The sequence below is a fragment of the Microbacterium sp. PRC9 genome (assembly GCF_031844125.1).
In the GTDB taxonomy this organism is placed as follows: domain Bacteria; phylum Actinomycetota; class Actinomycetes; order Actinomycetales; family Microbacteriaceae; genus Microbacterium.
Genome location: NZ_JAUZUR010000008.1, coordinates 112,759 through 169,689, shown reverse-complemented (window position 1 = coordinate 169,689; position 56,931 = coordinate 112,759). Strand labels below are relative to the sequence as shown.

Below are 56,931 nucleotides of genomic sequence, written 5' to 3'. Positions count from 1 at the left end.
GCCGACTCCTGCCCCGCATCTCGGCGCACAACCTCAACTGAGGATGCAGAGACGGCGGCTGCCCGGCGCATACGGGTTGCGCGGCGCGCGCACCCGGCGCCGATCAGAAGCTGGTGACGAGGTCGCCGAGCACCGCCTCGAGCTTCGACGGGTCGGTCGCGTCGTAGTAGTGCGCACCCGTCGCGCTCGAGATGGACTGCAGCGTGGCCACGTCGGCGTCGGCGCCGTAGGCGAGCGTGAAGATGAGCACCGGCGTGGCGTGGTGCATGTCCTTCAGGTTCGCGAGCATCTGGTCGGCGCTGATCGTCGGTGCGTTCGGGGCGTCGTTCTCGCCGTCCGACAGCAGCACGATGGCGTTGATGTGGTCGCTCGACCACGCCGCCGCCTGCTGCGCCGCGAACGTGTCGACCGCCTGATAGAGCGGGGTGTCGCCCATCGAGGTGAGGCCGCCGAGCGCACCGAGGAAGCCGTCGCGCGACGAGCCGATGTCGGCGACCGGAGACACGAGCCCCGGCACCATGGCCCCGTCCGGCGCCTGCGCGAAGGCCGCGAGCCCGACGTCGTCGCCGTTCGTGAAGTGGCCGACGGCCGCCTCGATCGCCTTGCGGGCCTGGGTGAGCTTCGTGTCGCTCGCAGAGATGGGCTCGTCCATCGATCCCGACACGTCGAGGAGGAAGAGCACGTTCGCGCGCTTGCGGACGTCGGGGAACGACGCCTGCACGGCGGTGACGACGTCGGCTCCGGGGAAGGTGAGGGTGCTGCCCTGGTCGCCGTCGAGCTGCCCGACCTGCTGGACTCCCTCGTCGAGGTCGCGGTTGAGGTCGCGGTAGCCCGCGGCGCGCACGGCAGCCTGACCTTGCGCGGTGTGCGTGAAGCGGATGAAGTCCGCCGCAGCCTCCGACTCGACCGGGTCGATCCACGGGCCCGTGAGGCGCATGACCGGGTTGTCGGCCGAGTAGTAGCCGTCCGCAGGATAGATCGGCACGAGCTGCTCCGCCGGCGGGTCGGCCTGCGTGCGCGTGATGCCGTCGCGACTCGTGATGCCGCGGTTGTAGTCCCACACCGATTTCTCGTCGACGATGACCGCCGAGAGGAAGTCCGCAGCGGAACCGGATGCCTCGGCCTGGCGTGCGTGCCAGAGGAAGTGCTCGGGCGTCGCCATGTAGTGGCTCGTCGCCAGCTCGTTCTCATGCACTTCGGCCTGCACGGCGGGGTCCTGCACCTGCGCGGCGGTGAAGTCCGTCATCGATCCGGAGGCGGTGCCGTAGGAGGCGAACATGGCGGCCTCGCCGCTCGTCGCGACGAGCGGGCTCGTCTTGCCGAGCTTGAACGCGCCCCACTCGGGGTGGCCGAGACCGCTCCAGAGGTCGGGGTCGCCCGCCGACTCGAAGATCTGGGCCCAGGTCGGGGCCTCGGCATCCCACCCGATCGCGGACGCGAGGTTCTCGGGCATGGCGAGCACGATGTCGGAGACCGCGACGCTCGTGCCCTCGGCGCGAAGGCTGGTGGCGCCGTCGGCCTGCGCGACGTCGACCCAGGTCGACGAATCGGGCAGCCAGACGGTGGGCTTCTGGTCGTCGGCGAGGTTCGGGAAGCCGGTCGCGACGGCGGCGGCGGCCACGCCCGACTTCTCGCGGCTGGTCGTCACCGTCACGCACGAGCCGGCCACGTTGCGCGGCTGACTGTTGTACGCGGCCGCGAGTCCTTCGACCATCTCGGCGTTCTCGAACGACGACAGCACGTTGACGGTCGCGCAGGGCTCCGCGCCGGCGGCGGTGGCGGGCTCGTCCTCGGGGAAGACCATGGGCTCGGCGACGGCCGGCGCCTCGGGGGCGGGATCGGCGGCCGGCTGTTCGGCGCCGGCGAGATTCGAGACGATCGCGTACGACACCGTGCCGATCGAGCCGACCAGCACGACGATGCCGACGATGGTCGCCGCGATGATCCCCTGGCGGCGGCGCTTGCGACGGCGCTCGCGGCGCTCGTCGATCGCGGACGGCTTCGCGGACTTCGGTGCCGCAGAGGGGGTCGAGAAGGTGGGAGAAGGGGTCGGCGAAGAGGCCGAGGGTGTCGGTGTTGTCTTCGGGTCGGAGGTCTGGCCCCTGCGGGGGCCGGGGACGTCCTCGTCGCCGCGCGTTCCATCGCGCATGGGAGCATCCTCAAAAGCGGGTGCGGCCGTGAAGCCGGGCGGGGGGTCACCGGCCGGGTAGTCCGGTCTGGCGACAGCCTAGCCCGAGTGAACGTGCGAGACGAGCGCGAGAAGACCGTGAGATCACCGTGAAGCGGTGTTCAGCATGCCGATCAGAACGGCCGTCCACCAGGCGGTTTGCGATACGACGGCGCTCCAGACGCACCACAACTTCAATCGGGCCGGCAGCGACGAGAAGCGCACCGCGCCAGGCAGCCGGTCGAGTTCGTCGGTGAGCCGCGTCATCGCGACGCCGTTCATTGCGGCCACCAGCACGGCGATCATCTTGATCGCGGTGAGCGGCTGGGAGAGATCGGGCTGGAGGAAGGCGCCGGTCACGAGCAGGCCCGCGATGCCCAGCCAGGCGAGAGCGGTCACGGGGGGCTCGGTGCGGCGCATGTCGTCGAGCGACGTGCGGCGCAGCATCCAGAGCAGTCCGCTCATCTCGAGCAGCACCGCGGCCCCGAGCCCGACGATCACCGATGCCAGGTGGCCGAACAGGGCCGGCGCGTGCAGCCAGTCGTGCGGCACGACCGACGTGCCGATCCACAGCGACAGCAGCCACGCGATCAGCACCCACCAGTACCCGATCGCGCGGCGGTGACGCGCGGCGCGCAGGCGCTCGGCGCGCTCAGCGCGCAGGCGCGGGATCGGCGGGGTCGTCACGGGGCCTCTCGGGTTCGGCGAGGTGAGGGACGCGTGCGCGACGACCCCCCGTGCGCATGCTGCCCGAAAGCGAGGGTATCCGATGCAACGGCTGTCGGGACCGGGGGACCGGTCCGCGGGGGTCAGCGGCCGATGTCTTTGGGCCGCAGCTTCACGGGGATCAGGAGCAGCAGCCCGACGAGCAGCACGATCACGATGCCGAGGATGCCGTAGTGCGTCGCGCCGAACGCCGCGATGAACGTCGCCCACAGCAGCGGCGAGAGGAAGCTCATCACCCGACCGGTGGTCGCGTAGAGGCCGAAGACCTCGCCCTGCATGCCGGTCGGTGTGACGCGCGCGAGCAGCGACCGGCTCGACGCCTGCGCCGGGCCGACGGCGGCCGACAGGATGATGCCGCCCACCCAGAACACCGGCTTGCCGCCCTCGCGGAGGAAGAAGACGAACAGGGCGCTGACGATGAGGATCGTGAGCGCGGTGATGATCACCGCGCGTGCGCCGAAGCGGTCGTCGAGACGGCCGGCGATGATCGTCGAGACGCCCGCGACGAGGTTCAGGGCGATGCCGAACGCGATGACCTCCGTCGCGCTGAACCCGAACGACACCGCGGCCAGCACGCCGCCGAACGCGAAGACGCCGGCGAGGCCGTCGCGGTACACCGCGCTCGCGATGAGGAACCAGAAGGTCGGCCGGTGCTCGCGGAAGAGCGCGACGATGTCGTGCACGAGCACGACGTACCCCTCGAAGAAGCCGACCTTCCTGCGGTCGGGGTCGGCCGGCGACTCGGGCACGAGGAAGACGAACGGCAGGGCGAAGAGCACGGTCCACACCGCCGCGCCGACGGCGATGAGGCGGTAGGCGAGGCCGTCCGACACGTCGAGGCCGAACCAGTCGAACTGGTTGAGGACCACGACGATCGCGAGCGCGATGATGCCGCCGATGTAGCCCATGCCCCAGCCGAGCCCGCTGACGCGGCCGATCGTCTTCGGTGTCGAGACCTGCACGAGCATCGCGTTGTAGTTGACGCCCGCGATCTCCGACGAGACCGACCCGAGCGCGACGAGGATCGCGCCGAGCCAGAAGAACTGCGGCTCGGAGTACACGAAGAAGAGCGCGAACTGCAGAAGCGCCAGCACCGCGGTCGCGCCGACCACCCAGCGCTTCTTCGTGCCCGCTGCGTCGGCGCGCTGGCCCAGCACCGGGGCGAGCAGGAGGATCAGGATGCCGGCGGCGAAGGTGACCCAGCCGTACCACTCCGACAGATCGGCGAGGGCGCCGCAGTACGCGGTCGCCGAATCCGCGGCGCTCGAGCACACCATGTCGCCGTTCGCGTTCTGCGTGGCGGCCTCGGGGGGCAGGAACGCGTCGGAGACCAGGTACAGGGAGACGAAGACGAAGGTCAGGATCACCGAGTTGAAAGGCTGCGTCGCCCAATCCCAGAGCGCCCACGCGAACACTCGCCGACGGGGCACCGGCGTGTCGTCGAGACCACCGGTGTTCAGGGCCGCGGTCGACAGCACGTGCTCGGTCGAAGCGCTGGGATCCGCCGGTGAAGCGGGCTGCGACGGGGTGCCGGGCTCGTCGGAGCCGGCGGCGGGAGTGCTCATGTCGGTCACACTAAGACCCTTCGGTGAACTGGTGCGGAATCAAAGTAGCGCTCCGAGGGCGCGGGGTGCTTTGCTTCGTTCATGACAGGGGATCCCTCGCCCGAGACGAAGTTCAACGGCCGTCTCGCCATCCTTCTCGCCATGGCGATGTTCGTGCTCGTCGTCGACACGTCGATCATGAACGTCTCGATCTCGGCGGTGGTGAAGGAGCTCGGCACGACCGCCAGCGGCGTGCAGGGCGCGATCGCCCTCGAGGCCCTCGTCTCCGCGGCCTTCATCCTCATCGGCGGCAAGACCGGCGACCTCATCGGTCGCAAGCTCGCCTACATCCTGGGCCTCTGCGGCTACGCCGTCGGCGCGGTCGCGATGACGTTCGCGACGAGCCTGACCGCCGTCATCATCTTCTGGGCGGTGATCGGCGGGATCGGGGCATCCCTTCTCCTCCCGTCGATGCAGTCGCTCATCCACGGCAACTTCGCGGGCGCCCACCAGAAGCGCGTCTACGCGCTGGTGGGCGCGTCGGCCGCGATCGCCGCGGCCGTCGGCCCACTCCTGGGCGGCTTCATCACCACCTTCTGGTCGTACCGGGTCGCCTTCGGCCTGGAGGCGGTCATCATCGCCGTCGTGCTGCTCGGCGCCGGCCTCGTGAAAGACGTCAAGTACACCGGCGACCGCTCCATCGACCTCGTGGGTGCGGCCCTCTCGGTGATCGGCATGGGCGGCGTCGTGCTCGGCATCCTGGTGTGGCAGGAGGGCGGGGGCTACGTCGGCATCATCATCGGCCTCGGCGTGGTCGCGCTCGGCGGCCTGGCGTGGTGGCTCAACTCGCGCAGGAAGAAGGGAAAGCCGGTCCTGCTGGACCCTGCGCTGTTCTCGTCGAAGCCGTTCCGCACCGGCGTGAGTGGGCAGCTGCTGCAGCAGATCGCGCTCGGCGGCACGATGATCGTGCTGCCGCTGTACCTGCAGATGGTGCTCGAGTACAACGCGCTGCAGGCCGGTCTGTCGATCGCGCCGCTGTCGCTCAGCATGTTCGCGGTCGCGATCTGGGCAGGGCGCCGCGCGAAGGGGCGCCCCGCGAACCTCATCCTGCTCGGCTTCTCGCTCGCCGCGGTCGGCCTCATCGCCATCGTGCCGCTGGTGCCCGTCGCCGACACCGGGTGGTGGCTCACGATTCCGCTCATCATCGCGGGCTCGGGCCTCGGCCTCCTGGTCTCGCAGCTCAACAACTACACGCTCTCGCCGATCTCCGACGAGCGCGTCAGCGAGGCCGCCGGCGTCAACTCCGCGGCCGGCTCTTTCGGCCTCTCGTTCGGCCTCGCGTTCGCGGGTGCCATCATGCTGGCGACCCTCGCGGCGTCGTTCACCTCGCTCGCGTACTCGAGCACGGTGCTGAGCTCCGAGCAGCAGGAGCAGGTGGCCACGGTGCTTGAGGAGGACGCCGAGCTCATGTCGAACACCGGGCTCGAGCAGCTCCTCGCCGACGAGCCGCCGGAGGCATCGGCGGAGGTGATCCGCATCAACACCGAGGCCCGCCACATCGCGCTCCAGGTGGCCCTGCTCATCCCGATCCTCGCGGCGGTGCTCGGCGTGCTCAACGGCTTCCGCATGCGACGCCTGCCCGACCCCAAGCCGAACGAGGCCGTGGAGGGGATGCTGGGCGGGTGAGCCGGCGCACGGACCGCGCGCGGGCGCAGCTCGAGCAGGTCGAAGGCGGCGAGCAGGCGATCGTCGCCTACTTCAAGGAGCGCGTGTATGCGACCTTCACGGGCCTCGCCATCGTGCTGGTCGTCTCCTCGAGCGAGCACCCCGAGGCCGACCACGCGTTCTGGGCGCTGATCCTCGGCGTCGTCGGCATCACGGCGGCGGGGTTCGTCTCGGACGTGATCTCGCACCTGTCGGTGCACCGCACGTTCCCGGGCCGCGTCGACCTCCTCATCTCCACGCGGATCGCCGGTGGCGCGCTCGGCACCCTCCTGACCCCCGGCATCCTCCTGCTTCTCGCGTTGCTGGACGTCATGCCGCTCGACGCGGCGCTGCAGGCCTCGGCCATCGTCTACATCGCGACGCTCGCCGTCATCGGCTGGTTCGCGGTGCGCCGCTCCGACCTCGCGTGGTGGAAGCAGGTGATCGCACTCGCCATCCTCGTCGCGCTCGGACTCCTGGTGGTGGGCCTCCAGACCCTTGCGCACTCGATCTGAAGGCAAGTTGAGCCGCTTCGTATCAACTTTGATTTGACGGATGCTGCACCCCAGGCGTATGGTTGAGCCATCGCGACTCAACCTCATGGTGAGCCGCGAGAAGACTTCCCTGTAACCCCGGGTGGCAGCATCCGTCTGCGCCCATATGAAGGAGAGATACACATGGCACGTGCTGTTGGAATCGACCTCGGTACGACCAACTCGGTCGTGAGCGTCCTCGAGGGCGGCGAGCCTAAGGTCATCGCGAACGCCGAAGGCTTCCGCACCACCCCGTCGGTCGTCGCGTACACCAAGGACGGCGAGGTGCTCGTCGGCGAGACCGCCAAGCGCCAGGCCGTCACCAACGTCGACCGCACCGTCTCGTCGGTCAAGCGCCACATGGGCACCGACTGGGGCTTCGACGTCGACGGCAAGCGCTGGACGCCGCAGGAGATCTCGGCGCGCATCCTCCAGAAGCTGAAGCGCGACGCCGAGCAGTACCTCGGTGACACCGTGACGGACGCCGTCATCACCGTTCCCGCGTACTTCAACGACGCCGAGCGCCAGGCCACGAAGGAGGCCGGCGAGATCTCGGGCCTCAACGTCCTGCGCATCATCAACGAGCCCACCGCGGCCGCCCTGGCCTACGGCCTCGACAAGGGCAAGGAGGACGAGCTCATCCTCGTCTTCGACCTCGGTGGCGGAACGTTCGACGTCTCCCTGCTCGAGGTGGGCAAGGACGACGACTTCTCGACGATCCAGGTGCGTGCGACCGCCGGTGACAACCGCCTCGGTGGCGACGACTGGGACCAGCGTCTCGTCGACTACCTGATCAAGCAGTTCAAGGACACCACCGGTGTCGACGTCTCGGGCGACAAGATCGCGCTGCAGCGCCTCAAGGAGGCCGCCGAGCAGGCGAAGAAGGAGCTCTCCTCGTCGACCAGCACCTCGGTCAACCTGCCGTACCTGTCGCTGACCGACTCGGGCCCCGTGTCGCTGTCGGAGACGATCACGCGCGCCAAGTTCGAGGATCTCACCAAGGACCTCCTCGACCGCACCAAGAAGCCTTTCGAGGACGTCATCCGCGAGGCCGGCATCAAGGTCGGCGACATCGACCACGTCGTGCTCGTCGGCGGCTCGACCCGCATGCCCGCCGTGTCCGAGCTCGTGATGAAGGAAGCCGGCAAGGAGCCCAACAAGGGCGTGAACCCGGACGAGGTCGTCGCCGTCGGCGCCGCCCTGCAGGCCGGTGTCCTCAAGGGCGAGCGCAAGGACGTCCTCCTCATCGACGTGACCCCCCTGAGCCTCGGCATCGAGACCAAGGGCGGCATCATGACGAAGCTCATCGAGCGCAACACCGCCATCCCGACGAAGCGCTCGGAGACCTTCACGACCGCCGACGACAACCAGCCGTCGGTCGCGATCCAGGTCTTCCAGGGCGAGCGAGAGTTCACCCGCGACAACAAGCCGCTGGGCACGTTCGAGCTGACCGGCATCGCTCCGGCTCCGCGCGGAATCCCGCAGATCGAGGTCACGTTCGACATCGACGCGAACGGCATCGTGCACGTGTCCGCCAAGGACAAGGGCACCGGCAAGGAGCAGTCGATGACGATCACCGGCGGCTCGTCGCTGCCGAAGGACGACATCGAGCGCATGGTGCGCGAGGCCGAGGAGCACGCCGCCGACGACAAGAAGCGTCGCGAGGCGGCCGAGGTGCGCAACCAGGCCGAGACCCTCTCGTACTCGATCGAGAAGCTCATCAAGGAGAACGAGGACAAGCTCCCCGCCGAGGTGAAGACCGAGGTGCAGGGCGACGTCGATGCTCTCAAGACCGCGCTCGCGGGCGAGGACGACGACGCCGTGAAGGCCGCGTTCGACAAGCTGAACCAGAGCCAGGGCAAGCTCGGCGAGGCCATCTACGCCTCGAGCCAGGCTTCGCAGTCCGCTCCGGATGCTGCGGCCGGCGACGCCGGTGACGGGCAGGCCCCGACCGACTCCGATGAGGACGTCGTCGACGCCGAGGTCGTGGACGAAGAGGACGAGAAGAAGTAACCATGGCGAACAAGGACCACAACCCGGAACCGGTCGAAGAACCGGGCGACGGCGACGAGGTCCGGCCTGAGGGTGTGGGGTCGGAGGCGAACGCCTCCGGCCCCGCGCCGCAGGACGGGCAGGACGACGAGCTCACTGTCGACGACATCCTCGGCGCTGCGCAGAACGCCGACGCCGCGGCCGAGGACGCCGTCCTCGCCGACCTCGAGTCGCAGCTGCTGAACGACCTCAAGCGCCTGCAGGCCGAGTACGCCAACTACCGCCGCCGCACCGAGGAGCAGCGCGAGGTCGAGATCGAGCGCGCCCAGGGCGCGGTCGCGAAGGGCATCCTCCCGGTGCTCGACGACCTCGACCGCGCCGAGAAGCACGGCGACCTGGAGCAGGGATCCGCCTTCGCGGCGATCGCCGAGAAGCTCCGCGGCGTCGCCGAGCGCATCGGGCTCACCACGTACGGTGCCCCCGGCGAGGTGTTCGATCCGCAGCACCACGAGGCGATCTTCCAGGTGCCGACGCCCGGCGCGACCGAGACCACGATCGTCGAGGTCGTCGAGATCGGCTACCGCCTCGGCTCGGTGGAACTGCGTCCGGCGAAGGTCGTCGTCGCGGTTCCCGCCGAGTAGCCCGAAGGAGGCTCCATGGCCAGTCAGGACTGGTTCGACAAGGACTTCTACTCGGTGCTCGGCGTCTCGAAGGACGTCAGCGAGGCGGACCTCAAGAAGACGTATCGCAAGCTCGCGCGGAAGTACCACCCCGACTCCAACCAGGGTGACGCGGCCGCCGAGGCGAAGTTCAAGGAGGTCAGCGAGGCGTACTCGGTGCTCTCCGACGCGGAGCAGCGCAAGGAGTACGACCAGATCCGCGCGATGGGCTCGGGTGCTCGATTCACGTCGGGCGGCCCGGGCGGCGCCGGCGGCTTCGAGGACGTCTTCTCGATGTTCAATCAGGGCCGCGGTGCCCGCTACCAGAGCGCCGAGGACTTCGACGACATCTTCGCGATGTTCAACCAGCAGCAGGGCGGCAGCGGCTTCGGCTCCGGGCGTTTCGGGCAGCCGCGCGGCGGTTACCGCGGCTTCGGCGGCCCGACGCGCGGCGCCGACGTCACGGCGCGCACGACGATCGACTTCGTCACGGCGACCAGGGGTGAGACCATCACGCTGGCAGGCGAGGACGGCAAGCCGTTCAAGGTGAAGATCCCCGCCGGCGTCTCGGACGGGCAGAAGATCCGGCTGCGCGGCCGCGGGCGTCACTCGCCCGACGGCGGCGAGAACGGCGACATCGTCGTGCAGGTCACCGTGCGTCCGCACCCGGTGTTCACGCGCGACGGGCTGAACCTGCGCGTCACCGTGCCCGTGACGTTCACCGAGGCTGCGCTCGGCGCCACCATCGAGGTGCCGACGCTCGGCGGCGATCCGGTGCGGCTGCGCGTCGCCCCGGGCACGCCGTCCGGCCGCGTGCTGCGCGTCAAGGGCCGCGGTGTCGAGACGGCCAAGGGCACGGGCGACCTCCTCGCCGAGGTGCAGGTGGCTGTGCCGTCCCACCTCGACGAGGCCGCGCGCGAAGCGCTCGAGCGCTTCCAGAGCCTCGAGTCGAAGGAGAACCCGCGCGCCGACCTCATGGCCAAGGCGCAGGGCTGACCGATGTACACGGTCGTTGAGCGAGCGAAGTGAGACGAGGAGGTGACGAGATGACCGAGCACGACATCGACGAGGATGCCCCGATCTTCGCGATCGCCGTCGCCGCCGAGCTGTCGGGCATGCACCCGCAGACGCTGCGTCAGTACGACCGGCTCGGATTGGTCGTCCCCGCGCGCACGCAGGGCGGATCGCGGCGCTACTCGCTGCGCCACGTGGAGCAGCTGCGCGAAGTCGCCCGCATGTCGTCGGACGGCATCGGCCTCCCGGCGATCGTGCGCATCCTCGAGCTCGAGAACCGCGTGCAGGAGCTCCACAGCCGCGTCCGCGACCTCGAGGACCGCATGCGCGCCGAACTCGAGAAGCGGCCAGGCGCCCGCGTCTTCGCGGCCGGATCGACCGGTGCGGTCGTGACGCTGCGCCACGGCACGCGCGTCCGCCGCGCGACCGAGGTCGTCGTATGGCGTCCGCGCGCGTCGCTCGCGCAGCAGAGCGAACCCGACGAGAGCCCGGCGGGCTGATTCAGCGAAGAGGGGGGGACGGATGCCGTCCCCTCCCTCTTCGCGTGCGTTCGCGGTCGCGCGTCAGACGCGTCGCGCGCGTCGGGCGGCGAGAAGCACGCCGAGGGCGATCAGGCCGACGGCTCCGAGCGGGACGAGGGGCGAGAGCCCTCCGCCACCCGTCGCCGGGAGCGGGCGAGTGGACGCCGTGTTCGTGAGCGTCAGTTCCGCCGTCTGGGGCGTCCGCACCTCTGACATCGGCAGCGTGACCTTCCCGTCCTCGTCGGGGACGAGGGCCTCGCCATCGACCGTCCACACCGGCGACCCCCAGTCGACCCCAGGGATCGATGGCAGGTCTGCTTCGCGCGCCTGGATGATCGTGCCGACGGGGAAGTACGGCGACGTGATCGTGACGTTCGGCTCGAGCTCGATGCGGGGCTGGGCGACGCCGTCGAGCCACCAGTCGGCAGGGAACGTGGTGCTCGCCGGGACCGACGACCCGCCATCGCCCGCAACGACCTTCGTGACGGCCCAGCGGGTCATCGCGACGACGGAGTTCGTGACCTCGAGCACGGGGGGCGTCTCGCCGGGCCCGATCTCGACGAAGCTCGCCGGGCTCCACGTCGTCTCGCCCCACTCGTAGCCCGGGGGCAGTGCGGACGCGTCGGGCTCCTCTTCGAGGAGATTGACGATCGTGCCGATCGGGAAGGAGATCGGGGCGCCTTGGCCGTCGACCGGACCCGCCGGCGTCCCGTCGGCAGGCAGCTCGAACCGGCCCACCAGCACGTCGCGACTCGGCAGGTGCGCCACGTAGTCGATCGTGAACGAGTCGACGAGGAGGTCGTCCGGATCGATGCCGTCCATGTTCTTCTGCACGAGGAACGTTCCCTCGATGAGCGACGCGTCGTTGGTGAGCGTCGCGTGCACCACGGCCTGGTCGTCGACGCCGATCGTGAGCTGTTCGAGGTCGAACGCGGCGCCGAGCCAGGAGAGGTGCCGGATGGTCGGCGTGACCTGCTCCTCATACGTCACGACGGTGCCGTAGGGGAACAGCAGCGGCTCGCCCGCGTCGTCGACGGGGCCGACCGGCGCGCCGTTGCCGGGGACCCGCAGCACGCCCTCCTGGATCACGTCCTCGGGCTCGGTCGTCGGGAAATACGCCGTCCAGGCGACGGTGAACTCGAGGCCCGGGGGCACCTGGTCGGGCGGGACGCCGTCGAACTCCTTCGAGATCGTGAAGGTGCCCTCCTTGAGCGCGTTCGTCACCTCGACCTCGATGTCGGCAGCCGAGTCGGGCGGAAGGGGGATGTCCACGACGTCCCCGAAGCCGTCCGGCTGGTATGGAGTCGTCACGCCGTCGACCGTGACGTTGAAGACGGGCGGCACCCAATCGTCGACGTTCGCCACGGTGTCACCCTCGAACGTCGGCGCAAGCTCGGCCAGCTCCAGCGTCTCGGCGCCCGTCTCGAGGTCCTCGATCAGCTGGGGCTCACCCACCGGCAGGGGAAGGGTCGCCCGCTCAGGGGCGGGGTTCGTGTTGTAGGTGACCTCGTAGCCGAACCGCGGGTCCGCGGCCGAGCCGGTCGCGGACTTGACGATCGTGATCGTGCGGCCATCGTCGGTCGGAGTGACGAGGTTCGTCAGCTCGACCTCCACCGTCGTGCCGGCCTCGGTGATCACGAACGAGCGCCCGGGGTTCCACCCGATGCCGCTCCAGTCGTACCCCGGCGGCGGATCGATGCCGTCGAGGTTCTCGGTGAGGATGATGCGGGTGCCCACCGGGAAGGCGATCGGGGCGCCGTTCCCGTCGACCGGGACGACGGGCGTGCCGGTGAAAGGCACGTTCATCGTGCCGGTGCCGATCTGCTCGCCGCCGTATCGGGCGATCCACGTCACGGGCACCGTCCCCTCGAGGACCGGAGGTTCGCCCGACGGATCATCGATCGACTTCGAGACGCTGAAGGTGCCCGTCACCCGGGTCGCCGTGTTCGTGACGACCACCTGGGCGGTGCCGGTGCCCACGATCAGCGGGTTCGGGTCGATCTCGACGTCGCCCCATGCCCAGCCGGGGATGGTCTCGGGCGTGATCTCCTCGAAGGTGATCTCCGTGCCCGCCGGGAACCGTTCGCCCGCGGGGACCGGAGTGCCGTCGGCCGGTACCTCGAGTGAGCCGACGGTGACGTTGCCGTCCGGGTCCACGGCGCGGTAGTTGACGGTGAACGTCGCCCCCGCGGGAAGATCACCGGGCTGGATGCCGCCCGACAGGGCCTTGCGCACCACGAAGGTGCCGCTGGCGTCGTCGCACGAGATCTCCCCGGCGAACAGGAACGAGTGGACCTCGCCGCCCTGGATGATGACGTTCTGACCGATCACCTGGCCGTCGAGCGGCGCGGCGTTCACGGTGACCGAGGCGTTCGGGGCGTAGATCGAGCCGTCGATGCGGGCCTGGCCGGCGGTCACGGTGACGTCGCCGGTCAGCTGTGAGAGGTCCCACACGATGTACGGGGAGTGCGCGCCCTGCGGATCCGCCCGCGCACCGATCACCTCGGTCGTCCCGGCGGGCACCCGGATGACCAGCGGATTCGACACACCGGGCGTCGGCCCGGGGGAGAACTGGATGAGCGACGCACCGGCGATCGCGGCGTAGTCCACGATGTTCGGCTGGTCCGGGCTCAGCTCCTCGAGGACGACGCGGTCGCCCGCGTCCTCGGCCACGCCGACGGGGTAGCCGACGCCGGTGGTGGGGTCGGCGATGTCGTCGAAGCAGCTCGACGCCTCCTCCCACGACGCGTCTCGGTTCGCCTCGACGTAGTCGGCGACGGCGGTGTCGGAAGTGTTCGCCGTGTAGATGCTGCCGTTGCCGGCCGCACCGGACGGGGGCGCAGCATCCGCCGGGTACTGCTGGTGGGTCGCGTCGATCAGCGGGGTCTGGTCGGCGTTGGAGGGGTTCTGGTTCAGGCGCAGCCAGTCCGCGCGCGTGAACGCCTTCCACTCGGGGTCGCGCTCGACCATCTTGAGGTCGCCCCACAGCGCCGGGTCCGCCGTGCCGGCGCTCGTGATGGCGAGGATGCCGGTGCTCGCGGTGCTGTACTCGCCGACGAGGAACCGGGTGGGGTCGCCATCGACCGTCGGCAGATCGTAGTTCCCCGTGCCGGCGGAGACGTGGATGATCGTGTACTGCCCGCTGCTGCCCTGGACCGTGGCGGTCCCGCCGACCGCGATGCTGCCCTCGGTCTCCTGGTTCTGCAGCAGCGCATCTTCGCGGGCGTAGACCGTGAAGCCGCCGGCGATCGCGAAGGGGTTGACGGACTCGGGATAGGCGGCCGCCGCGGGCTGAGGATCGATCGCTCCGGCCAGGCCGGCTCCGGTGGTGGCCAGCAGCGCGGCCGTGAGACTGGCGACGAAGCTGCGCATCCGGCGACGCGGGCGATCGAATACAGGCATGCGTGGGACCCCCTCCTCGCCCGCACGCGTCGGGAGCGCGGGGCACAGTCCTTCGACCCTATCGGGACACGTCAACCGGACAGCCGGTGGATCTCGCGGTGGACGCTGAGCCGTCACATGATGGACACATGCCGACTCTCGACGACGTCCGCGCCATCGCGCTCGGGTTCCCCGACGTGATCGAGCGCGTCGACGGACACCGCGGCGGGGTGGGGTGGCGCACACCCGCCGGCCTCTTCGTGTGGCAGCGCGGCCCGAGCGGCCGCGACCTCGATCAGCTCGCGGCCCTCGGGCGCGAGTGGCCGCCGGGCGACGTCGTGGGCGTGCGAACGGACGGCGCTCAGGTCAAGGCGGCGCTGCTCGAGACCTACCCCGGCGTGTTCTTCACCATCCCGCACTTCGACGGCTACCCCGCCGTGCTCGTGCGTCTCGACCGCATCGATCTCGCGCAGCTGCGCGAGGTCATCACCGATGCCTGGCTGCTCAAGGTGACCAAGCGCGTCGCGAACGAGTGGCTCGCCGCGCACCCGCCGCAAACCGGATAGCGCTCAGAGGACTCCCGCGTCGTACCTCGTCGCGCCGGCCACCACAGTGCGCACGACCCGGGCGGTCAGCAGCGACTCGGGACCATCGGCGAACGGGTCGGCGTCGATGATCGCGAAGTCCGCGGCCAGCCCCGCCTCGAGCCGGCCGCGCGTCGCGCCGTCGCCCACGGAGGCGGCAGCATCCCTCGTCGCATGTCCGAGCGCCTGGGCGAGGGGCAGCGCGAACTGCGGGTGCCGCGGGGTGAACGAGTCGTCGAGCGCGGAGCGGCGGGTCGCCGCGATATACATGTTCGGGAGGGCCTCGTGCGGTGCGGTGGGAGCGTCGGTCGAGAAGGCCAGCAGAGCGCCGGCGTCGACGTACTCGGGCCACGCGAACGCGCGGTCGACGCGCTCGTCGCCGAGCATCGCGGCCCAGTTGTCGAAGATGGCCGGGTCGGCGTGCACGGGCTGCATGGATGCCGTCACCCCGAGTCGCGCCATGCGCTCGGCCGTGCCAGGGGAGGCGTACTCGAGGTGCTCGATGCGGTGACGACGCGGGCGGTCGCCGTTCGCCTCGGCAGCGTGCTCGAGCGCGTCGAGGGCGATGTCGCTGGCCAGATCGCCGATCGCGTGCAGCGCGACCTGCAGCCCCGCCGCGTCGGCGGCGGCGACGACGGGCGTGATGTCGGCGAGCGACCAGATCGGCTGCGCGTTCGAGCCGTTGGAATACGGATGCCGCATCGCGGCGGTGCACGCATCGATGACGCCGTCGATCACGAGCTTGATGCCGACGATCCGCAGCCAGGGCGAGCGCACCGTCTCGGCGAGCTCGGCGGCCCGGGCCACCTGTGCGAGGTTCGCCGCCTCGTCGCCGGTGTTCTCGACGAACCAGTGGGCGGCGACGCGCACCGGCAGGTGCCCGCCGCGCCGCTCGGCTGCCCGCTGGAACGCCGCGAGTCCGAGGTCGTCGAACGCCATGTCGACCGCTCCGGTCACGCCGGTGGCGGCGTAGGCGGCGAGCGTGCGCTCGACCGCGGCGTCGCGGGCGGTGTCGTCGGTCTGGTCCGCCAGGAACGCCCACACGTGCGTCTGCGCGGCCGTCTCGTACAGCATGCCGTCGGGCTCGCCGTCGGCGTCGCGGCCGATGCGCCCGCCCAGGGGATCGGGGGTGTCACGGGTGATCCCGAGCTCGGCGAGAGCCGCCGAGTTCACCCAGCACGAGTGGTAATCGTTGGCGTCGAGGTAGACCGGCACGTCCGCGACCGCGGCGTCGATCATGGCGGCCGTGGGCCTGCCGCCGGGAACCGAGTCGAACAGCCATCCGCGGCCCAGCACGCGCGCGGCGTCGGGCTGCGCCGCCCGCGCGGAACGGAGGCGCTCCTGGATGTCGGCGAGCGTGCGGGCATCGGTGAGCCCCACCCGCCCGAGGGCCTCGCCCATCATCACGAGGTGCGTGTGTGCGTCGGTGAATCCGGGGAGCAGCAGCCGGCCGTCGAGGTCGACGACGGCGGCCTCCGTGCCCGCCGCGGCGCGGGCGCCCTCCGCATCGCCCGCGAACACGACCCCGTCGCCGGCGACGACGAGGGCCTCGGCCCAGGGCTCCGCGCCCGCGGTGAAGATGCGTCCTCCGGTGTAGATGGTGGCGGTCATGCGTGGAGCTCCTCGGTCTCTGCGGCAGCGGTGTCGACAGCGGCCTGGGCCGCAGCATCTCTCTCCACCCTCGTCGAGACCGCCGCGACGATCGCCGCCGGGATCGCGAGCACGAAGCTCGCCACGCACAGCACGACGGTGAATCCCTGGTAGCCGAACGCTTCGACGAGGGCCGCGCCGATGATCGGCGTGAGCGCCGACCCGACGAGGTACACCGCGAGCAGGGGGCCCGACCAGCGGCCGTCCGCGTCGAGGGCGGCCGAGGTGGAGACGAAGTACATGAAGGCGATCGCGTAGATGGTGTTCCAGACGATGAAGAGCGTGATGAACGCCGTCTGGTCGCCCGCGAAGCCGAGCGCGATCTTCAGGGCACCGCCGGCGACGAGCAGCACGACGAGGGGGACCGCGCGGCCGAGCCGGTTGCCGACGACCATGAGCAGCACGGAGCCCACGAGCCCGCCCGCGGTCGCACCGCTCAGCGCGAGACCCAGCCCCTCGGGGGTGAGTCCCGCCTGCTCGCCGCCCATGACGCCGGCCATGGCCCACAGCGAGTCCTCGCTCGCCGCCCACAGGGCGAAGGTCACCAGCAGCGCGAAGCCGGCCATCGTGACGGTGCGCGACGCCGAGCGTGCGCGGACGCTCCGCACGACCCCCGTCTCGGGGATCGTGACCGGCATGGCTTCGGGCACCGCCGCGGCCGCCTGCGGGTCGATGACGGGCGCCACCGGAAGCCAGCCGACCGCCACCAGGCCGATGAGGCAGAACAGCGCGAGGGCGCCGAAGACGTCGAGCGGTGCGAGGCCGATCAGCGGGATCACCGCGAGCACGATGGTGATGACCCCGCGGTTCGCGAGGCCGTTGAAGCCCGCGACGCGATCCGGGTTGCGGAACGCGGCGAGGGCGGCGCCGGCGGCGGCGACCGCGCAGCCCGCGCCGACGCCGCCGACGAGGAGCCCGGTGATCGCGATGCCCGCCGACGGGACGAGTGCCGCCGCGGCGAACCCGAGGAGCCCGGCCGCCAGGCCGATGCGCGCGACCGTGCGGCGATGCGCTCCGGCGCACAGCGGCGCCGTCGCGAGACCGGTGACCGCGGTGGCGAGCAGCGTCGCGGTGACGATCCAGCTCGCGGTGAGCACGTCCGTGCCGAACCCGGTCTGCAGGGCGGGGATCATGTACGGCGAGAGGTTGACGCCGAGGTAGCCGGCGATGCCGATGGCGAAAGTCGCGGCTGCGGTCGGGAACCGCAGGGGCACGCGAGCGGTGAGGTCGTTCATACGGGATCCTCCTGTCGTTTCCTGCACGACGGTGTGCGACACCCGGCCAGCCTGGCCGGTAAACGAACGGTATTCGTTTATTGTTGCACGGGTGTGACGGATCCGGGAAGCCCCGATGACGGCGGACCCGCCGAAGCTAGGCTGACCGGGATGGAGGGAGACGGATGCCGCGTCCTCGCGTGAACCTGCTGTCGGTCGATCTCATCGCCGACGCCGCGATCGAGCTCGCCGACTCCGGCGACACGTTCGGCGTCAACGCCCTCGCCCGCAAGCTCGGCGTCACGCCGTCGTCGCTGTACAACCACGTCGACGGCAAGGACGCCATCATCGAGCTCATGCGCTCGCGGCTCGGCGCGCGGTACTTCCCCGATCCGATCACGGGGGAGTGGGACGAGATCGTGACGGGGACGGTGCGGGGCCTGCGCCACCTGTATGCCGATCACCCGCTGATCGTGCCGCTCATCGTCGGCAAGACGATCACCGATCCCGGTGTCATCGGCAGCTACGACCGGCTCGCCACCGCGCTCGTCGGCGCGGGCGTGCCCGACGACGAGGTGCTCGCCATCGTCGCCATCGTCGACGCGTATGCGATCGGCTTCGGCCTGGACCTCGCGTCGCCCGACGAGATCTGGCAGCCGACCGTGCCCACCGCGACGCTCGGACGACTGATCACGGATGCCGCGCACGGCGCCGAGCGCAGCGACGCCGCCTTCGAGATCGGTCTCGAGATGCTCGTCGCATCGCTGCGCCTGCGGCTGCAGAACCGCCGCTGAACCTCAGCTCGCCGCGTCGACTCCGCGGTGCGTGCGGAACAGCTGCCAGTCGGCGCGTGAGAGGTCGGCGTACGCGTACGCCCACTCCAGGATCGCCTCGCCAGCCACACGGCCCCCGCCGACGTAGCCCGCCACGGCCGCGGAAGCGGGGGACTGGCCATGCGCCCGGGCCAGCGTCGCCGCGCACGCGTCGGCGTACCAGAGGAACGCGGAGTCGTCGAGCTCGTCCATGTCGAATCCGCCCTTCTTGTCGCGGAACTGACGGACATAGAAGTCGCGCTGGGCGCCGTACGTCGTGCGGCGGACGAAACCGAGGAAGGGGTCCGACACCGACTGGAGGATGCGCTGCATGCCGACCACGCGGCCCCCGTCGCCGTACTCGTCGATGAACCGCGTGACGACGTCCGGCTGCTCGGCCTTGCCGTACTGGATCAGCACGCTCTTGCCCGCCTCCTTGCCCTGGAGCAGCAGCACGCCGCCGTCGCCGTCCTGCATCGAGATCACGAAGCAGCGTGTGCCGACGCTGCCCACCCCCACGACGCGCAGGGCGATGTCCGACATGCGGTACTTCTGCAGCAGCGCGCGGATGTCGATGTTGGCCGACTGCACGTACTGGTCGAAGACGCCGAGGACCCGCTCCTCCGACTGGGCGTCGATGTGGGTCATCGTCGGCGGCGCCTCGACGAAGACGACCCTGCCCTCTGCGTCGACCTGAGTCATCTTCTTCGCCGCGCGGGCGCCGGTGCGCTTCTCGGCCTCCTTGATCGCGGAGTCGATGGCGGCGCGGGTGTCGGCGTCCACGGCTCGCTCGGCGGCCATGGCGTCGAAGCGGTCGTAGTAGCGCTTCAGCGGGCTGCGCTTGGCGCCGGTGCCGATCGCACGCGCATAGACGCGCACCGCGTCCAGCGATGCCTCACGCACGACGGAGTCGGCGCGCCCGGTCGATTGCCCGGCGATGACGATGCTGGTGACCAGGCGCTTCACGTCCCACTCCCACGGCGCCCAGGCGGACTCGTCGAAGTCGTTGAGGTCGAACACGAGGGTGCGCTGCGGTGACGCGTACAGGCCGAAGTTCGACACGTGCGCGTCGCCGCAGGACCCGACGCTCACTCCGCTGGTGGGCGATCGCGAGAGGTCCGCGGCCATCAGGGCGGCCGTCCCGCGGTAGAAGGCGAAGGCGCTCGCGGCCATGCGCTCGGTGCGCACCGGCACGAGCTCGGGAACCCGGTCCGCGTCCTGTGCGTCGAGGATCGCCATCGGGTCGCGGTCGTTCGTCGGCAGCTCGGCGAGCGACTCCCGGGGAGTGTGTTCGCGGGCGGCGCGGCCATCGGCGATGTGGTCGGCGTACGACGGCAGAGGGGCCCACGTGCGGCCGATGGGCGAGGCGTCGATCGGAGACATGGGCCCAGTGTGGCACTGAGCAGCACCGGGCGGGAAGAGCGGTACCCTGGCGCCGTGACCCGCGCCGCGCAGCCCGCAACACCCCCTGCGATCTCGCCGGGCCTGCGTGTGCTCCTCGTGCTGGCCGCCAGCGTGATCGTGCTCGCCGGCGTGTACTTCGCGCGGAGCCTGATCGGGCCGCTGGCGCTCGCCATCGTCCTCGTCGTGATCTGCGAGCCCGTCCGTCGTCCGCTCGAGCGCCGCGGCTGGCCTCGCTGGGCGGGTACGACCGCTGTCATCCTGCTCGCCTACCTGGTGCTTGCGGTCATGGGCGTGCTGCTGTGGGTCGCCGGCGTGCAGTTCGCGGGCCTCGTGTCGGACTACCTCGACCAGCTGCGCGGCAGCCTCGATGACGTCCTCGCGTGGCTGCAGTCCGCCGGCCTGGATCAGCAGGCGACGGATGCTGCGGCCTCGGTGCTCGACCCCAAGGCGCTGCTGGGACTCGTGGGGAGCATCGGGGGCACGGTGATCGGGGTGGTCACGGCCCTCTTCTTCGTCGTCTCCTACATCATCTTCACGGCGGCCGACGCGGCGCGGTACCGCGACGCGGAGCGGGTCTTCGGCGCCGGCCGCCGCCCGGTCCTCGCCCGGATCGGACGCCTCAACACCGGTGTCCGCCGGTACTACGTCGTCAATGCGTCGTTCGGCGCGATCGTCGCGATCATCGACGGCCTGGCGCTGTGGGCCCTCGGCGTTCCCGCGCCGATCGTGTGGGCGGTGCTCGCGTTCGTGACGAACTTCATCCCCAACATCGGGTTCGTCCTCGGCCTCATCCCGCCGGCCGTCCTCGCGTTCGTCGTCGGCGGCTGGCCGATGTTCCTCGCGGTCATCGCGATCTACTGCGTCGTCAACGTGGTGCTGCAGGTGCTCGTGCAACCGAAGTTCGTGAGCGACGCGGTCGACCTCAGTCTCACGCTGAGCTTCTTCTCGGTCGTGTTCTGGACGTTCGTGATCGGCCCGCTGGGTGCGATCCTCTCGATCCCGCTGACGTTGTTCGTCAGGACGCTGGTGCTCGAGGGCGACCCTGGCTCACTATGGCTGCGGTGGCTGTCCGGAGACCGCACGGCCACTCCCGCGTCCGCCGCCCGTGAATCACTCTCCGATTCCTGACCCACCTCTCGCCCGCACCACTCGAGTCCTCCCGGAGCCCCCGATGACCCAGACCTCTCTCGATCGACCCGCCCCCGGGCAGCCTGCCTCGCCCCGCCGGAGCGGGGGAGTGTTCGACGCATCGAGTGAGCGATCGCTCGAGTCGCTCGCCCTCGGCGTCGGCGCGGTCTCGTTCGTCCTCGTCGCCCTCGTCTCCCTGATCGCGTTCCAGTTCGAGGCCGCGCCGATCTCGGGACCCGGCTCGGTCGGCCAGTTCGCGGCGATCGCCTCGGGCGTCGTCGCCTTCCTGGCTGTGATCGCGGGCCGGATCGTCGTGCACCGTCATGAAGGAGGCGACCGCCTGCGCGTGCTGGACTACATCGACGTCGCGGCCCTCGCCTTCGCGCACGGCGTGATCGCGCTGCTCGGATGGACGCTGCTCGCGGTCATCCTCGAGCAGGCCTTCATCGGCGCGACGGTCTTCGCGCTGCCGGTGCTGCTGCTTGCGGGCGCCACCGCCGCGATGACCGGCGATCTCGCGTTCTACTCCGCCACGCACATGGACCTGCAGCTGCTGGCAGTGGTGCTCGCCGTGTTCCTGGTGTTCGGCGTCCTCGCCAGCATGCTGACCGCGAGCGACCCGGACTGGTGGAAGGACAACCTCAGCGCCCTCGGCATGTCGTCGAACGTCTCGGCCTTCGCGTTCAACATCACGATCATCGTCGCCGGCTTCCTCGTGACGACGCTCGCCCGCTACTCGACGCGCGGCATCCCGACGGAGAACCCTAAGGGGATCGGGCGCGTGCGCGTGACCCTCATCGTGCTCGGCGTGTTCCTGGGGCTCGTGGGCGTGTTCCCGGTGGACCAGTTCTTCGCGCTGCACACCGGCGTCGCGTCGGGCATGGTCGCGGCGTTCGGCGTGCTCGTCATCGCGCTTCCGAAGTGGATCACCGGCATCTCGCGGGCCTTCGTCGTCCTCGGCTGGCTCTTCCTCGCGGTCACCCTGCTGCTCGCGGTCTTCTTCTTCATCGGCTACTACACGCTGACCGCCGTGGAACTGGTGGCGGGCATCCTGGTGTTCACGTGGATCGTGCTGTTCATCCGCAATGCGGGGGCGCTGCAGCAGGACTCGCGGCAGGCGGCGTCAGCGGACTGAGGCCGCCTGCTCCCAGGGGAGGCGGGCGGGCGTGCGCTCGCGCGCGAGGTCGTCGGGCGTGATGAGCATGTCGCGCGCCCGCGTCACGACCAGCCATGTGGGCAGAACGATGATGCAGAGCATCGGCAGCACCGTGATGTCGTCCACGAGGGCGACGGCCACGAAGAGCGCGACCCAGCCGTCGCGCGCGATCGCCAGGACGACGCCGAGGATGCCGCACGCCACCGCGAGTGAGAGCGGGAGCCCGGGGAGGAGCGCGCCGCCCAGCAGGCCCGCCGCCACGCCGAGGAAGACCGCGGGGAAGATGCGACCGCCGCGGAATCCCGCCGAGGCCGCCACCACGAGCGCCGCCATCTTGACGAGCAGGATGATCGTGAGCTGTCCGGGCGGGTAGGCGTCGGGGTCGGCGAGCAGCTCTGCGCTCTGGTCGAGGCCCTTGAACAGGGTGATCGGTCCGCCGATCGCGCCCAGCAGGCCCAGCACCACGCCCCCGAGCGCGGTGAAGAGCAGTGGATGCCGCAGCGCGTGGAACGCGCGGTGCACCAGCGGGAAGAGATAGATGCCGACGAGGCCGAAGGCGGCCGCGCCGCACGCGATGAGCGACCCGGTGAGCAGATCGAACGGCTGCGGGCTGCCGTACGGGTCGAACGGAGACTGCGCTCCGAAACCGCCGCCGAGAAGGTAGGTCGTGACGGACCCGGCGCCTGCGGCGACAAGCGGGAGAAAGAGCTTGTCCCACAGCGAGCCGCCCATCTTGAACTCGCCGACCATGCCGGTGAAGACGAGCGCCGCCGCGACGGGCGTGCCGAACAGCGCACCGATCGTCGCCGAGATGGCCAGCGCGCCGATGAGGGCGGGCGGCACGGCCTTCGAGATCCGGGCGATGATCGCCACTGCCAGGGAGACGTTGATGGCGATGATCGGGTTCTCGGGGCCGAGACTGACGCCGCCGGCGAGGCTGAGGATGACGACGACCGCGAGCCCGGGCAGCACCGACAGCTGGAGCGGCGTTGCCGCGAGCTCGGTCGTCGCCGAGTCGGGGCCGGCGTGGCCGGGTACGAGCCACACCACCAGCCCGACCGCGATTCCGGTGAACGTCAGCACGGCGAAGATCCACCATGGCGAGTCCGACGCGATACCCAGCGACTTCGGCAGGTTCGTCCAGAGCCCGTCGTCGAGCTGATCGGCGAGGAGGTCGACGGCGCGCAGCGAGAGCGCTGACAGGACGCCGATGAGAATCGCCGGGATCGACAGCAGCACCAGCCGGCGGACAGTGAGCTGCGGTCCCGGCGGCGTGGCCGGTGCGGGCGAGGCGGTGGACGGGCCGGGCATGGGCACACGATATCGGCAGGGGGTCACCATCGCGAGGATCGCAGGCGACACGATCGTGCACCGTGGGGCGCGTCCACGCGCACCACGGAGCGGCATGCGCCATGATTCGGCTGTGGACGAGCACACCTGGCACAAGCGGACGCAGACTCCGCTGATCATCGCGAGTCTCGCGTACCTCGTGGCCTATTCGTGGCGTGTGATCGGCGACCTGCAGGGACCCGGCTGGACCATCGCCACGGTCGTGGTGCTCGTCACCTGGGCGATGTTCATCGCCGACTATCTCGTGCGCCTGAGCCTCGCCGAGAACAAGCGGGTGTGGTTCCGCAGGCATCTGCCCGCGCTGGCGTTCGCGCTGGTTCCGGTGCTGCGGCTCGTCCGCCTGCTGCGGTTCCTGACGCACATCCCGGGGATGAAGACGACCGCCGGCGGTGTACTGCGCACGCAGATCCTCGTCTACGGCGTGGGCGCATCGCTGATCCTGATCTACATCGCGTCGCTTGCCGTGCTCGAGGCCGAGCGCCACGCGCCCGGCGCCAACATCACGACGTTCGACATCGCGATCTGGTGGTCGTGCGTGACGGTCACGACAACCGGCTACGGCGACTACACGCCCGTGACGGGTGCCGGCCGATGGGTCGGCGTCGGGCTCATGTTCGGCGGGGTCGCGCTGGCCGGAGTGATCACGGCGACGCTGGCATCGTGGGTGCTCGAGCGTGCTGCCCGCGACCACGACGACGAGGAGCCCGCGACGCGTGCACAGCTGCGTGCGCTGATCGAGAGGATCGACGCGCTCACGTCGCCCCCCACGCAGGGCGGCGCGCCGGGACCGGAGCGCGGACCCGAACCGAGGGGCGACGGCGGCGACGACCGCCCGGGCGGCTGAGCAGCGGCGTTCGTCAGGTCGAGCCAAGGTATCCGCGCCGAGACCGGGGACGTTGCCACCGGTTTCGGCGGGAATCCCTCGGCTCGGCGAATCGGGGCGGACCTCCGGCGCACATCGCACCGGCGGGCGCAGCATCCGTCCCTCTCCTATGCAAGAAGGCCGCGTCCCCGGCGGGGGTCGCGGCCTTCTCGACGATGCGCGTCAGGAGAGCAGCTTGGCCTTCGCGGCCGCGAACTCCTCGTCCGACAGGATGCCCTGAGCGTGCAGCTGCGCGAGCTGCGTGATCTTGGCCATCATGTCGTCCTGAGCGGGCGCAGCGGCCGGAGCCGGCGCCTGCGTGGCCTGGGCGTTGGCGACGGCCTGCGCCGCCGCCTGGTCCATGGCCGCCTGCTGGGCCTGCGCCTCATACGCCTGCTGCTGCGACTGGTCGTAGTACTTCTGCTGCTGGTGGCGTGCGACGCTGCCCGAGACGGCCGTCGCGGTTCCTGCGACGACAGCGGTGCGGGCGGCCATGCCGATCAGGCCGGGACGGCCCATTCTTCCGAGTGGCATGTGTCTTTCCTCCTTCAGTCCGCGTTCTCGGCGAGGAACGCGTTGACGATCGGTGCCGGGATGCCCTCGCGGGCGATGACGGCGCCACCGGCGTCGTAGAGCGCCGCGGCGAACGACTTCGCCCACAGCAGCTCGATGACGAGGATCGCGGCCGACGAGCCCGGCTCGAGGTTCTCGGCGAGGTAGAGGATGTCGTCCTGGCCCGCGAGTCCGGCGAGATCGAGCGCCGGGGCGCCGTCGTCGATCGTGTCGGAGAGCTCGAGCACCTCGATCTCGCCTTCGGGCGAGCGACGCGCGAACACGAGGTCGAGCACGTTCACCGTGCCCGAGGCGACGAGGTCATCGATCGCCTGGAGCACCGCCGGGCCCGGGCGATCGCCCTCGAAGCCGATCGCGTAGAACTCGATCGGACCGTAGTCGAAGGTCGTCATGTCTTCTCCTGTTCCGGTGCCGGCTTACGCCGCCAGCGCCTTGGCCTTGAGTGCCTCGAATTCGGCCTGCGAGATCGCGCCCGAGTCGAGCAGCGACTTCGCCTTCGCAATGTCGTCGGTCGCGCTGGAGCCGCCGGACCCAGCCGTCTGCCGGATGTACGCGTCCTGGGCGGCGCGGAGCTCCTGCGCCTGCGCGATCGAGCGCTTCTGCATGCCGTTGCCGCGGGCGATCAGGTAGACCAGCGCAGTGAGGAACGGGACGAAGATCAGGAACAGGATCCAGATGGCCTTCAGCCAGCCGTTGAGCGAGTCGTCGCGGAACAGGTCGCCGATGATCGAGAAGAGCACCATCAGATACGCGACGAAGACGAAGATCCAGAAGAACCAGAGGATGAAGTCCCAGATGCCGCCACCCATGTCACACCAGCTTTCTCGACGGGACGAGCCGTCGAATCGATTGTCGGAGGGACCGACCATGTCGTGGCCATCCCCTGGCAGAACCGTACTACCTAAACGCGGCAGACGAGCAACGAAAATCCGTGCCGCGTCGGACTGTTCCCCCGGCGTTCAAAGGCCCCATTATTAGGGCATGACCGACCCCGCCGAACCCGTCACCTCGTCCGTGTCCGCCGAAGAGGTGGTCGGGGTGACACAGGAGCGCCCCCACCGCTTCCCGAAGGTGCTGGCAGGGCTCGACCATCCGCTCGCGACGGGCTTCATGGTCACCATCGGCGTTCTGGGGGCGATCGTCCTCGGATCGGCCATCGGGTCGATCTCGACGATCCTCGTCTACATCATCCTGGGCATGTTCCTCGCCATCGGCCTCGACCCCATCGTGCGGATGCTCGAGCGCCACAAGGTCAAGCGGGGCGCCGGCATCGCGATCGTCTTCGGCGGCTTCGCGCTGGTCATGGTGGCGTTCTTCGTCTTCGTTCTGCCGCCGGTCATCGCCCAGATCGTGCAACTGGTGCAGGCGATCCCCGAGCTGGTCGAGAACATCCCGCAGTCCGACTGGTTCGCGCGGCTGAGTCCCGACGCGCAGGTCGCGGTGCTCGGAGCCCTCGAGCAGATCGCCACGTGGATCTCGGCGCCGTCGACGCTCGCGGCACTCGGCGGCGGTGTGCTGGCGGTCGGCGTCGGCTTCGTCGCGGCGATCTCGGCGAGCTTCGTCGTCATAGCGCTGACGCTGTACTTCCTCGCGTCGCTGACGGCCGCCAAGCGTGCCTTCTACGACCTCGCCCCGGCCCACAGCCGCGTGCGCCTCGCGGACCTCACCGAGCGCATCACCGACTCCGTCGGCAGCGCCCTGATCGGCTCGGTCATCCTCTCGTCGATCAACGCGGCCGTGGTGTTCGTCCTCCACGTCGTGATCCAGCTGCCGTTCCCCGCACTCATGGCCGTCATCGCCTTCGTGGTGACGCTGATCCCGCTGTTCGGCTCGGTGATCTTCTGGATCTTCGCGTCGATCATCGCGCTGTTCACGAGCCCGGAGCAGGCGCTGATCTTCTTCATCGCGTACCTCGTCTACATCCAGATCGAGTCCTACGTCGTCAGCCCGCGCGTCATGAACAAGGCGATCGAGATCCCCGCCGCCCTCGTCCTCATCGGCGCCCTCGCCGGTGGCGCGCTCGCCGGCATCGTCGGCGTCCTGGTCGCCCTGCCCGTGATGGCATCGATCCTGCTGATCATCCGCGAGGTCGTTGTGCCGCGGCAGAACCTCAAGGTCTAGCGGGTTCTCTGCGTGTGGGGACGGATGCCTCAGGCCGAGGCATCCGTCTTCCCACACCCCCCCCGCGCGGCGCGTCCAGCGCGGGGCGCACGATGCCTCCCGCTCCTCAACTGAGGACCGTCGCCGAGTTGAGGAGTGCACAGGGACGGATGCTCCGCATCTCGGCGCACCTCCTCATTTGAGGAAGCGGATCGAGTCCCGGCGCGCGGCGTTTCCGCGGCTCGGGCACGGAGCCGTCCTCAATTGAGGAGCGTTGCCGAGTTGAGGACCGTCCGCCGCGGACAGGCTCCGCATCTGGGCGCAGCTCCTCAACTGAGGAGCACACACTCGTCGTGCGCCGAAGCAGGGCCGTGCTGACGGTGCTGTTCGGCGATACGTCGGGATCGCGGGGTCAGCGCGCGAGGTGCAGACCCTGGGCGACGGCGTTCATCACGAGCTGCTGGACATGAGGCCAGTCATCCATGACCTGTCTGTAACCGACACGGATCACGTGGTAGCCGCGGAGCATGAGCTCGGCATCGTGCCGGTTGTCGGAGTCGCGCTGGAGTCCGACATGGTGCCCACCGTCGATCTGCAGGACAAGCCGGTCGCCGATGAGGAAGTCGACGCGATGCCCATGAAGCCAGATCTGGTGGAGGATCCGCAGGCGGAGCCAGCGCAGCCGACGCGGCACGATGGTCTCGAGCCCCGAGTCGGCGAAGGGCGTCGCTTCGGCGAGGATGTCGCGGGCAAGACCGGGCAATCTCAGGCGCGCGAGCACCTCGCGGTCGACCAGGCTCTTGTTCAGTGCGGATTCCCACACGGCGAGCGCATGTTCGAAGGGCTGACACTGCGCGATCGCGACAAGGGTGTTCTCGATCCCGTCTTCCAGCACATGCGGCGTGCGAGCGACGACGGGTACGAACCAGTGGATGATTGCCTTCGGGTCTCCCGCGCTCCCCTCCGGCTCCAGCCGCACGCCTCCAGAGCTCGGCGGAGCACAGACGTGTTGCCGTGACGTGTCGCCGTGCACCCACAGTCCGAGCCGTTGGGCCTGCGTGATGCACCCCAGGACGACCCCTGCGCGTGCGGCGGCGACCAGCTGCGGATCAGCGCTCGGCAGCGCCAGCCAGGACCGGCGGATGCGCCAGAGCGAGCCTGCTGCCACCGCGTCGGCCAGATCGCGTTTGCTCGTGTCCCTGCCGAGGAGGGCTGACTGGCGGGCGATCCCGTTCTGGGCGTGCAGCCGCTGCATCCACGGCGGCTCCGACGTCGCTGTTCCCATCGATTCAGGGTGGACGCCCGACGCCGTCGACTCACCCCGTTCACGGAGATCCGATGAGAACCGCCGCTGCGGGCGCCCTGGGGAGGAGGCGAGGTCGAGCGGTGCGTAACCTCCCACGCCCGCTCCTCAATTGAGGATCTCGGCCGAGATGAGGACCGAATGGGCGAGGGCCGACCTCATCTCGGCAACGGTCCTCAAATGAGGAGCCGGGGGACCACGGGCCGCACACACAGCGGAAGGAGCGGGGGCCTCGGGCGGCAGAGACATCAGAAGGAGCCGGGGGACCTGGGCCGCACACACATCAGAAGGGACGGATGCCGCGGGCCGAGGCATCCGTCACCAGGAACCTCAGTTCAGCGCAGAGGTGAGGCGCATCAGTCCGTCGAGGAACGTGGCCTTGGCGGGCTCGCGTCGCCACTCTTCCAGGGTGAGCTCGCGGCCGGCGTCGCGGTAGGCCTGCTCGACCTCGCGCATGCCGGCGACGAAGGACTCGCCCCGCACCATGAGGGAGACCTCGCTGTTGAGGCTGAACGAGCGGATGTCCATGTTGCTCGAGCCGATGACGGCGATGTCGTCGTCGATCGAGAAGTGCTTCGAGTGCAGGATGAACGGCTCGGGGTACAGGAAGATCCGCACGCCCGCCTCGAGCAGCACCTGGTAGTACGACCGCTGCGCATGCCACACCATGAACTGGTCGCCGATCTCGGAGACGAACAGCTGCACCTCGAGGCCGCGCTGGCACGCGCTCGTGATCGCGTAGACCATCGCCTCGTCGGGCACGAAGTACGGGCTCGTGAGGATGACCTTCTCGGTCGCCCCGTAGATCAGCGACAGGAACAGGCGCAGATTGTTCTCGGTGTCGTAGCCCGGTCCGCTCGGCACGACCTGGCATTGCAGCGCGTCGGGGGCGGTCGACGCCGGCAGCTGTGCCGCCGGCACCTGGGCCGTCTGCGACAGGTCCTCGCCGGTCTCGATGAGCCAGTCCGACAGGAAGACCGTGTTGACGGATGCCACGACCGGGCCGGTCAGCCGCGTCATGAGCTCCTGCCATTTGAGGCCGCGCTTGATGTTCTTCGGCGAGTCGTAGTGCCGGGCGATGAGGTTCTGCGAACCCATGAACGCGACGCGTCCGTCGACCACGACGATCTTGCGGTGGTTGCGCAGGTCGGGGCGCTGGTACTTGCCCTTGAAGGGCTCGACCGGGAGCATCCACGCCCACTTCACGCCGATGCGGTCGAGCTCGGCGAGCATCTTGTCGCTGCCGGCCACCTTCTTCGTCGCGACGTAGTCGGCCAGGAGGCGAACGGTGACGCCGCGCGCGACGGCGCGCTCCATCGCGGCGAAGAATCCGCGGGTGGTGTCGTCCCATCCGACGATGAAGAACTCGATGTGGACGAAGTCCTTCGCGGTGTCGACCTCGGCGGCCATCGCGTCGATCGACTCCTGGTAGTGCGGCAGGAGTGTCGCCTCGTTGCCGTCAGAGGCGGGAAGCGCCGTCAGGTTCTGGTTCTGCTGCACCACGCGCTGGAACCACCGCGGCCACGAGGCATCCGTCTCGTCCAGTGCGTTCGCGGTCACTCTGCCGCGGATGATCTCGTCGATGCGCGCCTGCTCGGCACGCCTCTTCGCCGGCAGACGGAAGTTGCCGATGACGAGGTAGAGCACCACGCCGACGCCCGGCAGGACGACGATGAGCAGGATCCACGCCATCGCGGCTGTGGGCTTGCGCCCGCGCGGGATGACGATGAGCGCGGTGATGACGATCGCGGCGTGCACGAGCGCGGCGAGCGACCAGGTCAGGTTGGCGAGAAAACCGGAGTCCACGGGGTAAGTGTGGCACCGCCGGGGTCCGCGACGCGTCGTTCAGGCGCGCGATATCGCGGCGCGTCGCACGCGTCCGAGGCGGGAGACCGCCCCTTGCGGCAGGTGAGCGACGGACCGGGTCAGAACGAGCCGATGCCCTTGCCGATGAGCGAGACGCCGATGACAAGCAGCAGCACGGCCATGATCACCGCGTTCTCCTTGCCCAGCCACACGCGCAGCGCGTCGAGCGGGCCGCGGAGCTTCTCGGCGGCGATGAGGTAGCCGACCACCGGAACGAGGACGGTGGATGCTGCGATCAGCGTGAACACCACGATCACGAGCACGATCGACCCGACGTCGAGCCCTGCCGAGCCGATGTCGACACCGGCCGCGGCGGCCATGAGGAGGTTCTTCGGATTGATCGCCGACAGCAGGAAGCCGAGCCCGAACGCGACGGGGAAGGTGACCTTGTCGATCGCCTGCATCCACTTCGGCATCTGGGGCTCCTCGCCCGCCTTCGGCCGCCCACGCCACTGGCGCAGCGCGAGCAGGAGCAGTCCCAGGCCGAGGAGCAGCTGGATCACGGCCTGGATCGGCTTCGAGGCATCCGCATCCTGCTCGGGGAGGATCGACGACAGCAGCGTGAACACGGTCACCGCGACCACGATGCCCAGCACCCAGCCGAGCAGGAACCCGACGCTCGTGACCCGCGCCTTCGGCGACAGGAGCATGAGGATCGCCGCGATGACCGGGATCGGGCTGATCGCCACACCGAGGGCGAGGGGAAGGATCTCTCCGATGACGGCGCCCATGGGCGTCCTCCTGAGGGTTGTCGAGCGATACCGGCCTGGCTAACGTATCGGCGGTCGCCCTCAGCCGCCGTTGATCCGGTCGCGCCACTCCAGGAGCGCCTTCACCGGCGCGAGGTCGTAGTCTGGTCCGTCGATCGCCGGGACGATCAGCCGGAAGCCGAGGTCGTACAGGCGGGACGCCGCATCCGCGTTCTCGAGCAACGGGCCGAATCCGCGCACGGTGTACCCGGTCGACAGCTCGATGTCGGCGGGGTCGCGACCCTCGCGGGCACACCACTCGTGGAGCACGCCGATCTTGCGGTCGAGGTCGTCGAGCCTGGTGAAGGTGTGCCAGATGTCGGCGTGCTGAGCGACGAGTCGCAGCGTCTTGCGCTCGCCCTGACCGCCGATGAGGATCGGGATCCGCCGAGTGGGCGGCGGGTTCAGGCGGTCCCAGCGGGCGCGCACGCGCGGGAGGTCCTCGGCGAGGTCGTCGAGCCGCGAGCCGACGGTGCCGAACTCGTAGCCGTACGCGTCGTAGTCGGGCTGCGCCCACCCCGAGCCGGTGCCGAAGATGAGCCGGCCGGTGCCTGTCGCGCGGGAGCTGATGTGGTCGACGGTGCGCGCCATGTCGGCCTGCAGATCGGGGTTGCGATACGAGCTGCAGTTGACGAGCGGGCCGAACTCGACGCGCTCGGTCTGCTCGGCCATCGCGGCGAGCACCGTCCACGCCTCGAAGTGCGCGGCCTCGAACGGCTCGGTGAGCGGGAAGAAGTGGTCCCAGTTGAAGACGACGTCGACGCCGAGCTCCTCCGCGCGCAGCACGGCGTCGCGATAGGCCGTGTACGACCCGTGCTGCGGCGCGAGCTGCACGCCGATCCGCAACGGACGATGGTCAGCGGGATGCCTCGACGAAGTCACGTCGAAGAGCCTCTCAGTTCTTCGGCTCGATGCGGAGCACGTCGGGCGACTCGCCGACCGTCAGATCGTCGACGACGCGGAGGGTGCGCGCGAGGTCGTCGACGCTGCCGATCACGGTGCCGAAGCGCTCGCGGTCGGAGCACACCGCGGTCACGGTGACGAAGTGCGTGCCGGTGTCCCACGTGTACGTGGCGAACGGAGGGGTGCGCTGGTCGGAGGGGAGCGGCATCTCGAGCTTCTCGCCGACGCCGAGGTAGAGGCTCCGGAAGCTCTCGGTGTCGTCATACTCCATCGGCATCATCGCGCGGGCGGCACGGAGGTCGTTGGTGGCCTGCTGCACCTGCGCCATCACGACGACGAGCTCGGCGTCGGCCTTCCACACCCACACCAGCACGCGTCCTGCGGCCTTGCGCATCAGGAACGGTGCCGCCTGACTCATCGCCCAGGCGGCGAAGCCGTTCCCGGGGCGAGGCTGCCCGTTCGCGCCGCCCGGCGACTCGATCGACGTCGCGCCCGCAGGGCCGATCATCAAGCCGCCGGCCTGGTTCAGCAGCATCCGTATCGCGGTCTTGCGGTGACGGCGCCCGCGGAAGCCGAGCGATTCGGTCACGGGCACCCAGAGGTTCGGGTCGGCGTCGGCCTGCAGGCGGGGCATGCGACCAGGGTACGTGCCTCCACTGGCGCGTTCCTGGGGAGCCCCCGGAAAGCCCTCGGGTAGGGTGGAGGCGCGTGGCGCCAGCCGCTGCCGCGCGTCCCCCGCCGCACAGACAGGCCCCCCAACCCGTGACCGATCCTGCGACGCCCGACGACACCCCCGCCGACGCCGCGAGTCCTCGCGCGCTGACGATCCTCTACGGCGCCGACACGTTCCTCCCGCACGTGAACGGCGCCGCCCGCTTCGCGGAGCGCCTCGCCGCCGGCATGGTCGGCCGCGGTCACGAGGTGCACGTGATGGCGCCCAGCAAGCGGCACCGCGACCACGGCACGTTCACCGAGGTCATCGAGGGCCAGCCGATGACGATGCACCGGCTGCCGTCGTGGCGCTGGTACCCGCACGACTGGCTCACCTTCGTGCTGCCGTTCCGCTCGAAGTACTACGCACGCCGCGTGCTCGACAAGGTGCAGCCCGACGTGGTGCACATCCAGTCGCACATCGTGATCGGCCGCGGTCTCACCCGCGAGGCCCGCAAGCGCGGCATCCCGGTCGTCGCGACCAACCACGTCATGGCCGAGAACGTGCTCGACTTCACCGTGCTCCCGCCGTCGTGGACGCGGTACGCGGTCAAGCTGGCGTGGGAGGACGCCGAGCGCACGTTCAAGATGACGCGCGCGGTTACGACCCCGACGCGCAAGGCCGCCGAGTTCCTCGAGCGCACGATCGACATCGACGGCGTCATCCCGGTCAGCTGCGGCATCGACGCGTCGAACTACACGGCTGACCTCACGCCCCGAGACGCGCACCGCTTGGTGTTCGTCGGCCGCCTCACGACCGAGAAGCAGATCGACGTCGTGCTGCGCGCGATCGCGAAGCTCGACCCGGCACTCGACGTGCGGTTCGACATCGTGGGCTCGGGTGACCAGCGCCGCAACCTCGAGCAGCTCGTCGCCGAGCTCGGTCTCGGCGATCGCGTCCATTTCCACGGTCACACGACCGACGAGGAGCTGCGGGCGCTGCTCACCAACGCGAGCCTCTTCGTGATCGCGTCGATCGCCGAGCTCCAGTCGATCGCGACGATGGAGGCGATGGCCTCGGGCCTGCCGATCGTGGCCGCCGACGCGGTCGCGCTTCCCCACCTCGTCCACGACGGCGAGAACGGATACCTGTTCCGCCCCGGCGACGTCGACGACCTCGCCGCGAAGCTCACGACGGTGCTGACGCAGACGCCCGAAGAGCGGGCGCGCATGCAGCAGTGCTCCCTCGAAGGCGTCAAGGTGCACGACATGAAGCGCACGCTCGACACGTTCGAGGCGCTGTACCGCGACGAGCCTCTTCCCGAGTAGGCCATCGTGCACGTCGTGATGTTCGGCGACCAGCACGCCGAGTCGCTCGGCGGGGCGCAGGTCTCGATGCGCCTGCAGCGTCGCTTCCTCGAGAAGGCCGGGCACACCGTGACGATGGTCGCGCCGGCGATGCGCGGCCCGCGGGCGCGTGCGGCCGCGGATGACTCCGCCTACGTGGACCTGCCCGCGATCCCCATCACGGTGGACCGCGAGTACTCCATGACGTGGCCGGGCCGGCGTACGGATCGGTGGCTGGATGCTGCGATGGCGGGCCGCCCGCCGGTCGACGTCGTGCACATCCAGGGGGACTTCTGGGGCGCGTTCATCGGCGTGCGGTACGCGCAGCGCCACGGCATCCCAATCGTCCACACGATGCACAACCGGCTCGACGTCGGCATCGAGGCGACCACTCCGTTCCCGAAGACCGTGCTGCGGGTGCTGAACGCGTGGCAGCGCCGCGCGCTCGGACGCCGCGTCGGCGCGGCGGAGCCGGGCCACGACGGCTGGGCGTACCTGCGGCGTTTCGCCGCCCGCGCCGCCGCGATCACCGCGCCGTCGGCGCACTTCGCGCACCGGCTCGAGGCGAACGGGGTGCTGCCCGGGTCCGGCGCGCCGGCGGTCGACGTCATCTGGAACGGCATCGACGACGACGTGCTCGACGAGGTGCTGTCGCTCCGCCCCGATGCCCCTCTTCCCCCCAGTTCCCCTGCCGAAACACGGGTCGGTGACTCGACACGCCAGGCCGAGGCATCCGTTTCCGGCGTGTCGTCGTCACCGGCCCGTGTTTCGGCGCTGGAGCGGCCGCCGCGGTTCGTGTGGCTGGGGCGCATGAGTCCCGAGAAGCGTCTGATGCCCTTCCTGGAGGCGCTCGCCGCGTCGGGCGTCGAGGCCGAGGTCGAGATCATCGGCGGCGGCGGTCAGCTGCGCGCCGCCCGACGCCTCGTCGAGAAGCTCCGGCCCCGCGCGACCGTGACCTTCGCGGGACGGATGCCGTATGCCCAGACTCTGCGGCGCATCGCGGCCGCCGACGCCGTCGTGCAGACCTCGATCGGCTTCGAGACGCAGGGCATGACGATCTTCGAGGCGGCCTCGCTCGGCACGCCGTCGGTGGTCAGCGACCCGGATCTGGCGGCAGAGCTCGGCGAGGGCTTCTGGGCTGTGGGGGACGGCGTGACCGCGGATTCGTCGGTCGCCGCGCTCGCGGACGCGCTGCGGGCCGCAGCATCCGATATCTCCGCCGGAACGCCGCGCGTGCCGGACCCGACCATCCGCGAGCGCTTCCGGCAGTCGTCGCGCACCGCGGCGATGGTCGAGGTCTACGACCGCGTCACCGCCTGAGCCCCCGCGTCGCGTCGCCCGGCCCCGCGTTTGTGTCGCCCGGTCCTCATTCGAGGACGAGAGCCGGGATGAGGAGCGAATCGCGGGATCTGCTCCTCATCCCGGCTCTGATCCTCATTTGAGGAAGGGGACTGGGATGGCCGGCGCCGGTCAGGGGAGGCGGGTGCGGTCGGTGGGGAGGCGACGGTAACCGTCGTTGCGAAGGGCGGCGATCGTCGATGCGAGGGCCACCGCGGACAGGGCTGCGAGAAGAATCACCATGAACATGGCAGAAACGCTACGCTTGCGTCAGTCCTGCCACGAGTGGCAGAATGGACACACATCGCACGAAAACTGCCAGTCGCGGAGGTTCGCATGAAAACGGTGGCCTGCATCGTCACGGACGGCTTCGCGCCGTTCGAGTTCGGCGTCGCCTGCGAGGCTTTCGGCCTCGATCGGTCCGACGACGGTATCCCCAACTTCGACTTCCGCGTGGTCACGCCCGACCCGGGCGCGGTGCAGTCCAAGATGGGCTTCTCGATCAACGTCGACGCGGACCTCTCGTTCGCGTATGAGGCCGACCTCGTCGTGGTGTCGCCCGTCCCGCACCAGTACTGGGGCAACGTCGACGACCGTGTGCTCGACGTCATCCGCGCCGCGGTCGCCCGCGACGCGTGGGTGCTGAGCGTGTGCAGCGGATCCTTCGTCGTCGCCGCCTCCGGCGTGCTCGACGGCCGCCGCGCCACGACGCACTGGATGTACGCGCAGAAGATGAAGGAGATGTACCCGTCCATCGACGTCGACCCCGACGTGCTCTACGTGCAGGACGGACGCATCATCACGAGCGCCGGCACCGCGGCCGGTCTCGACGCGTGCCTGCACCTGCTGCGCCAGGAGCTCGGCGCGGAGCTCACCAACATCATCGCCCGCCGCATGGTCGTGCCGCCGCAGCGCGACGGCGGCCAGGCCCAGTTCATCGCCAACCCGCTCCCCGCGACGACCTCGCTGTCGCTCGCGCCGGTCACCGACTGGATGCTCGACAACCTGCGCCTCGACCTCACCGTCGACCAGCTCGCGACGAAGGCGCACATGTCGCCGCGGACCTTCGCGCGTCGCTTCAAGGCCGACTTCGGCGCGACGCCGGCGGCATGGCTCGCTCGGCAGCGGATCATCCACGCCCAGCGCCTGCTCGAGAAGACCGATCTCGGCCTCGACCGCATCGCGTACGAGAGCGGGTTCGGTTCGGCGGCCGTGCTGCGGCAGAACTTCGCGCGCGTGCTCGGCACCACGCCGACCGCGTACCGCTCGCGCTTCACCTGCCACCTGGATGAGATGACGGTCCCCACGCCCACTCCAAACGCCGCTGACGCGTCGTTCGGAGCCTCCGGGCGCGTGGGCCCAGCCTCGACCTCCGCCGAAGCGGGGGCCGAGGCATCCATTCTCGAGTCCGTCGCGTAGGGACGCGACTTCGCGCGCCCCTACGACGGGTCAGGCCTTCTTGGCGTCGATCTCCTTGCCGTGCACGGTGAGCGCGTAGATCACGAGGATGTCGACGGCGAGCAGTGCCAGCGACAACCACGGCTGCACCGAAATGAGCGTGATCTGGCCGATCGCGTTGATCGCGACCAGCACGATCGCGGTGACCCGCGCCCAGGTCGCGCCCAGGAGCAGGAAGACGCCCACGAGGATGAGCAGTGCGCCGGCGATCAGGTGCCACCAGCCCCAGCCTTGGACATCGATCGAGAAGAGGGCCTCCTGCCCGAGGAAGTAGGCCGTGTCAGGGCCGATGAGCGCCTGCAGGCCGTGGAATGCGTCGATGGTGCCACCGACGATCAGCACGACGGCGGCGAAGACGCCCCATCCGGCCCATCCGGAAGTGTTGACATCAGAGTTGGTCATGGCGAGGTCCCTTCATGTCGGCCGAGGAGGCCGTTCAGCGTCGGGCGTCGCGGCGCCCGTGCGGTGTTGGTGCCGCTAGGCGTCAGACTAGCCATCCTGGGAGAATCCTGGGAAGGGTCTTCTTCCTGCAGGTCGCGTGAATGACGCGCGATGTCGGTGCGCGTCGAAAGGTTCCCGCCGCGCGCGGGGAGGCCTTCGCTAGCGTGTGACACGTGGGGTTCGATCCGAGATCGTGGTTCTCCCGTAAGACGTTGCGCAAGGACGCCGTCGCGGGTGTGATCCTCGGCGTCGAGGCGGTGCCCGACGGACTTGCGGCCGGGCTCCTCGCCGGGGTCAATCCGCTCGCCGGCCTCTACGGCTACCTCTTCGGCATGGTGGGCGCAGCGGTGCTCACGAGCAGCGCGTTCATGGCGGTGCAGGCGACCAGCGCGATGGCGCTCGTCGTCTCGGATGCCGGGCTCGAGAGCCTCCCCGATCCGGATCGCGGGCTCTTCACCCTCGCGATCCTGACCGGCATCATCATGGTGATCGCGGGTCTCCTGCGCGGCGGGCGGCTGATCAGCTTCGTGCCCACGCCGGTCATGACCGGGTTCGTCACCGCGATCGGCGTCAACATCATCCTCGGCCAGCTGTCGAACTTCACCGGCTACCAGGCCGAAGGCGCCAACCGGCTGCTCAAGACGATCGATGTGCTCGTGCACATCGGACAGTGGAACATCTCGTCCCTGGTCGTGGGCGCGATCGCCGTGCTCATCATCGTGGTGCTCCTGCCGACCCGCGTCGGGAGCATGGGGCTCGTCATCGCCGTGGTGGTGGGCTCGGTGTGCGCGGTGCTGCTCAATCTGTGGGTGCCGAACTCGGTGGTGCTGCTGCGCGACATCGTCGACGTGCCGCGCGGGCTGCCGGCGCCGGTGCTGCCCAGCATCGCCGACGCGCCGAACCTGCTGATCCCCGCCCTGTCGCTGACGTTCATCGGCCTCGTGCAGGGCGCCGCCGTCTCCGCGGGCATCCCGACCGCCGACGGCAGGCGCGCCGACGCGAACCGCGACTTCATGGGTCAAGGACTCGGCAACGTCGTCTCGGGGCTGTTCCAGGGCATGCCGGTCGGCGGGTCGATGTCGGGCTCGTCGCTCATCGTGCAGGCGGGGGCGAAGACGCGCCTGTCGCTGTTCGTCGCGGGTGCTGTGATGGCCGTCGTCATCTTCGCCCTGGCCGACGTCGTCGCGTTCGTGGCGATGCCGGCACTCGCCGGGCTGTTGATCGTCGTGGGCTGGCGCGCGATCAAGCCGAGCCGCATCTACTCGGTGATCAAGTCGGGCCTGCTGCCGACGACGATCATGGCGGTGACGTTCGGACTGACGCTGATCATCCCGCTGCAGTTCGCCGTGCTCGTCGGTGTGGGGCTCGGCGTCATCCTGTACGTCGCCGAGCAGTCCAACAGCGTGCGGGTGAGGGCCGTCGTGATCGCCGACGATGGTCGCATGCGCGAGACCGATCCCCCCGCGGTCGTCCCGCCGGGCGTGGTGCTGGTGCTGCAGCCCTACGGCAGCCTCTTCTTCGCCAGCGCGCCGGTGTTCGAGCGGCAGCTGCCCGACGTCAGTCGCGAATCGAGCGGCTCGGTCGTCATCGTGCGCCTGCGCGGCACCGACGAGATCGGCCTGTCACACGTGGAGGTGCTGCGGCGGTTCGCGGCAGAGCTGCGCGACGCCGACTCGACGCTCAAGGTCGTGGCCACGGAGGACCGCGTCATCTCGCAGCTCGACGCCGGTGGGCTCACCGCCGACATCGGTGCCGACAATGTCTACCGCGGCACCGAATGGGTGGGCGAGGGGCTGCGCCGTGCCTACGCCGATGCCCGGGCGGAGATCGAGGACTAGCGTCGCGTTGCTCGGGGAGCGACTCGCTGGTAAACTTGAGCCATGACGACTCAACTTTGACGAAGAGTTGAGGTCCACAGATTTCAGGAGACAGATGAACGCCACGCAACAGCCCGGGCAGGAGGACGCGCAGAGCGCCCTCGAGCAGTTCGGGATCAACCTCACAGACCGTGCCCGGCAGGGCAAGCTCGACCCCGTCATCGGGCGGGACAGCGAGATCCGCCGCGTCAGCCAGGTGCTGACCCGCCGCACCAAGAACAACCCCGTCCTCATCGGCGAGCCCGGCGTCGGCAAGACCGCCGTCGTCGAGGGCCTCGCCCAGCGGATCGTCGCGGGCGACGTCGCCGAGTCGCTCAAGAACAAGGAGCTCGTCACCCTCGACATCTCCGCCCTCGTCGCCGGCGCGATGTACCGCGGCCAGTTCGAGGAGCGCCTCAAGAGCGTGCTCAAGGAGATCACCGAGTCCGACGGCCGCATCATCACGTTCATCGACGAGCTGCACGTGCTCATGGGCGCGGGCGGCGGCGAGGGGTCGGTCGCAGCATCCAACATGCTGAAGCCGATGCTCGCGCGCGGCGAGCTGCGCCTCATCGGCGCGACCACGCTCAACGAGTACCGCGAGTTCATCGAGAAGGATGCTGCGCTCGAGCGTCGCTTCCAGCAGGTCTACGTCGGCGAGCCCAGTGTCGAAGACACGGTCGCGATCCTGCGCGGGCTCAAGGGCCGCTACGAGGCCCACCACGGCGTCACCATCAACGACGGCGCGCTGGTGGCCGCGGCATCCCTGTCCCACCGCTACATCCCCAGCCGCCAGCTTCCCGACAAGGCCATCGACCTGATCGACGAGGCGATGAGCCGGCTGAAGATGGAGATCGACTCGAGCCCGCTCGAGATCGATCAGCTGCGTCGCCAGATCGACCGCATGCGGCTGGAGGAGCTCGCGCTCAAGAAGGAGAAGGACTCCGCGTCGAAGGAGCGCCTCGCCACGCTTCGCGAGCACATGACCACCGCCGAGGCGGAGCTGTCGGTGCTCGAGCAGCGCTGGCAGCGCGAGCGCGCGGGCCTCAACCGCGTCGGCGAGCTCAAGAAGCAGCTCGATCAGGCGATCATCGACCGCGACCGCGCGCTGCGCGAGGCCGACTACACGCGGGCGTCGAAGCTCGAGTACGAGACCATCAAGCGCCTCGAGGTCGAGATCGCGCAGGCCGAGCAGGCCGAGGCGGCGTCGACCGAGGAGCGCATGGTCAACGAGCAGGTCACCGACGAGGACATCGCGGCCGTCATCGCGGCGTGGACCGGCATCCCGGTCGGCCGCCTGCTCCAGGGCGAGAGCGAGAAGCTGCTGCACCTCGAGGCGGAGCTCGGCAAGCGCCTGATCGGGCAGAAGGCCGCCGTGAAGGCGGTGTCGGATGCTGTGCGCCGGTCGCGTGCGGGCATCAGCGACCCCGGTCGCCCGACCGGCTCGTTCCTGTTCCTCGGCCCGACCGGCGTCGGCAAGACCGAGCTCGCCAAGGCGCTCGCGGAGTTCCTCTTCGACGATGAACACGCCATGGTGCGCATCGACATGTCGGAGTACGGCGAGAAGCACTCGGTCTCGCGCCTGGTCGGCGCCCCTCCCGGCTACATCGGGTACGAGCAGGGCGGCCAGCTCACCGAGGCCGTGCGCCGGCGTCCCTACTCGGTCGTGCTGCTCGACGAGGTCGAGAAGGCGCACCCCGAGGTGTTCGATGTGCTGCTGCAGGTCATGGACGACGGCCGCCTCACCGACGGCCAGGGTCGCACGGTCGACTTCACGAACGTGATCCTCATCCTGACGTCGAACATCGGCTCGCCGATCCTCATCGACCCGGTGCTGTCGGCCGACGAGAAGCGCGACGCCGTCATGGCGATCGTGCGCCAGGCGTTCAAGCCCGAGTTCCTCAACCGGCTCGACGACATCGTCATGTTCGCCGCGCTCAGCCAGGACGACCTGGCGCAGATCGTCGAACTCGCCGTGTTCGCGCTGCAGCGTCGCCTCAAGGACCGCCGCCTCACTCTCGCGGTGACGCCCGACGCCCGCGCCTGGCTCGCCGAGCGCGGCTACGACCCGGTGTTCGGAGCGCGGCCGCTGCGCCGGCTCATCCAGTCCGAGATCCAGGATCGCCTCGCGATGGCCCTGCTCTCGGGCGGCGTGCGCGATGGCGACGTGGTGCGGGTCGACGTGGCTGCCGACGGCGCTTCGCTGGTGCTGACCAGCGACGGCCCGGCCGCGGCTGAGCCCCCGACGGAGGACGACGACGTGATCGAGGCCGAGCTCCTCGACGATTGACGCCTCGCTCCGCGCTTCGGTGAGACGACAGCTCGCGGACGAGACCGTGGGGATCACCCGCGGTCTCGTCCGTGCGCTGGGGTCTCACGGCTGCGCGGGCGGCGGAGGAATGAAGAGACGGATGCCTCGGCCCGCAGCGGCGGGCCGAGGCATCCGTCTCGCGGATCGGGGTGGATCAGTCGTTCACGAGCACCGAGTCGGCGGCGGGGCGGCGCACGCGCGGGGCGTTCTCGCGGGCCTGCAGCTCTTCCGACGCGAGGCGGATGTCGCCGAGCTCGCCGACCGCCATGACGGTGACGGGGGTGAAGTCGGAGCCGAGGTCGAAGCCGGCGGCGATGGCGTCGCGGTCGAAGCCGCCCATCTGGTGCGTCGACAGCCCGTCGGCGTGGGCCTGCACGGTGAAGTGCGCCGCGACCTGGCCGGTGTCGTACTGCGCCCAGCGCATCGGCTCGCCGTCGCGCGTGGTCTCGGCGACGAACACGACGAGCGCGGCGGCGTCGCCGGCCCATGCGCTGTTGAAGCCGGCGAGCGAGCCGAGCACGGTCGCGTGCGCGGCCGAGCCGCGACGGGCGACGATGACGCGCCAAGCCTGCGTGTTGGCGGCGGTCGGCGTCCAGCGGGCGGCCTCGAGCGCGCTCGCGAGCGCGGCCTCGTCGATGACCGACTCGCGGTCGAAGATGCGGGTGCTCCAGCGCTCGGCGAGCACGTCGATGATGGGGGCGTCGGTCTCGGCGGTGCGGGCGGTGAGAGTGGACATGGGCTGCTCCTCTGGGGTCGAGCGATCTCTGTCGGGACCCCGTCGGCCCAAATCCATGCAACGACATGGACCTGGGAACATTCCCGCCATGTCCTCCCGTGTCGCCGAGCGGCCCGTGAGAGCATCGACCCGTGCGCACCGTCCGTGCTCTGTGGGGATCTTCGCATCCGGGGCCGACGCTCGTCGTGACCGCCCTCGCCCTCGCCCTGGGCATCGCGACGGGGCTCGAGACCTGGCGGTTGGCACTGCTGACGACGTCGGTCTTCGCCGGGCAGCTGTCGGTCGGCATCTCGAACGACGCCCTCGACGCGGAGCGCGATCGCGCGGTGGGGCGCACCGACAAGCCGATCGCGCGCGGCGACGTGTCGGCGCGGGTCGCGTGGGGCGCCGCGCTCGGCCTGCTGGCGACGGCGCTGCTTCTGTCTGCCCCGTTGGGATGGCGGATGCTGGCGGCTCACGCGCTCGCCCTCGGCTCGGCGTGGGCCTACAACGCCGGCCTGAAGTCGACGCCGTGGTCGATCGCGCCGTTCCTCGTGAGCTTCGGGATCTTCCCTTCGCTGGCGACGCTGTCGGCGCCCGACCCCTCGTTCGCGGCGGGATGGGCGTGGATCGCCGGTGCCGCCCTCGGCGCCGCCGTGCACCTCACCAACGTGCTGCCCGACCTCGACGACGACGCGCGCACCGGCGTGCGCGGGCTCCCGCACCGGCTGGGACCGCGGGTCGCGGCGATCGTCGCGGCGCTCGCGGTGGTCGGCGGTGCGGTCGCGGTGCTGCTCGGCGCGGCGGGGGGTGATCTCGGCGCGATCTCGCCGGTGTCGTGGGTCTTCTTCGCCGCCGTCGTCGCCGTGGCGGCGGTGACGGCGTGGCGTGCGATCTCGAGGCCGCCGACGCGCGCGCTGTTCCGCCTCGTCATGCTCGCGGCCCTGCTCCTGGCGGCCCAGCTCGTCGCCTCGGGCAGCGCCTTCGTCGCCTGACGCGGGGCCCGAGGTCGAGGCAGCCGCTCGCGGGGTCAGGGGTGGCGCCATCCCCTCCCGGCCGGGAGGGGATGGCATGCCTCCGTTGGGGCGGTGTTCATGCGCCCCAACGGACATTGTGCGCCCCGAACCCACAACCGGACCCCGGCTGACCTCGGGCCGGCGGCGCGTCAGGCGTCGACGTCGAATCCCATCGAGTAGGCGCGGGCGAACACGCGGGCCGACGGGCCGGAGAGCATCGCGCGCACCGCGGTGCGCCTCAGCGCGTCGCCGCGACCGCTGGGCCGGCCGAGCGCGGTGTTCACACTCGCCAGCGCCGCGGCGCGTCGCGCCGACTGGACCCGACGGGCCTCCCACCGCAGCAAGCCGAGGTCGGGGGCACGGCCGGTGTGCGCCCAGGAGGCGAGGAGAGGTGCCAGGGTCACCGCGTCGAGCAGGCCGAGGTTCATGCCCTGCCCGCCGATCGGGCTGACCTCGTGGGCGGTGTCTCCGATCGCGAACACACGACCGTGGCGCAGCCGGGGCGCGACGACACGGCGCACGCCGAACGACGTCGCCGCCGTCACGGCATCGGCCGCCGCAGCCTCCCCGCGACGGGCCAGCGCGTCCCGCAGCCGCTGAGTGCGGGCCTCCGGGTCGTCGCCTCTGCCCGGCGGGTCCCATACGACGAACCGGCGGCGACCGCCGGGCAGCGGGAAGGACTCGAGCACGCCGTCCGGGTCGAGGTGGATCACCGCGAGCTCGCCGTCGGCGTCGGCGGCAGCATCCGTCATCAGGTACCGGTCGCGGTAATCGCGCGCCGGCACGGCACCCGGACGGTAGACGAGATCACGCGCGGCGCCTCCGCCCGCGACGACCACGATGCGGCTCTCGTACTCGATGGGGCGGCCGAGGAGTCCTGCCCGCACCACCACCACGTCGCGGTGCGGGATCACCGCGAGCACGTACGCGCCGCGCAGCGGCTCGGGGGCCGCGCCGCCGAGCACGGACTCCGTGGCCGCCTGCGGGAGGGTCGCCACGAAGGGGAAGCGCGCCGGCAGCACGTCGAAGTGCACCGTCCCGAGCAGGCGCCCGCGCGATCGGGCTTCTCCACGCCGCACGCGCACCGCCGCGGCGAGGAGGCGGTCTGTGAGCCCCGACGGTTCGAGGGCGGCCAGGACGGGGGAGTGGATGCCGATGGCCCGGGTGCCGTCGCCGACAGCGGGTCGCCGCTCGAGGAGCTCGACGTCGACCCCGCGGCGGGCGAGCTCGCCGGCCAGCAGCAGCCCGACCGGGCCGGCGCCGACGACGGTGACGTCACGCACGGCCGCGCCCGACGGCGACGAGGCGGAAGGGCACCGGCGTCTGCACCGTCCACGCGCCCGGACTGCTGCCCTCCAGCGCGGCCGTGAGCTCGGCGCGCGTGTAGCTGCGGCGGATCGAGCGGAGGCCGTCGGTGCGCAGGAACGTGCCGCGCTCGAACGGTGTGATCCCGACGGCGTAGAGCCCGTACCCCAGCCGCGAGCGGGCGATGTCGCTGTGCAGGACGATGCCGCGGGAGAGCGCGCAGGACTCCTCGACGAAGTCGCCGAGGCCGTCGCCCAGGTGATGGAGGACGTGGTTCGACAGCACCGCGTCGTACGTGCGCCCCTCGGCGACCAGGGTGGCGGCATCCGCTCTCCGGAAGCTCGCGCCGGCGATCGGCCCGCGGGCCGTGGCGACCTCGTGCGCGCGAGGGTCGGGGTCGATGCCCGTCCAGGTCACCTCGAGCCCGTCGCGCCGGGCGGCCGCGGCGAGGCGCGCGACGAGGTCTCCGCCGCCGGAGCCGATGTCGAGGACGTGCGCCGGCCGGCCCAGCGCGGCGAGGCGAGGGCGCAGCCGCGTGCGGTAGACGACGCCCCAGCCCGAGACGAGCCGGTTGATCGTGCCGAACCGCCGCAGGGTGGCGCGCAGCGCGTCCGGATCGCAGTCCGGGTCGTCCATGAGCTCGGCGAGCCGGTCGTCGCGGACGGCGAGGCTCATGCCGGCACCGCCGCCGTCACGCCGAGGCCGCCAGGGCGAGGCCGACGTCCTCCGCGGTCGTGACCGCCCGGCGGCGCCGGGTCATGAGCGCCGACTCGACGGTGAGACCCGGGCCGAAGGCCAGGCCGGCCACCCGCGCGCCGTCGGGGACGTCGTCATCGCGCAGGAGCGACGCGAGGATGAACAGGATCGTCGCGCTCGACATGTTGCCGAAGTCGCGGAGCACGGCGCGCGACGCCGCGAGCGCGTCGGGCGGGAGATCGAGCCCGGACTCGACCCGGTCGAGCACGCTGCGCCCGCCGGGATGCACCGCCCACACCTCGGGGGGTGCGTCGTCGCCCAGGAACCTGCCCACCGCGCCCTGGATCTCGCGGCCGATGATGCGCGGCACCTCGGCGGAGAGGATCATCTCGAACCCGTTGTCGCCGATCGTCCAGACCATGTCGGTCTCACCCTCGTCGGTGAGGGCGCTGCCGAACCTGTCGAGGTCGAGCCCGCCGGGGTTCCCCGCGGCCGGATCGGCGGTGACGATCGCCGCCGCCGCGCCGTCGGCGAAGACGGATGCTGCCACGATCTGCTGCGGATCGTTCGAGGGCCGCAGATGCAGCGTGCACAGCTCGGTGCACACGACCAGCACGACCGCATCCGGTCTCGACGCCGCCAGAGCCGAGGCGACCCGCAATGCGGGCAGCGCCGCGGCGCACCCGATGAAGCCGAGGTGGCACCGCTCGACCGTCGGGCGCAGGCCGAGGTCGCGGACGAGGCGATAGTCCGGGCCCGGAGCGAAGAGGCCGGTGCACGAGACGGTGACCACGTGGGTCACCGCCGACGGATCGATGCCGCCGTCGGCCAGGGCCGTGCGCGCGGCGGCGGCCGTGAGCTCCGGGGCCGACACGATGAAGCGCTGGTTGCGCGCGCCGGTCGTGGGGGAGAGGAGCCGGCCCCCGGCGCCGACGAATGCGGCATCGTCGGGCGCGGCGGCGGGCGACGCGAACTCGGCCAGCACGGTGTGCCGCTGGTCGATCGCAGACGCGTCGAAGACCGCCTGGATGCGGCGCCGCGCGAGCCGGTCGGCCCCCTCCTGCGCCGCGAAGATGTCGCGCGCGACCGCCTGCGCGATGCGGGTGGGCGGAACAGCTGTGCCGATCGAGACGATGCGGGCCGTCATGGTGCAACCTAAGCACGCCTATGCCCCGAAGAGCACGACCTCGCCGGAAACCAACAGGTCGCGCGCCGCTCGGCGGACGGGGGAAGGATGCCTCGGCCCGTACCCTGCGCGGCGGGCCGAGGCATCCTGGTCTGTCAGCCGGCGGGTTCGTGGTCGGTGTGCTCGGCGTGCGCGTCGGGGAGTTCCCGCATGCGCCAGAAGGGGCCGATGACGACGAACAGGCACGCGAAGAGCTCGCCGCACGCGGCGATCGACAGCGTGGGAACCGTGCCGATCCACGTGCCGAGCGCGCCGGCGAGCAACGCCGAGATCGGCATGACACCCCACACCACGAAGCGCACCGAGGCGTTCATTCGTCCGAGCAGCCGGGGTGGGGTGATGCGCTGGCGGAAGGTCACCTGGGTGATGTTGTAGAGCAGCACCGTGAAGCTCGTCAGGAAGAACTGGATGGCCAGCAGCGGGAACGCGAGCGCGGGCACCAGCGAGATCGCGGGCAGGAAGAAGGGGGTCACCGAGAACGCGATCGCGCTGATCGGGATCGCGCGGGCCTCGCCGATGCGCTCCACGATGCGGGGGGTGGCGATGGCGCCGAGGAGACCGCCGACGGCCGACACCGTGAACACGATGCCGAACATCTGAGGGGTGAGACCCAGCTCGCGCAGCGCGAAGATCGGCAGGAGGGTGGCGGCGATGGTCCCGAAGAAGTTCGCGGTGCCGGTGGTCAGCACGATGCGGCGCAGCAGCGGGTTGCCGAAGACCCAGCGCAGCCCCTCGCCGATCTCGTGGACCAGCGGCTTGTGGTCCTCTGGGGCGCGGAGCTGCTCGTGGTCACGGGTGAACAGCAGCGCCACGAACGAGGCGAGGTACGTGCCGACCGTGATCAGGACCGCGAGCGGCGCGGCGAGGATCCCGAGCAGCCAGCCGCCCACCGCAGGGCCGGCAAGGCCCGCGAGCTGCTCGGTGGACTGGAGCTTTCCGTTCGCCTCGGCGATCTGGTTCGCGCGCACGAGCGAGGGCACGATGCTCTGATTGGACACGTCGAAGAACACCGTCGCGACGCCCATCATCAGCGCGACCAGGATCATGTGCCAGATCTGCAGGATCCCGAGCAGGGTCAGCACGGGCAGCGTGGCCAGGGCGGCGGCGCGGACCGCGTCGGCGACGATCATGACGTGCCGCTTCCGCATGCGGTCGATCCACGCGCCCGCCGGAAGTCCCACGATGAGGAACGCCGCAAACTGCGCGGCGCTGAGCACGCCGACCTCCCACTCCGTGGCGTTCAGCGCCAGCACCGCGAGCACGGGGATCGCGAGCTCGGTGATCTGCGCGCCGAACTGGCTGAGCGCCTGGCCGCTCCACAGGGTCATGAAGTTGCGGTCCCGCCACAGAGAGCCCTTCGGCGCGGGGGCGGGCGCTGCGGTGGCCGCAGCATCCTGATCCGCCTCGACCGCCTCGTCGGCACCCGCGCGAGAGGTCAGAACGGATGCCTCGGCCCGGGCCTCTGCGAGGACGGCGTCGTCGATCGCCTCGGCCTCGCGGATGTCGTCTGATTGGGACATGTCAATCAGTGTGAGCCACCGATTGAGAACTGTCAATCAGCCTTGTACGCTGACCACGTGACAGGGGATCGCGAGGAGCGGATCGAACTGCGGCACGGGGATCCCGAGGCGGAGGCGCGCATGCGCGCGCTGAGCTCGCCCCTGCGTCTGCGGGTGCTGCGGCTGTGCGCGTTCGAGTCGCGCACCAACAAGGAGCTCGCCGAGCTGCTCGGCGTGAACCCCGGCACGATGCTGCACCACGTGCGCACGCTCGTGCAGACCGGCTACCTCGCCGCCCAGCCCGAACGCACCGGAGCCCAGGGGGCGCGAGAGGTGCCCTACCGTGCGACCGGCCTCTCGTGGCGCACGTCGATGCCCGGTGGCTCGCCCGTGCTCATCGAGACGTTCCTGCAGCAGATCGAGGGCGTCGACCCCGACGATCTCGACACCACCTGGCTGGGACTCAAACTGACCCCCGAGCACCGGGAGGAGTTCCAGCGGCGTCTCTACGAGCTCGTCAGCGAGTTCAAGGAGCGCGACCCCGACCCCGACGGCGACACCTACTCGTTCTTCAGCACGCTCCACCCCGATATCAACCCGCCCGCTCCCGCCTGACGCCCCTTCTTGCGGTTCGCAGAAGGGTGCGCGAACTTCTCTTCCTGACGGATGCCTCGGGGCACAGCATCCGTCATAGCGTCAGAGCATGACCACCGCGACGGCCGACCTCTACGACGAACGCGGCGACGAGCTCGACTCGCTCGCGCTGCAGCTGCACGACATCGGCGGGCGCGTCGCGTTCGACGGGCCGATCCGCACCGTGAGGTGCCACCGCGACAACGCGATCGTGAAGGCGCTGCTCGCCACCCCGGGCGAGGGTGCGGTTCTCGTGATCGACGGCGGCGGATCTCTCGAGTCCGCGCTGGTCGGCGACCTCATCGCGGCCTCCGCCGTCGAGAACGGCTGGGCGGGGATCATCGTGCACGGCGCGATCCGCGACCGGGTCGCGATCGGCGAGCTCGACCTCGGCGTCAAGGCGCTCGGTTCGAACCCGCGCAAGAGCGCGAAGGCAGGCGTCGGCGAGGTCGACGTGCCGGTGGTCATCGCGGGCGTCGCCTTCGTCCCGGGCACGCACGTGTGGGCCGACGCGGACGGGGTGCTCGTCGAGCGGTGACGGGGCCCGCGAGCGGGGGTGATGCGCGCGGCGCGGTGCGCTCGTATGGTTGGGCTGATGTCCACCACCGACGGGACGCCCGCCCGCCACCTCGCCCGGGCCATAGAGATCGCGACCGAGAACGTCCGCAACGCGGGCGGTCCGTTCGGGGCGGTCGTGGTGTCGGCCGACGGGCAGGTCTTCGAGGGCGTGAACCGCGTGACCGCCGACCTCGACCCGTCGGCGCACGCCGAGGTCGTCGCCATCCGGCGGGCGTGCCAAGGGCTGGGGACGTTCGACCTCACCGGGGCGACGCTCTACACGAGCTGCGAGCCGTGCCCGATGTGCCTGGGCACCGCGCTCTGGGCCCGCGTGGACCGGGTGTACTTCGCCGCCGACCGTGAGGATGCCGCCGCCGCGGGCTTCGACGACGCGGTCTTCTACCGCTACTTCGACGGCCACCCCGAGCACCGCGACATCATGCCCGTGGAGTCGATCGACCTCACCCCCGAGCACCGCATCGCCCCGTTCACCGAGTGGGGCCGGACCTCGACCCGCATCGAGTACTGACGGCCGCAAACCCCCCCGTGCCTGGGTGCCCGACCATTCGTGGCGAGACCGCACGACAGCACGTGAAGTGCGCCGAACTCGGTGCTATCGCGCGGTTTCGCTGCGGGCGGTGACGGGGGCGGACGCTTCGATGAGCTGCAGCAGCTGGGCGGAGACGCTCACCGCGATCGTCGCGGGCTGCTTGCCGGGGATCTCGGGCAGGCCGATGGGCGTCGTCACCCTGGCGAGGGCGGCCTCGTCGTGGCCGGCCTCCTGGAGGCGAGCGCGGAAGCGGGCCCACTTGGAGCGCGAGCCGATGAGGCCGATCGAGGCGATGCCCTCGGTGCGCAGCGCCTGGTCGACGATCGCGAGGTCTTCGGCGTGGTCGTGGGTCATGACGAGCACGTGCGTCCCCGCGGGCACCGACGCCAGCACGGCCTCCGGCACCGGAGCCTGGTGCACGTGCACTCCCGCGACCGCGTCGGCGAGCGGCCCCGGCGCACCGTCCACCCCTAGGCGCGTCGGCGAGAGCATGGCCGCGCGGGAGTCGACGAGGTGCAGGTCGAGGTGCTGGCGCGCCAGGATCCGCGCCACCTCGAGTCCCACGTGTCCCATTCCGAACACCGCGACCGACGGCACGACCCGCACGGGCTCCAGCATGAGCGTCACCTCTCCTCCGCAGCACTGCACGCCGTACTCCGTGGTCTCCTTGTCGCTCAGGGTGAGCGTCAGCAGCTCCGGCTCGGCGGTACCGGAGGCCAGCATCGCGCGGGCGCGCGCGACGGCGGTGGCCTCGAGGTTGCCGCCCCCGATCGTCTCGAAGACCTCGCCCGGCGAGACGACCATCTTGGCGCCGCCGTTGCGCGGGGCGTGGCCGCGCACCATCGCGAGCGTCACGATCACCGCGGGCGTGCGGGCGTCCCGCAGGCTGCGCACCGCGTCGAGCCAGTCCACGGCCGGCCTCAGCGGCCCGCCGTCAGAAGGCCGGGTTCCGCCGAGCCCGAGTCCTCCGTGTCACTCCGGGACTCAGCATCCGTGCCATCGGGAGAAACGGATGCTGCCGCCTCGGCGCCGGCGCCACGTGCGGCCTCGATCGCCCAGAACACCGCCTCGGGGGTGGCGGGTGAGCCGAGCTCGACGCTGCGCCCGGCCGGGCCGAACGCGCCCACCGCCTGCCGCAGCGCCTCGCGCACGCTGAAGGCGAGGAGCAGGGGAGGCTCGCCCACGGCCTTGGAGCCGTACACGGCGCCGTCCTCGCGGGCGTCCTCGAAGAGCGCGACGTGGAACTCCTCCGGCATCTCGGAGAAGCTCGGCAGCTTGTACGTGCTGGCCGACGGTGTCTGCAGGCGGCCGCGCGTCGGACCGTCGCCGGTGTCCCAGCGGAGTTCCTCGAGGGTCAGCCAGCCGGTGCCCTGCACGAAGCCGCCCTCGATCTGGCCGATGTCGAGCAACGGCGAGAGCGAGTCGCCGACGTCGTGCACGATGTCGACGCGGCGGAGGCGGTACGCGCCGGTGAAGCCGTCCACCTCGACCTCGGCGGCGGCGCAGCCGTACGCGAAGTACTTGAACGGCGACCCCTGCTGGCGGTCGGCGTCCCAGTGCAGCCCCTCGGTGCGGTAGTAGCCCGCCGCGAACAGCTGCACCCGCTGCAGGTACGCCGCCGCGACCACGTCGGCGAACGGCATCCGTTCCGCGCCCCCCAGTGCGCTGACGTGGCCGTCGGAGAACCGCACGTCTCGGGCGTCGACGCCGAGGAGGCGCCCTGCGACCTCGGCCAGCCGGCCGCGGATCTCCTCGCACGCGAGCTTGACGGCGCCGCCGTTGAGGTCGGCGCTCGACGACGCGGCAGTCGCCGACGTGTTGGGCACCTTGTCGGTGCGGGTCGGGGCCACGCGCACGGCCTCCAGCGGCACGCCCAGAGCGGTGGCCGCGACCTGGAGCATCTTGGTGTGCAGGCCCTGGCCCATCTCGGTGCCGCCGTGGTTGATCAGCACCGAGCCGTCCTTGTACACGAGCACGAGGGCACCGGCCTGGTTGAACGACGTGAAGGTGAACGAGATGCCGAACTTCACCGGCGTCATCGCGAGCCCGCGTTTGCGGTCGGTGTGCGCCTCGTTGAACCGCGCGACCTCGCGCCGCCGTTCGTCGAGATCGCACGAGCCGCGGAGCCGGTTCCATATCGCGGGGAGGCGCTCGGCGTCCTTCACCAGCTGCCCGTAGTGGGTCGACTGGCCCGGCCGGTAGAAGTTCTTCTCCCGCAGCTCGAGCGGATCGATCCCGAGCACGGGTGCCGCGCGGCCCAGGATGTCTTCGATGAGGAACGCGCCCTGCGGGCCGCCGAAACCGCGGAACGCCGTGTTCGACGGCTTGTGCGTCTGCGCGACCCGGCCGTGCACCCGCACGTTCGGGATCCAGTAGGCGTTGTCGACGTGGCAGAGCGCGCGGCCGAGAACGGGCTCCGAGAGGTCGAGGCTCCAGCCGCCGTCCGCGGTGAGGATCGCGTCGAGCGCCTGCAGGTGCCCGTCGGCGTCGAAGCCGGCGCGCCAGGCCAGGTGGAACGGGTGGCGCTTGCCCGACATCGTGATGTCCTGCGTGCGGTTCAGCCGCAGGCGCACGGGGCGTCCGGTGAGCTTCGCCCCCAGGGCCGCGATCGCCGCGAACCCGTGCGGCTGCATCTCCTTGCCGCCGAAGCCGCCGCCCATGCGGAGGCACTCGACGGTGACCTCGCTCGACGCCACGCCGAGCACGTGCGCCACGATCTCCTGCGTCTCGGACGGGTGCTGCGTCGAGCACTCCACGAAGTAGCGCCCGTCGGGGTCGCGCACGGCGAACGAGGCGTGCGTCTCGAGCGAGAAGTGCTCCTGCCCGCCGACCACGCTCTCCCCCTCGAAGACGAACGCGGAGGATGCGAGGGCGGATGCCGCGTCCCCGCGCGCGATCGTGCGGGGTACGCCCTGGAACGACCCGGCGTCGATCGCCTCCTGCACCGTGATCAGCGACGGCAGCGGTTCGTACGACACCGTGACGGCGGCCGCGCCCTGGCGCGCAGCATCCGTCGTCTCTCCCAGCACCCACACCAGCGCATGGCCGAAGAACATCGCCTCGGTCGGGAAGAGCGGCTCGTCGTGCTTGACCCCCGCGTCGTTGACGCCCGGAACATCGTCGGCGGTCAGCACCCGGACGACGCCGGGCACGTCGTAGGCGGGCGCGACGTCGATGGTGACGCGGGCATGCGCGACGGTCGACGGCACCGGCCAGGCGGTCAGCACGCCGTGGGACCGCGCGGCGATGTCGTCGGTGTAGACGGCCGCGCCGGTCACGTGCAGCGCCGCGCTCTCGTGCACCGCAGGGCGTCCGACGACCGGATTCTCGGGGCGATCGGCGAGCGAGCTCATGCGGTCGCCTCCTCGTCATCGGCCGACGCCGCGAAGAGCGCCGGCAGCGCGGTGCCGAGCATGCGTGCGCGATACGCGGCGCTCGCGCGGTGGTCGTCGAGCGGCGTCCCCTCGCGCTGCAGGACCATGGATGCTGCCGCCACCGTCGAGGCGTTCCACGGGCGCCCCTCGAGCACCTGCTCGGTCGCGTATGCGCGGAGGGGCGTCGCGGCGACGCCTCCGAGGCCGATGCGCGCTCTCGTGACGGAGCCGCCGTCGAGCTCGAGGGCGAAGGCGACGGCCACCGACGAGATGTCGTCGAACCGCCGCTTCGTCACCTTGTGGAACGCGGTGAGACCCGGCGTCGGCAGCGGGATCCGCACCGTCCGGATGAGCTCGTCGCGACGCCTGACCGAGGTGCGATACCCCGTGAAGTAGTCGGCGAGGTCGACCTCGCGCTCGCCGCCGTCGGCCGAGACGAGCACGACGCCCGCCCCGAGCGCGAGCAGTGCCGGAGCCGCGTCGCCGATGGGGGAGGCGGTGCCGAGGTTGCCGCCCAGCGTCGCGCGGTTGCGGATCAGGCGCGACGCGAACTGGGGGAGCAGCTGTGCGAGCAGCGGCACCCGCTCGCCGACGCGGCGCTCGATCTCCGACAGGGGCACCGCGCCGCCGATCTCGACGGTGTCGCCGGTGATGTCGATGCCGCGCAACTCCGGCAGGCGGTCGATCGCGACCACGAGTGGCGCGCGGGCGCCGCGCAGGTTGACGTCCACGCCCCAGTCCGTGCTGCCGGCCACGGCGAGTGCCTCCGGCTCGTCGCGCAGCAGCCGCAGGGCCTCCTCCAGCGTCTCCGGGCGGATGAAGCGCCCGTCGGCGGCTCGCAGCTCGGTGGCGACCGGAGCCGGCGCCGGCGCGGACAGCCGCTCGCGGAGCGGATCATCGGGCAGAGGCATCCCGAGCCCGAAGGCCGCGTCGCGGATGGGCCGGTAGCCCGTGCAGCGGCAGAGGTTGCCGCTCAGCGCATGCAGCTCGAATCCGTTCGCCCCGTGCTCGGCGTCGGCCGGGCCCGCCTCGCGGTCGGACCGGTAGAACTCGGCGGCCATCGCGCACGCGAACCCGGGCGTGCAGTAGCCGCACTGCGAGCCGCCGCCGGCCGCGAGCTGCTGCTGCACCGGATGCAGGTCGTCAGGTGAACCGAGGCCCTCGGAGGTCACCACCTCCTGCCCGTCGAGCGCATGGACGGGCACCAGGCAGGAGTTGACGGGGGTCCACACGGCGGTGCCGTCGGGGCCGGCGGTGGCGACCAGCACGGCGCACGCTCCGCACTCGCCCTCGGCGCAGCCCTCCTTTGCGCCGGTCAGTCCGAGGCCGCGCAGCCAGTCCAGCGCGGTGGCGTGTGCGACCGCGCCTGCGAGCGGGACGACCCGCCCGTTGACGGTCACAGCGCTGTCACGGTTCGTACGGATGCCGGGAGTCTACGCCGCGCTCCCGGCGCAGCGAAGGTGCGCCGCGACCCCTCTGGACATGCCCTGCGGGCGAGAGGATCGTTGGCGGCGGCACAACCACTGGGAGGCTGTCATGTTCACACCCGATCGGCCGTTCTCTAGCTTCGCCGTACCCGACATCGGCGCAGCTGCGACCTTCTACCGCGACACCCTGGGGCTCGACGTCACCGTCTACGAGGAGATGGGCGGAGGCTTCACCATCGCACTGCCCGGCGGGGGCAGCATCTTCGTCTACCCGAAGGAGGATCATGAGCCGGCCGTGTTCACGATCCTCAATTTCAGCGTCGCCGACGTCGATGCCGCCGTCGACGATCTGAACAGGCGGGGTGTCGTCACGAAGATCTACACCGACCCCGACTACGGCACCGATGAGAAGGGCATCTCGCGCGGGTTCGAGGGCGGCCCCGACATCGCGTGGTTCACAGACCCTGCGGGCAACGTCATCTCCGTCGGCCGCATGGAGCCGCAGATGATGGGCGGGCAGTAGGCGCTCCTCAGGGAAGCACGGGCCACCCGGCGGGACCGAGCGACCCCGCCGGATACTCGTCGAGCGGCACGTCGCCGGCGCGCCAGGCCGCCAGCACGGGGTCGACGATGCGCCACGACTCCTCGGCCGCGTCGCCGCGCACCGCGAGGGTCGCGTCCGCGTCGAGGATGCCCGACAGCACCTCGCCGTACGCCTTGAGCGCACCCTCGCCGAGGTCGGCCTCGAGCAGCGCCCGCTCGAGTTCGAACGGGTCGTCGCCGCCGTTGACGTTGAGTTCGAGGTCCATCCGGTCGGGGCCGAGGGAGAAGCGCAGCACCGAGCCGGGCGCCGCCCCGGTGAGGCCCTCGGGGACGTGGTTCACGGGACGGAACGTCACCACGACCTCGCCGTCCTTGCCGGCGAGCGCCTTGCCCGACCGCAGGGTGAAGGGCACGCCCTCCCACCGCTCGTTGCGCACCTCGCACGTGACCTCGGCGAGCGTCTCGGTCTCGAGCGACGGGTCGACGCCGTGCTCGTCGGTGTAGGACGGCAGCTCGCGGTCGCCGACCTTCCCGGCCGTGTACCGTGCCCGGCGCGAGGCCTTCGCCGGATCGTCGCCCCACACGCGGGTCGCGCGCAGCACGGCGGCCGTCGCATCGCGGAAGTCCCGCTCGTTCAGGGTCGCGGGCGGCTCCATCGCGAGCACGGCCATCACCTGTAGCAGGTGGCTCTGGATCATGTCGACGAGCGCGCCCGCCCGGTCGTAGTAGCCGGCTCGGCCCTCGAGGCCGAGCGCCTCGTCGTAGCGGATGACCACCGACTCGACGTCCTGCGCGCGCCACACCGGCGCGAAGACGCGGTTCGCGAACCGCACACCGAGGAGGTTCAGCGTCGTCGACCGGCCGAGGAAGTGGTCGATGCGGAACACCTGCTCCTCGGGCACGAGACGGGCGAGCGTCGAGTTCAGCGCGTGGGCGCTCGCCTCGTCGACGCCGAACGGCTTCTCGAGCGCGAGCACCGTGCCCTCGGGGATGTCCACGCCGGCGAGCGCCTCGCACGCGGCCTTCGCGACCGCGGGCGGCACGGCGAAGTACAGGGCGATCCGCCCGTCGTGGTCGGCGAGCAGCCGCTCGAGGTCCTTCGCGTCGGTGATGTCAGCGCGCGTGTACGTCGTGTCGGCCACGGCGGCGACGGCGTCGGCGAACCCGGCCGACTCGAAGGACGAGCGCACGGTCTGCCGCCAGTGCTCGTCGTCCCAGTCATCGATGCCGGCGCCGCGCAGGCGCACCGAGCGCTGCGGCTCCCGGGCCAGCAGCTGGCCGAGCGCGGGCAGCAGCAGCCGCGAGGTGAGGTCGCCCGAGGCGCCCAGGATGAGCAACGTGGTCTGCGCCGACATGCGCCTCACGCTACCCACACCCCTGTGCTCCGGGCAGGGGCTTGCGCCCGTGCGCGTCGCGCGTGTGTCCGCATCATGTGCTCTCCGAGGAGGCACGTGGTGCGCGTGCAGATCCTGTGGGCTCGGCCAGAGCAGATGAAGCGCGCAGAGGACAGAGGGATGCTGCGGCCCGGCGCAGTGCGCAGGGCCGCAGCATCCATCATCCGAGGTGACCCGGGTCAGCCGGCGAGGGCCTCCGAGAGCTTGACGCGACCGCCCATGCGCAGCAGCGAGTTCTCGTAGATGCGGGCGGCGACGAGGATCGCCGCGACGCACGTCGCCATGAGGATCACGATCGACAGCAGCGGCTCCCACCACTGCGCCTGCCCGAGGAAGATGCGCATCGGCATGCCGACCGGCGCCGAGAACGGCACGTACGACATGATCGCGAGCACCAGCGGGTTGTCGTTGAAGAAGATGACGAGGAAGTACGGCGCCATCACGAGCATCGTCAGCGGCATCGTGGTCGAGCCGATGTCCTCCTGACGCGACACCATCGATGCCGCGGCCGCGAACAGCGACGCCAGCAGGATGAAGCCGAACAGGAAGAAGATCGCGAACCAGGCGATGGGCGCGCCGAGCCCCTGCAGCAGCGCCGTCTGATCGGTGACGGTGAGCCCGATGATCGCGATGGCCGCGAGGATCAGAATCTGGCCCATCGCGAGCACCGTGTTGCCGATGACCTTGCCCGCCAGCAGCGACCGCACCGGGATCGCCGAGATGAGCAGCTCCACCACG

49 protein-coding genes (1 of these 49 only partly in view) are annotated in these 56,931 nt (G+C 70.6%); 22 read left to right on the top strand and 27 right to left on the bottom strand.

The genetic code is table 11. From position 1 onward, the window contains the following. Nucleotides 1–103: 103 nt before the first annotated feature. The 3 genes from Q9R33_RS18060 to Q9R33_RS18050 form a co-directional block, all read right to left on the bottom strand. A complete protein-coding gene (locus Q9R33_RS18060; protein ID WP_311294613.1) occupies nt 104–2,149 on the bottom strand; it encodes a VWA domain-containing protein in 2,046 nt (681 codons plus the stop codon). A 123-nt stretch (nt 2,150–2,272) separates the two neighbouring features. Further along, nucleotides 2,273–2,854: a hypothetical protein gene (locus tag Q9R33_RS18055; RefSeq protein ID WP_311294612.1), complete on the bottom strand. Its 582-nt coding sequence runs from the start codon at nt 2,852–2,854 to the stop codon at nt 2,273–2,275. A gap of 122 nt (nt 2,855–2,976) precedes the next feature. Further along, entirely contained in the window at nt 2,977–4,458 is a 1,482-nt protein-coding gene (locus tag Q9R33_RS18050) for an MFS transporter (protein WP_311294611.1), read from the bottom strand. A gap of 81 nt (nt 4,459–4,539) precedes the next feature. Between Q9R33_RS18050 and Q9R33_RS18045 the strand changes: the two genes are divergently transcribed. From Q9R33_RS18045 to Q9R33_RS18020, 6 genes are all read left to right on the top strand, one after another. Then, entirely contained in the window at nt 4,540–6,123 is a 1,584-nt protein-coding gene (locus Q9R33_RS18045; protein WP_311294610.1) for an MFS transporter, read from the top strand. Then, the gene (locus tag Q9R33_RS18040) at nt 6,120–6,656 is read left to right on the top strand and encodes a hypothetical protein (protein WP_310243913.1); all 537 of its coding nucleotides are present in this window, start codon (nt 6,120–6,122) and stop codon (nt 6,654–6,656) included. The genes Q9R33_RS18045 and Q9R33_RS18040 overlap by 4 nt, the downstream gene beginning before the upstream one ends. Nucleotides 6,657–6,818: 162 nt before the next feature. After that, nucleotides 6,819–8,687 carry a molecular chaperone DnaK gene (dnaK, locus tag Q9R33_RS18035; RefSeq protein WP_310243911.1) on the top strand — a complete coding sequence of 623 codons (1,869 nt, stop codon included), beginning with the start codon at nt 6,819–6,821 and terminating at the stop codon, nt 8,685–8,687. A gap of 2 nt (nt 8,688–8,689) precedes the next feature. Continuing rightward, nucleotides 8,690–9,307, top strand: coding sequence for a nucleotide exchange factor GrpE (locus Q9R33_RS18030; protein ID WP_310243909.1), 618 nt, complete (start codon nt 8,690–8,692; stop codon nt 9,305–9,307). Nucleotides 9,308–9,322: 15 nt separating this feature from the next. Then, nucleotides 9,323–10,321 (top strand): DnaJ C-terminal domain-containing protein, encoded by a 999-nt coding sequence (locus Q9R33_RS18025; protein ID WP_311294609.1) that lies wholly within the window; start codon nt 9,323–9,325, stop codon nt 10,319–10,321. A gap of 50 nt (nt 10,322–10,371) precedes the next feature. Continuing rightward, nucleotides 10,372–10,839, top strand: coding sequence for a heat shock protein transcriptional repressor HspR (locus Q9R33_RS18020; protein ID WP_310243905.1), 468 nt, complete (start codon nt 10,372–10,374; stop codon nt 10,837–10,839). Nucleotides 10,840–10,902: 63 nt separating this feature from the next. Here Q9R33_RS18020 and Q9R33_RS18015 read toward each other — a convergent pair whose 3' ends face one another. Next, complete coding sequence (locus tag Q9R33_RS18015; protein WP_311294608.1) at nt 10,903–14,262, bottom strand: DUF5979 domain-containing protein; 3,360 nt, start codon at nt 14,260–14,262, stop codon at nt 10,903–10,905. Nucleotides 14,263–14,390: 128 nt separating this feature from the next. Here Q9R33_RS18015 and Q9R33_RS18010 point away from each other — a divergent pair, with 128 nt between their 5' ends. Then, nucleotides 14,391–14,807, top strand: a complete 417-nt coding sequence (locus Q9R33_RS18010; protein ID WP_311294607.1) for a hypothetical protein — start codon at nt 14,391–14,393, stop codon at nt 14,805–14,807. A 3-nt stretch (nt 14,808–14,810) separates the two neighbouring features. Here the strand turns inward: Q9R33_RS18010 and Q9R33_RS18005 are convergent, their stop codons facing one another. Continuing rightward, on the bottom strand, nt 14,811–16,436 hold the full coding sequence (locus Q9R33_RS18005; RefSeq protein ID WP_311294606.1) for an amidohydrolase: 1,626 nt from the start codon (nt 16,434–16,436) through the stop codon (nt 14,811–14,813). Continuing rightward, entirely contained in the window at nt 16,433–17,710 is a 1,278-nt protein-coding gene (locus tag Q9R33_RS18000) for an MFS transporter (protein WP_311294605.1), read from the bottom strand. Before Q9R33_RS18000 ends, Q9R33_RS18005 begins: the two co-directional genes overlap by 4 nt. Nucleotides 17,711–17,874: 164 nt before the next feature. On the opposite strand from Q9R33_RS18000, the gene Q9R33_RS17995 reads away from it, so the two are divergent. Next, on the top strand, nt 17,875–18,483 hold the full coding sequence (locus Q9R33_RS17995; protein WP_311294604.1) for a TetR/AcrR family transcriptional regulator C-terminal domain-containing protein: 609 nt from the start codon (nt 17,875–17,877) through the stop codon (nt 18,481–18,483). 3 nt (nt 18,484–18,486) lie between these two features. Here Q9R33_RS17995 and Q9R33_RS17990 read toward each other — a convergent pair whose 3' ends face one another. After that, the gene (locus Q9R33_RS17990) at nt 18,487–19,884 is read right to left on the bottom strand and encodes a DUF2252 domain-containing protein (protein WP_311294603.1); all 1,398 of its coding nucleotides are present in this window, start codon (nt 19,882–19,884) and stop codon (nt 18,487–18,489) included. A 54-nt stretch (nt 19,885–19,938) separates the two neighbouring features. Here Q9R33_RS17990 and Q9R33_RS17985 point away from each other — a divergent pair, with 54 nt between their 5' ends. Both Q9R33_RS17985 and Q9R33_RS17980 read left to right on the top strand, forming a co-directional pair. After that, nucleotides 19,939–21,033, top strand: coding sequence for an AI-2E family transporter (locus tag Q9R33_RS17985; protein ID WP_311294602.1), 1,095 nt, complete (start codon nt 19,939–19,941; stop codon nt 21,031–21,033). 43 nt (nt 21,034–21,076) lie between these two features. Beyond that, the gene (locus Q9R33_RS17980; protein WP_311294601.1) at nt 21,077–22,168 is read left to right on the top strand and encodes a DUF998 domain-containing protein; all 1,092 of its coding nucleotides are present in this window, start codon (nt 21,077–21,079) and stop codon (nt 22,166–22,168) included. On the opposite strand, the gene Q9R33_RS17975 is transcribed toward Q9R33_RS17980, so the two are convergent. Next, nucleotides 22,157–23,500, bottom strand: coding sequence for an ion channel protein (locus Q9R33_RS17975; RefSeq protein WP_056365950.1), 1,344 nt, complete (start codon nt 23,498–23,500; stop codon nt 22,157–22,159). The genes Q9R33_RS17980 and Q9R33_RS17975 overlap by 12 nt on opposite strands. 112 nt (nt 23,501–23,612) lie before the next feature. Between Q9R33_RS17975 and Q9R33_RS17970 the strand changes: the two genes are divergently transcribed. Continuing rightward, nucleotides 23,613–24,383, top strand: coding sequence for a potassium channel family protein (locus Q9R33_RS17970; RefSeq protein ID WP_056366760.1), 771 nt, complete (start codon nt 23,613–23,615; stop codon nt 24,381–24,383). A 201-nt stretch (nt 24,384–24,584) separates the two neighbouring features. Here the strand turns inward: Q9R33_RS17970 and Q9R33_RS17965 are convergent, their stop codons facing one another. Genes Q9R33_RS17965 through Q9R33_RS17955 form a run of 3 tightly spaced genes read right to left on the bottom strand, consistent with a single transcriptional unit; the run spans nt 24,585 to nt 25,783 of the window. Next, on the bottom strand, nt 24,585–24,920 hold the full coding sequence (locus Q9R33_RS17965; protein ID WP_056365953.1) for an SHOCT domain-containing protein: 336 nt from the start codon (nt 24,918–24,920) through the stop codon (nt 24,585–24,587). A gap of 29 nt (nt 24,921–24,949) precedes the next feature. Further along, a complete protein-coding gene (locus tag Q9R33_RS17960) occupies nt 24,950–25,366 on the bottom strand; it encodes a DUF6325 family protein (RefSeq protein ID WP_056365956.1) in 417 nt (138 codons plus the stop codon). Between the two features lie 24 nt (nt 25,367–25,390). Then, the gene (locus tag Q9R33_RS17955; protein WP_310243878.1) at nt 25,391–25,783 is read right to left on the bottom strand and encodes an SHOCT domain-containing protein; all 393 of its coding nucleotides are present in this window, start codon (nt 25,781–25,783) and stop codon (nt 25,391–25,393) included. A 172-nt stretch (nt 25,784–25,955) separates the two neighbouring features. Between Q9R33_RS17955 and Q9R33_RS17950 the strand changes: the two genes are divergently transcribed. Next, nucleotides 25,956–27,095 (top strand): AI-2E family transporter, encoded by a 1,140-nt coding sequence (locus Q9R33_RS17950; RefSeq protein ID WP_311294599.1) that lies wholly within the window; start codon nt 25,956–25,958, stop codon nt 27,093–27,095. A 391-nt stretch (nt 27,096–27,486) separates the two neighbouring features. Here Q9R33_RS17950 and Q9R33_RS17945 read toward each other — a convergent pair whose 3' ends face one another. From Q9R33_RS17945 to Q9R33_RS17925, 5 genes are all read right to left on the bottom strand, one after another. Continuing rightward, nucleotides 27,487–28,359 (bottom strand): DUF559 domain-containing protein, encoded by an 873-nt coding sequence (locus Q9R33_RS17945; protein WP_311294598.1) that lies wholly within the window; start codon nt 28,357–28,359, stop codon nt 27,487–27,489. A gap of 348 nt (nt 28,360–28,707) precedes the next feature. Continuing rightward, nucleotides 28,708–30,183 (bottom strand): cardiolipin synthase, encoded by a 1,476-nt coding sequence (gene cls, locus Q9R33_RS17940; protein WP_311294597.1) that lies wholly within the window; start codon nt 30,181–30,183, stop codon nt 28,708–28,710. Between the two features lie 119 nt (nt 30,184–30,302). Further along, complete coding sequence (locus Q9R33_RS17935) at nt 30,303–30,974, bottom strand: GAP family protein (protein WP_056365972.1); 672 nt, start codon at nt 30,972–30,974, stop codon at nt 30,303–30,305. 60 nt (nt 30,975–31,034) lie between these two features. Then, complete coding sequence (locus Q9R33_RS17930; RefSeq protein WP_311294596.1) at nt 31,035–31,874, bottom strand: LLM class F420-dependent oxidoreductase; 840 nt, start codon at nt 31,872–31,874, stop codon at nt 31,035–31,037. Nucleotides 31,875–31,887: 13 nt separating this feature from the next. Then, entirely contained in the window at nt 31,888–32,529 is a 642-nt protein-coding gene (locus Q9R33_RS17925) for a hypothetical protein (protein ID WP_310243863.1), read from the bottom strand. A gap of 128 nt (nt 32,530–32,657) precedes the next feature. Here Q9R33_RS17925 and Q9R33_RS17920 point away from each other — a divergent pair, with 128 nt between their 5' ends. The 3 genes from Q9R33_RS17920 to Q9R33_RS17910 all read left to right on the top strand — a co-directional run bounded on the left by Q9R33_RS17920 (nt 32,658) and on the right by Q9R33_RS17910 (nt 36,650). Beyond that, nucleotides 32,658–33,875, top strand: coding sequence for a glycosyltransferase (locus Q9R33_RS17920; RefSeq protein WP_310243861.1), 1,218 nt, complete (start codon nt 32,658–32,660; stop codon nt 33,873–33,875). 6 nt (nt 33,876–33,881) lie between these two features. Next, the gene (locus tag Q9R33_RS17915) at nt 33,882–35,213 is read left to right on the top strand and encodes a glycosyltransferase (protein ID WP_311294595.1); all 1,332 of its coding nucleotides are present in this window, start codon (nt 33,882–33,884) and stop codon (nt 35,211–35,213) included. Between the two features lie 354 nt (nt 35,214–35,567). Further along, nucleotides 35,568–36,650, top strand: a complete 1,083-nt coding sequence (locus Q9R33_RS17910) for a helix-turn-helix domain-containing protein (RefSeq protein WP_311294594.1) — start codon at nt 35,568–35,570, stop codon at nt 36,648–36,650. Between the two features lie 30 nt (nt 36,651–36,680). Here the strand turns inward: Q9R33_RS17910 and Q9R33_RS17905 are convergent, their stop codons facing one another. After that, nucleotides 36,681–37,091: a hypothetical protein gene (locus tag Q9R33_RS17905; protein ID WP_056365991.1), complete on the bottom strand. Its 411-nt coding sequence runs from the start codon at nt 37,089–37,091 to the stop codon at nt 36,681–36,683. Nucleotides 37,092–37,303: 212 nt separating this feature from the next. On the opposite strand from Q9R33_RS17905, the gene Q9R33_RS17900 reads away from it, so the two are divergent. Both Q9R33_RS17900 and Q9R33_RS17895 read left to right on the top strand, forming a co-directional pair. Next, complete coding sequence (locus Q9R33_RS17900) at nt 37,304–38,968, top strand: SulP family inorganic anion transporter (RefSeq protein ID WP_056365993.1); 1,665 nt, start codon at nt 37,304–37,306, stop codon at nt 38,966–38,968. Between the two features lie 94 nt (nt 38,969–39,062). Next, entirely contained in the window at nt 39,063–41,276 is a 2,214-nt protein-coding gene (locus Q9R33_RS17895; RefSeq protein ID WP_082496809.1) for an ATP-dependent Clp protease ATP-binding subunit, read from the top strand. A 175-nt stretch (nt 41,277–41,451) separates the two neighbouring features. Here the strand turns inward: Q9R33_RS17895 and Q9R33_RS17890 are convergent, their stop codons facing one another. After that, entirely contained in the window at nt 41,452–42,033 is a 582-nt protein-coding gene (locus Q9R33_RS17890; protein ID WP_311294593.1) for a nitroreductase family protein, read from the bottom strand. A 131-nt stretch (nt 42,034–42,164) separates the two neighbouring features. On the opposite strand from Q9R33_RS17890, the gene Q9R33_RS17885 reads away from it, so the two are divergent. Beyond that, the gene (locus Q9R33_RS17885; protein WP_311294592.1) at nt 42,165–43,007 is read left to right on the top strand and encodes a UbiA family prenyltransferase; all 843 of its coding nucleotides are present in this window, start codon (nt 42,165–42,167) and stop codon (nt 43,005–43,007) included. 170 nt (nt 43,008–43,177) lie between these two features. On the opposite strand, the gene Q9R33_RS17880 is transcribed toward Q9R33_RS17885, so the two are convergent. From Q9R33_RS17880 to Q9R33_RS17865, 4 genes are all read right to left on the bottom strand, one after another. After that, nucleotides 43,178–44,311 (bottom strand): NAD(P)/FAD-dependent oxidoreductase, encoded by a 1,134-nt coding sequence (locus Q9R33_RS17880; protein WP_311294590.1) that lies wholly within the window; start codon nt 44,309–44,311, stop codon nt 43,178–43,180. Further along, the gene (locus Q9R33_RS17875) at nt 44,304–45,008 is read right to left on the bottom strand and encodes a methyltransferase domain-containing protein (protein WP_056366005.1); all 705 of its coding nucleotides are present in this window, start codon (nt 45,006–45,008) and stop codon (nt 44,304–44,306) included. The genes Q9R33_RS17880 and Q9R33_RS17875 overlap by 8 nt, the downstream gene beginning before the upstream one ends. Nucleotides 45,009–45,024: 16 nt before the next feature. After that, nucleotides 45,025–46,176 (bottom strand): type III polyketide synthase, encoded by a 1,152-nt coding sequence (locus Q9R33_RS17870; protein WP_311294589.1) that lies wholly within the window; start codon nt 46,174–46,176, stop codon nt 45,025–45,027. 134 nt (nt 46,177–46,310) lie between these two features. Next, nucleotides 46,311–47,735: an MFS transporter gene (locus tag Q9R33_RS17865; RefSeq protein ID WP_311294588.1), complete on the bottom strand. Its 1,425-nt coding sequence runs from the start codon at nt 47,733–47,735 to the stop codon at nt 46,311–46,313. Nucleotides 47,736–47,792: 57 nt separating this feature from the next. On the opposite strand from Q9R33_RS17865, the gene Q9R33_RS17860 reads away from it, so the two are divergent. From Q9R33_RS17860 to Q9R33_RS17850, 3 genes are all read left to right on the top strand, one after another. Continuing rightward, on the top strand, nt 47,793–48,329 hold the full coding sequence (locus Q9R33_RS17860; protein ID WP_157549357.1) for a transcriptional regulator: 537 nt from the start codon (nt 47,793–47,795) through the stop codon (nt 48,327–48,329). A gap of 88 nt (nt 48,330–48,417) precedes the next feature. Further along, nucleotides 48,418–48,885, top strand: a complete 468-nt coding sequence (rraA, locus tag Q9R33_RS17855; RefSeq protein ID WP_311294587.1) for a ribonuclease E activity regulator RraA — start codon at nt 48,418–48,420, stop codon at nt 48,883–48,885. Nucleotides 48,886–48,942: 57 nt separating this feature from the next. After that, nucleotides 48,943–49,434: a nucleoside deaminase gene (locus Q9R33_RS17850; protein ID WP_310243836.1), complete on the top strand. Its 492-nt coding sequence runs from the start codon at nt 48,943–48,945 to the stop codon at nt 49,432–49,434. Between the two features lie 84 nt (nt 49,435–49,518). Here Q9R33_RS17850 and xdhC read toward each other — a convergent pair whose 3' ends face one another. The 3 genes from xdhC to Q9R33_RS17835 are packed head-to-tail and all read right to left on the bottom strand — an operon-like array spanning nt 49,519 to nt 54,229. After that, nucleotides 49,519–50,367: a xanthine dehydrogenase accessory protein XdhC gene (xdhC, locus tag Q9R33_RS17845; protein ID WP_310243834.1), complete on the bottom strand. Its 849-nt coding sequence runs from the start codon at nt 50,365–50,367 to the stop codon at nt 49,519–49,521. Nucleotides 50,368–50,375: 8 nt separating this feature from the next. Beyond that, nucleotides 50,376–52,808 (bottom strand): xanthine dehydrogenase molybdopterin binding subunit, encoded by a 2,433-nt coding sequence (gene xdhB / locus Q9R33_RS17840; RefSeq protein WP_311294586.1) that lies wholly within the window; start codon nt 52,806–52,808, stop codon nt 50,376–50,378. Then, nucleotides 52,805–54,229, bottom strand: coding sequence for an FAD binding domain-containing protein (locus Q9R33_RS17835; protein WP_311294585.1), 1,425 nt, complete (start codon nt 54,227–54,229; stop codon nt 52,805–52,807). Before Q9R33_RS17835 ends, xdhB begins: the two co-directional genes overlap by 4 nt. A gap of 136 nt (nt 54,230–54,365) precedes the next feature. Here Q9R33_RS17835 and Q9R33_RS17830 point away from each other — a divergent pair, with 136 nt between their 5' ends. Further along, on the top strand, nt 54,366–54,779 hold the full coding sequence (locus Q9R33_RS17830) for a VOC family protein (RefSeq protein ID WP_311294584.1): 414 nt from the start codon (nt 54,366–54,368) through the stop codon (nt 54,777–54,779). Nucleotides 54,780–54,786: 7 nt separating this feature from the next. On the opposite strand, the gene Q9R33_RS17825 is transcribed toward Q9R33_RS17830, so the two are convergent. Then, nucleotides 54,787–56,154 carry a glucose-6-phosphate dehydrogenase gene (locus Q9R33_RS17825; RefSeq protein WP_311294583.1) on the bottom strand — a complete coding sequence of 456 codons (1,368 nt, stop codon included), beginning with the start codon at nt 56,152–56,154 and terminating at the stop codon, nt 54,787–54,789. 218 nt (nt 56,155–56,372) lie between these two features. Next, nucleotides 56,373–56,931, bottom strand: the 3' portion of a protein-coding gene (locus tag Q9R33_RS17820; protein ID WP_311294582.1) for an ABC transporter permease. 551 nt of this gene lie beyond the right edge of the window; 559 of the gene's 1,110 nt are visible here — the last part of the coding sequence; the start codon falls outside the window, past its right edge; it ends in the stop codon at nt 56,373–56,375.

What these genes read in the sequence shown, in the direction of transcription:
- Q9R33_RS18020 (WP_310243905.1), top strand. Translation starts at nt 10,372, where the DNA reads ATGACCGAGCACGACATCGACGAGGATGCCCCGATCTTCGCGATCGCC.
- Q9R33_RS17935 (WP_056365972.1), bottom strand. Translation starts at nt 30,974, where the DNA reads ATGGGCGCCGTCATCGGAGAGATCCTTCCCCTCGCCCTCGGTGTGGCG.
- Q9R33_RS17890 (WP_311294593.1), bottom strand. Translation starts at nt 42,033, where the DNA reads ATGTCCACTCTCACCGCCCGCACCGCCGAGACCGACGCCCCCATCATC.
- Q9R33_RS17830 (WP_311294584.1), top strand. Translation starts at nt 54,366, where the DNA reads ATGTTCACACCCGATCGGCCGTTCTCTAGCTTCGCCGTACCCGACATC.
- Q9R33_RS18025 (WP_311294609.1), top strand. Translation starts at nt 9,323, where the DNA reads ATGGCCAGTCAGGACTGGTTCGACAAGGACTTCTACTCGGTGCTCGGC.
- dnaK (WP_310243911.1), top strand. Translation starts at nt 6,819, where the DNA reads ATGGCACGTGCTGTTGGAATCGACCTCGGTACGACCAACTCGGTCGTG.
- Q9R33_RS17975 (WP_056365950.1), bottom strand. Translation starts at nt 23,500, where the DNA reads ATGCCCGGCCCGTCCACCGCCTCGCCCGCACCGGCCACGCCGCCGGGA.
- Q9R33_RS18060 (WP_311294613.1), bottom strand. Translation starts at nt 2,149, where the DNA reads ATGCGCGATGGAACGCGCGGCGACGAGGACGTCCCCGGCCCCCGCAGG.
- Q9R33_RS17905 (WP_056365991.1), bottom strand. Translation starts at nt 37,091, where the DNA reads ATGACCAACTCTGATGTCAACACTTCCGGATGGGCCGGATGGGGCGTC.
- Q9R33_RS17950 (WP_311294599.1), top strand. Translation starts at nt 25,956, where the DNA reads ATGACCGACCCCGCCGAACCCGTCACCTCGTCCGTGTCCGCCGAAGAG.
- rraA (WP_311294587.1), top strand. Translation starts at nt 48,418, where the DNA reads ATGACCACCGCGACGGCCGACCTCTACGACGAACGCGGCGACGAGCTC.
- Q9R33_RS17875 (WP_056366005.1), bottom strand. Translation starts at nt 45,008, where the DNA reads ATGAGCCTCGCCGTCCGCGACGACCGGCTCGCCGAGCTCATGGACGAC.
- Q9R33_RS17865 (WP_311294588.1), bottom strand. Translation starts at nt 47,735, where the DNA reads ATGTCCCAATCAGACGACATCCGCGAGGCCGAGGCGATCGACGACGCC.
- Q9R33_RS18050 (WP_311294611.1), bottom strand. Translation starts at nt 4,458, where the DNA reads ATGAGCACTCCCGCCGCCGGCTCCGACGAGCCCGGCACCCCGTCGCAG.
- Q9R33_RS17960 (WP_056365956.1), bottom strand. Translation starts at nt 25,366, where the DNA reads ATGACGACCTTCGACTACGGTCCGATCGAGTTCTACGCGATCGGCTTC.
- Q9R33_RS17895 (WP_082496809.1), top strand. Translation starts at nt 39,063, where the DNA reads ATGAACGCCACGCAACAGCCCGGGCAGGAGGACGCGCAGAGCGCCCTC.
- Q9R33_RS17980 (WP_311294601.1), top strand. Translation starts at nt 21,077, where the DNA reads ATGACCCAGACCTCTCTCGATCGACCCGCCCCCGGGCAGCCTGCCTCG.
- Q9R33_RS17925 (WP_310243863.1), bottom strand. Translation starts at nt 32,529, where the DNA reads ATGCCCCGCCTGCAGGCCGACGCCGACCCGAACCTCTGGGTGCCCGTG.
- Q9R33_RS18045 (WP_311294610.1), top strand. Translation starts at nt 4,540, where the DNA reads ATGACAGGGGATCCCTCGCCCGAGACGAAGTTCAACGGCCGTCTCGCC.
- Q9R33_RS18010 (WP_311294607.1), top strand. Translation starts at nt 14,391, where the DNA reads ATGCCGACTCTCGACGACGTCCGCGCCATCGCGCTCGGGTTCCCCGAC.
- Q9R33_RS17945 (WP_311294598.1), bottom strand. Translation starts at nt 28,359, where the DNA reads ATGGGAACAGCGACGTCGGAGCCGCCGTGGATGCAGCGGCTGCACGCC.
- Q9R33_RS17990 (WP_311294603.1), bottom strand. Translation starts at nt 19,884, where the DNA reads ATGTCTCCGATCGACGCCTCGCCCATCGGCCGCACGTGGGCCCCTCTG.
- Q9R33_RS17825 (WP_311294583.1), bottom strand. Translation starts at nt 56,154, where the DNA reads ATGTCGGCGCAGACCACGTTGCTCATCCTGGGCGCCTCGGGCGACCTC.
- Q9R33_RS17910 (WP_311294594.1), top strand. Translation starts at nt 35,568, where the DNA reads ATGAAAACGGTGGCCTGCATCGTCACGGACGGCTTCGCGCCGTTCGAG.
- Q9R33_RS17965 (WP_056365953.1), bottom strand. Translation starts at nt 24,920, where the DNA reads ATGGGCCGTCCCGGCCTGATCGGCATGGCCGCCCGCACCGCTGTCGTC.
- xdhB (WP_311294586.1), bottom strand. Translation starts at nt 52,808, where the DNA reads ATGAGCTCGCTCGCCGATCGCCCCGAGAATCCGGTCGTCGGACGCCCT.
- Q9R33_RS17995 (WP_311294604.1), top strand. Translation starts at nt 17,875, where the DNA reads ATGCCGCGTCCTCGCGTGAACCTGCTGTCGGTCGATCTCATCGCCGAC.
- Q9R33_RS17850 (WP_310243836.1), top strand. Translation starts at nt 48,943, where the DNA reads ATGTCCACCACCGACGGGACGCCCGCCCGCCACCTCGCCCGGGCCATA.
- Q9R33_RS18005 (WP_311294606.1), bottom strand. Translation starts at nt 16,436, where the DNA reads ATGACCGCCACCATCTACACCGGAGGACGCATCTTCACCGCGGGCGCG.
- Q9R33_RS18030 (WP_310243909.1), top strand. Translation starts at nt 8,690, where the DNA reads ATGGCGAACAAGGACCACAACCCGGAACCGGTCGAAGAACCGGGCGAC.
- Q9R33_RS17870 (WP_311294589.1), bottom strand. Translation starts at nt 46,176, where the DNA reads ATGACGGCCCGCATCGTCTCGATCGGCACAGCTGTTCCGCCCACCCGC.
- Q9R33_RS18015 (WP_311294608.1), bottom strand. Translation starts at nt 14,262, where the DNA reads ATGCCTGTATTCGATCGCCCGCGTCGCCGGATGCGCAGCTTCGTCGCC.
- Q9R33_RS18000 (WP_311294605.1), bottom strand. Translation starts at nt 17,710, where the DNA reads ATGAACGACCTCACCGCTCGCGTGCCCCTGCGGTTCCCGACCGCAGCC.
- Q9R33_RS17955 (WP_310243878.1), bottom strand. Translation starts at nt 25,783, where the DNA reads ATGGGTGGCGGCATCTGGGACTTCATCCTCTGGTTCTTCTGGATCTTC.